Origin of the sequence: Paenibacillus sp. MMO-58 (genome assembly GCF_037146255.1) — a bacterium.
GTDB lineage: Bacteria > Bacillota > Bacilli > Paenibacillales > Paenibacillaceae > Pristimantibacillus.
Genome location: NZ_JBBCVY010000002.1, coordinates 115,344 through 173,014, shown reverse-complemented (window position 1 = coordinate 173,014; position 57,671 = coordinate 115,344). Strand labels below are relative to the sequence as shown.

Here is a 57,671-nt window from a genome sequence, read left to right as displayed (position 1 = left end):
AGACGATGCCATTAAAGAGATTGCTTCGATCGCAGCCGATTTAAACCGCAATACCGAAAATATAGGTGCCCGCAGACTTCATACCATATTGGAGAAGCTGCTTGAGGATCTCTCCTTCGAGGCACCGGATATTACTCTTGACCATATGGTCATTACTCCCGAATATGTGCGTGAAAAAGTGGGAGGCATTGCGAAAAATCGCGATTTGAGTCAATATATATTGTAGTGAAATGTAGTTGGGATGAGCTTTGGGAGGCTTTGGAATGACTTTACTTACAAAAACAAGAACGTTGAACCGGCTGCTGCAGCGAGCAGCCGGCAAAGCGCTCAATTTCAGAGAGATGGCTGAAGTATTGTGCAGTACTATACAGACCAATGTGTTTGTGGTCAGCCGCAAAGGAAAGGTTCTAGGCTGCGCAGCCGTGAATCCTTATGATCATGACACGCTTCGTTCGATGTCTGTAGAAGAGCTGCGCTTTCCGCAAGTGAGTAACAGCCTATTTCTGGACATGCTGGAACCCGTAACAAACGTTGCTCCGGATACGGGGGTCTATGAGACTTTCCCGGCGCTTGGCGAACAAGAAATCATGACTGTAGTACCAATTACTGGAGGCGGGGACCGTCTCGGGACGCTTGTTCTGACACGCACGAACGGTTCCTTTGATGATGACGATCTGGTGCTGGCTGAATACGGCTCGACAATTGTCGGCATGGAAATCTTACGTGAACGCGCAGAAGAAGTTGAACAGGAAGCGCGCAGCCGTGCGGTTGTTTCGGTTGCGATTGGCTCGCTTTCCTTCAGCGAGCTCGAAGCGGTAGAGCATATTTTCGAGCAGCTGGAAGGGAAAGAAGGCCTGCTTGTTGCTTCCAAAATTGCGGATCGGGTAGGCATTACAAGATCCGTTATCGTTAATGCTCTGCGCAAGCTGGAAAGCGCCGGCGTTATTGAAACGAGGTCGCTGGGGATGAAGGGGACCTACATCAAAATTTTAAATACCCAGCTTCTTCAGGAATTGGAAAAAATTAAGCAATAATTTCCTGGGACTACCATCCTATCGGCAATTCATCAAAAAGCCCTATCTTGATTTTAAAGATAGGGCTTTTTTCTTATTGTAATATTTTGGACAATTGTTGAATATTATCATGTCGGCAAAACTCGACAGTTTCGTCTCATTTTTTTCATAATTTAATGTCGAACAAAGAAGGAATGGTTCGCAATCTGTTGAATACTTTACTAAGATCTTCTAACTGAAAGTGGTGACATAGGAACGTGAATCTTTTGAATGGCACATCATTTGGGCGATTGGAAGGCGCGCTCAAGGCTTCAGAATTGCGACAAGGGGTCGTAGCGAACAACATCGCAAATGTCGACACTCCAAACTTCAAACGTTCGGAGGTTTTGTTTGAAGAGCTTCTCAGCCAAGAAATGGGAGGACAAACCGGTCTTCAGGGCAAGCGGACGAACGAGCGTCATATTCCGATAGGCAGGACCAGCGGAATAGTCCCAACAGCTCAGATACAGACCGATAACTTGTCCGAAATGAATAACAATGAGAACAACGTCGATATCGATCGCGAGATGTCATTGCTCGCTAAAAATCAACTCAGCTACAATTTTTATATTCAGCAAATCAATCATGACGTGAAGATGATGAAGACGGCTATAGAAGGGAGATAACAGGAAGTGAGAATTTCTAGCAGCTTTGACGCCAGTGCTTCCGCACTAACCGCACAGCGTTTGCGAATGGACGTTATTTCCTCAAACATCGCAAATGCTGAAACAACCCGCGCCGGTTACGTAAATGGCCAATTCGTTCCGTATAAAAGGAAAATGGTCGTACTTGAACCGATGACGCAAAACTCCTCTTTCTCCGATTTGCTGAGCAAGCAGCTTGAAGGGACTTCCGGAGCACAAGGTGTAAAGGCAACTAGAATTATCGAGGATCAGTCGCCTACCAAGCTTGTCTATAATCCAACCCACCCGGACGCTGATGCGGACGGATATGTCCATATGCCTAACGTTGATGTGGCGAAAGAAATGGTAGATATGATTTCGGCTTCTCGCTCATACGAAGCTAACGTAACAGCTCTGAATGCGTCTAAAGCCATGTTTACGAAGGCGCTGGAGATTGGCAAGTAAAATAACGATGACGGAGGGACGGGCATGATTCAACCGTTGCAACTTAATCCCGCGCAAGCCGTTAACAAGCTGCTTGAAACTGCGAAGCCGCAGCAGCAGACAACACCTGCTGAGTCGATGAATTCTTTCGGGCAATACTTGGAGAGCGCACTGAATAGCGTGGATGCACAGGAAAAAGAGGTACATAAGTTAAACGATAAATACTTAATTGGCGAGGTTGATGTTTCACAGGTCCTCATCGCAACTCAGAAAGCAGAGCTTAGCTTACAGCTGACAACACAAATTCGCAATAAAGCCATTGATGCGTATCAAGAAATTATGCGAATGTCAGTGTAATAGGGCTTTCGAACTAGACAGAAGCTGGGTGAGGTGACAACGTGAACGAAAGAATCGCCCAATACCGCCAAAGACTCACGCAGTTTTGGGGGCAGATGGGCAAAAAACAAAAAATAGGGCTGGGGGCATCCATTGGTGCATTGTTGTTAACAATCGTGATTTTGACTTACATATTCACAAGAACGGATTACGAAGTAGCATTTCAAAACCTTGACACCACAGATGCAGCAGCAATTATGACTTACTTGGACGGGAACGGTATTCCTTATAAATTAAGCGCGGACGGTCAAAGCATCTCGGTACCTAGCGCAGTAGCGACAAAAACCCGGGTTGATGTTGGTTCACAGGGGCTTGTGCAGAACGGATCGATTGGATTCGAAGCTTTTGAAGGCGGAAGTGCTTTCGGACAAACCGAGAATGAATTTAACGTGAAGTACATTAACGCTCTTAACGGAGAAGTGCAGCAATTACTGAACCGGATGCAAGGCGTGCAGAGCTCGAAAGTGCTCATCAACCTTCCGAAGGAATCGGTATTCCTGACTCCGGAAGAGAAGGAACAGGCATCTGCTTCAATCATGATGAACTTTACGCCGGGTTACCGGCCAAGCCAGCAAGAGGTTGACGGTTATTACAATCTTGTGAAGACGGCGGTTCCGAAGCTTGCGATTCAGGATATTACGATTTCAAGTCCGCAAGGCGAGCTGGTTTCCTCCGAAATCGACGGCAACAAGATTGGAGCGGCAACCGATGCTGCGGAAAGCCACTTCATGATTCAACGGAAGTACGAAGCCGAAGTGAAGAAAAATATTCAGCAGTTCCTGGCTCCGATGCTTGGAGACAATCTCGTGATCAGCGTTGCCAGCAGCTTTAACTTCGACAAGAAGGTGACTCAGGAGAATCTGGTCAGACCGCTTGAGAACAACAACAATAACGGCATTATCGTAAGCGAACAACAAGACAACAGCACAACGACCAATGGTTCGGCTAATGCAGGTGGTGTCGCCGGTACGGGGGAAACGGATGTACCTGGTTATACAGCAACTGATAATACGAAGGGCTCTTCCGAGCAAAGCTCGCGGGTAACCAACTATGATTACGACCGCATTAACAATCAGATTGAATCCGCTCCGTACCAGCTGAAGGATTTGTCGATCAGCATTGGTGTTGAACAGAGCAAACTCACGGATCAATCCCGTCAAGAGTTAACCAATTTCCTTAGCTCGCTTGTTCGCGCGCAGCTGGCTGATTCCGGTCAGGATGTTAATAATGACGCAATGATTGCGAAAAAGGTTACCATTCTCGGTCAGAATTTCGCGGCAACGGATGCGGGAACTTCTTCCAGCGGTCTGTCGATGCAATGGGCAATTGGACTTGGCGCGGCAGCGCTTGCTTTGATCGGCGGTCTTGCCATCATGCTTGTCCGCAGACGCAGAAAACAGGCTGAAGAAGCAGCAGCAGCAGAAGCAGCCGCGATGATGGAAACGCCGGCTAAACAGGAATTCCCTACGATTGATTTTGAAACAGTTAACAATGACAGTCAGGCAAGAAAAAATCTCGAAACACTCGCCAAACGCAAGCCGGAAGAATTCGTCAACTTGCTCCGCACATGGCTTGTGGATGAATAGAGGTGGCTCCCGTGGCAAAACCGCTTAATGGATTAACCGGTCGGCAAAAGGCGGCGATTCTGCTTATTACGCTCGGGCCAGAAGTATCCGCCCAAATCTTTAAACATTTGAGAGAAGAGGAGATCGAACAGCTTACTCTCGAAATTGCCAATGTCCGCAAAGTAGACAGTGCGGAGAGAGAACAGATATTGAGCGATTTCCATCAAATCTGTCTGGCGCAGGAATATATTTCGCAAGGCGGTATCTCGTATGCGAAAGAAATTTTGGAGAAAGCGCTTGGCGAACAAAAGGCTGTTGAGGTCATTAACCGTTTGACGGCTACGCTTCAAGTCAGACCGTTCGACTTTGCCCGCAAGGCGGAACCGACGCAAATTCTCAATTTTATCCAAAACGAGAACTCCCAAACAATCGCTCTCGTCCTATCGTATTTGCAATCCGAGCAATCCTCGCATATTTTATCGTCCTTGCCGCAAGAGAAGCAGGCGGACGTTGCTCGCAGAATTGCCTTGATGGACAGTACATCGCCTGAGGTTATCAGTCAGGTTGAACGCGTTCTCGAGCAAAAACTCTCTGCTACGGTAACACAGGACTATACGAATGCAGGCGGCATCGATTCTATCGTTCAAATATTGAACGGCGTAGACCGCGGTACGGAACGGACCATTCTGGATGCTCTCGAGATCGAAGATCCGGAATTGGCAGAAGAAATCAAAAAACGCATGTTCGTCTTCGAAGACATCGTCAATATCGACAACCGTTCGATTCAGCGCATCATCCGCGACGTGGAGAACGCCGATCTTCAGCTCGCCCTCAAAGTGGCAAGCGAGGAAGTGCGGGAAGCGATCTTCCGCAACATGTCGAAACGGATGGCCGATACCTTCAAGGAAGAAATGGAATTTATGGGTCCTGTCCGGCTGCGTGACGTCGAAGAAGCTCAGACCCGTATCGTCGCTACGATTCGCAGGCTAGAAGAAGCCGGCGAGATTATCATCGCCCGCGGCGGAGGAGATGATATCATTGTCTAATTTGATAAAGTCTTCAAGCGTAATCGCGCTTGATCAGCTGAAACAGCTCTACTGGCTTAATAAACATGCTGCTGAGCAAGTAACGGTGACCGAAGAGATTATTGAAGAGGCAGGACCGGATGAGGAGACCATCTCCATTCGCGACCAGATCATCTCGGATGCACAAATTTTTGCTGAAGAACGTATACGTGAAGCCGGCGAACAAAGCGAGCAAATGCTGGCAAAAGCCGAAGCCGATATCGATGCCTGGTGGCTTGAGAAACGGCTGGAAGATGAAAGACATTCCGAAGCTTCCCGTCAAGCTGGCTTTGAGCAAGGATATGCTGAAGGCCAAGCGCATGCCGAGCAGGCATTGCGGCAAGAATGGGAGAGCCGTCTGGAAGAAGCTAATGCCGTTCTGAAATCCGCTTATGAAATGCGCGAGCAGATCATTCAAGAGGCTGAGCCTTTTCTGGTAGAGCTAAGCATCTCTATCTCGGAAAAAGTAATCGGCAGACAGCTGTCGGAAGCGCCGGATATGGCTCTTGAGCTAATCCGCAAAGCATTGTCGAGACGAAGGGAACAAGGCGTTATCGCCCTGTGCGTCGCTCCGGGGCAGTTAGCTTTTGTCCAGGCCGCAAGGGAAGAGCTTAATCTTGTTATCGACTCGCAGGCTGAGCTTCAGATTATTCCCGACGCAACGGTAAAAGATTTCGGCTGCGTCATCCGTTCCGCATACGGAAGCATAGACGCACGGATTGATACGCAATTGTCCGAGATCAAGCGGGAGCTTGTGCAGCTTGCCAACCAAAGCCATGAAGAACGGAGCATGCCGGATGAGCGGTATTAAACTGGACAGCTCCAAATATATCGACCAGCTTCGTCATCTTGACCCTATCCGGGTGAATGGCAAGGTCACGCAGGTAATCGGTCTTACCGTGGAATCGGAAGGACCGGATGCAAGCATCGGCGATGTCTGTCTGATCTACCCGGCAAAAGGTGCCAAACCGATTAAAGCCGAAGTCGTAGGCTTTCGTGATAATAAAGTCATTCTAATGCCTTTGGGCGAATTGCATGCGATAAGCCCGGGCTGCGATGTTGTCGGGACCGGAAAGCCGTTATCGGTGCAGGTTGGTTCCGAACTGCTTGGCAAGGTGCTAGACGGTTTGGGTCAGCCGCTTGACGGATCTTTTTTACCAAGCCGCATGCAGCATTACTCGACTCACAATGAACCTAGCAATCCGCTTGCGCGTCCCCGAGTACAGGAAACTTTGAGCATTGGCGTTCGTGCGATTGACGGTTTGCTTACCGTTGGGAGAGGTCAGCGCGTAGGTATTTTTGCAGGCTCGGGCGTCGGTAAAAGTACGCTGCTTGGCATGATCGCCCGAAATACGTCCGCAGACGTAAACGTCATTGCTTTAATTGGCGAACGCGGCCGCGAGGTGCTCGAATTTATCGAGAAGGATCTTGGTCCTGAAGGACTTGCCCGCTCGGTTGTAATTGTAGCAACCTCCGATCAGCCTGCTCTAATCAGAATTAAGGGAGCTCTTATTGCAACTTCCATTGCGGAATATTTCCGCGACCGCGGATTGAACGTCATGCTGATGATGGACTCGGTTACCCGTTACGCAATGGCGCAGCGTGAAGTTGGCCTTGCCATTGGCGAGCCGCCTGCTACTAGAGGCTACACGCCTTCCGTATTCGCAACACTCCCCAAGCTTCTGGAGCGGGCGGGAACAGGGCCTAACGGCTCAATTACCGCTTTCTATACCGTTCTGGTTGACGGCGACGACATGAACGAACCGATAGCCGACGCGGTGCGCGGCATATTGGACGGTCACATCGTGCTAAACAGGCAGCTCGCGAATAAGGGACATTTTCCTGCTATTGATGTTCTGGCGTCTGTCAGTCGTGTCATGAAAGAAATCGTGACGGAAGAGCATCAGGAAGCAGCAAATCAGTTAAAGATGTTACTCTCTGTTTATAGAGATTCGGAAGACCTAATCAATATAGGGGCGTACCAGAGGGGTACAAACGAAAAAATTGATACGGCCATCGAAAATATAGACGCAATCTATCAATTTACAAGGCAAAAGACAAATGAAAAGGTCACGTTGGCCGATTCGAAGGAAAGATTAATACAGGAATTCCACGGGAGATGACGACGGGTAAATGGCAGCCTTTCGATACGCTTATCAAAAAATCGTAGACTTGAAGTCAAGCGAGAAGACGCAGGCTGAGTGGCAGCTATCTTCCGCAATCGGTGTTCTGCAGGCGGAAGAATTAAGTCTTTCGGAGCTGCGGATGAAACGGGCAGAGTGGGAAAACAAGCAGCACGAGTGCTCGAATGAAGCTGTTTCTCTCGCTGAGCTGCAGCTGATGCAGCATTATCTGGAATATTTGGATTCCTGCATTGCAAGCAAGCTTACGGATGTCAGGCAGGCTGAACGAAAGGTTGAATATAACCGGACAAACCTCGCGGACCGAATGAAGGATGAGAAGGTTTGGCTTAAAGCGAAAGAGCATGCCAAAGACCGGTTCCGGCATGTAATGCAGATCAAGGAACAAAATGAGCTGGATGAAATGGCTACCAACCGCTTCAAGGTATCCCTTCCATCATGATCTGCGGCGCAAGGTAAAGGGAGTGAATGACAGTGTCGGATATGGAAATGGAGAAGCAGGGGTACAGCGGCTTCGAACGGTTGATGTTTTTTATGACGCCGATCTTGTTTACGTTAGTCCTTTTGGGCGCGTTATATATTTTGTTTAATACGGAAACCCGTAATCAAATGCTGGAGATCGGCAACTCGATTCCCTATCTGAAGGACGTACTTCCCGATCCCAAAACAGCTGACGGAAAAGCTAACGACGACCAGCTGAAATCAGCCAACATGAGCCGTAAGATTGATGAGCTCCAGGCGCAGCTGCAGGAGAAGGAAGCCGAGCTTGCCCAAACCAACCAGACTAAGGCAACCCAAGAGCAGGAATTAAAAAGCATGCAGGATCAGATTGATTCGCTTAAGTCTTCTAATGAAGAAAAAGCAGCGGACGATGCCGCTTATCAGGCGAAGATCCAGGAGCTCGCGAGTATGTACAGCAAAATTACCCCAAGTAAAGCTGCTCCGATTCTGCAGAGCATGACCATGGATGAAATGGTGCTTGTCTTGGATTCCATGAGACCGGACGACAGAGTTCGGATTTTGGAAAAAATGAACCCTAAAACGGCTGCTGACGCAACGATGGCGCTGAAGGACACCGTAACGGCGAAGGACAGACAGATTGCCGCGCTGCAGGCTGAGCTAAAGAAAGCCAAACCGACGGAAACCAAGCAGCCTTCCTCGCAGCTGACCAGCAATCAACTGAGCGCTACATTCGCGGCAATGGACGCGAAAAGCGCAGGGGAACTGTTAATTAAAATGGCGGATATCAGCCCAAGTAAAGTTATCCGCATTCTGAATAACGTCGATGACAAGACTCGTTCGGGAATTTTGGCGGAAATGTCCGGCATTAATCAAACGATTACCGCTCAACTGATGTCTAAGCTAATGGCTGGCAACTAAGAGAGAGGAGGTGAATCAAAATATGGAGATGATCATTCCTCAAGCTGCAACGCCTGCACCAGCCGCGACTACAAACAACGCATCGACACAAGCGAAATCAGGCGGAAATGATAAATTTCAAAAGACGCTAGCCAATCAGATGAAAGGCGACAAAGGCGCATCGGATAAAACCGGCGCAGCTTCATCCGCAGCGGATAAGGCTGACAACGGGCAGCAAGCCGCTTCCGGTAAGGAAGCGAAAGCAGCGAAGGATGCATCAGCAGTCAATCAGGCTGCTGCAGGCGAAGCGACGGCTGCGGCAGGCAGCACAGTAGCGGAATCGGATGTACTGACCGATGCAACGGCTGACCTGATGGAAATCATCGATCAATTGCTCGCGGATTTGGAAAAAATCAAGTCGGATTTGTCCGACCCATCGGCGGATAGTCAAGATCAGGATACGTTGCAGCCAGCTTCGATGCTGGATCAATTGCAGGCTTTGCTTGCTCTGCTAGGGATTCCGATGCCGGTACAGCTTCAGACTCCGTCAAGCGACGCTTCCAATCAGTCGTTAACAGGGGATCAGAATACGAATCAGCAGCTGGCCGCAATCGTAAGCAAGGTTCAGGATTCCTTGCTGCAGCTTCAAACGGCAATGCAGGAAGGGACAATGAAGCAAATCGGACTTCAGGAGCCCGTTCAACTGATTGGACAGCAGCTTGAAGCTTTGCAGCAATTCGTTCAAAAGCAGAAGGACTTAAGCGTTCATGCTGAGACACCTGTCGCGCCCACAGAGCAAACGCCGGAAATCACGGTGACAGCTACTGCGCCAGCAGTATCCGTTCATTTGCAGCGATTAACCGAGCGCGCAGTACATCCGGTAGCGTTAGCAGCGACAACCGATCAGCAAGTAACGAAGGAAGAGACGGAAGCATCCGGTGATACGGACGAGCAATTACCGGCAGTAACAACCGGTCAGTCATTTGCTGATATCATTCGTCAAACGGCGCCTCAAGCAGCCAAGCTAGTCCCAGTTGTCCAAGCGACCGTTCCGGTTACCGATTTCGCGGATAACATGAAGGATTTTATTCAAAAGCTGGATATCAAGCATGGCAACGGCATGTCGGAAGCGACCATTCAGCTGTTTCCTAAAGAGCTTGGACAGGTTGATGTGCGCATAACGATGCATAACGGACAGCTCACGGCATTGTTCCATGCGGATAACGCAAGCGCTAAGGATGCGCTTGACAATCAGATGGCGCAATTGCGAGTTGCTTTGCAGCAGCAAGGTTTATCAGTCGACAAGCTTGAAGTCACGTACGGACAGTCGGCCGCGCATTTATCCAACGGCCAGCATGGTCAAGGAACCGGTCAGCAGGCGTTTTCCAATCAAAATAAATCCAAAGGCGACGGGTTGCAGGAGGATTTTGAGTCTGATGTTGCCGAACAGCAGGCGATACAAGATTTAGGCTACGGACGTGCTGTCAATGTGACGGCTTAATCAAAAGCTCCTTATACGGTACGCATGTAGGATGGAGGTGAGTTTATGGCGACAGTATCCTCGAAAGTCATGTGGCCGAACTACAGCACTTCGAACGTGAAGGCGGCAGGCAAGGATACCGATAAAAATGCGTTAGGCAAGGATGCGTTTCTGGAATTGCTAGTTACGCAATTGAAAAACCAGGATCCGCTGCAGCCGCAGGATAACGCCGCATTCATTACGCAGATGGCTCAGTTTACTTCTGTTGAGCAGCTGATGAATATGTCGGATCAGCTTTCCCTGCTTAATCAAAATCTGGGTACGGCATCTTCGATTATCGGTAAAACCGTTTCCTGGTACGAGCTGGATGACGCAGGCCAAACCAAGCTAATGTATGACACGGTCAATTCCATCGTCTCTCAGGACGGTGCTTTGTATGCCAAATTTGCGGATGAAACCATGATTAAGCTTAGCGATGTCGTGACTGTATCCGATAAAGCGCCTGAAGCTAATCAACCTGACGACGGTAGTGAAGAGCCGACAGGGAATGGAGAAACAGCGGGAATGGCAGATACAAATTCAGGTTCAACCGAGCAGGAAGATGGTTCCGTATGAGTGACGGAGTGAAAATCAACCATCTGTTTCCTGTCGGTGCGCCGCCTCTGACCGGTGCCAAGAATACGGCAACGCGTCCGCAGCAAGCCGGCGGCTTCAAGGATATGCTTGATGCCAAGGTGCTTAAATTCAGCCAGCACGCGGAAGTGCGGATGAAGCAGCGGGGAATTCAGCTGCAGCCGGAATCGTTGACCAAGATTATGAACGCGGTGGATGAAGCCGAGTCTAAAGGCGCTAAGGATTCTTTAATTGTAATGAAAGACATTGCGATGATCGTAAATGTCCCGAGCCGGACGGTAGTCACAGCGTTGGACGGCAAGCAAATGCAAAGCAATGTGTTTACGAATATCGACAGTGCGGTGATCTTAAGCTAGGGCTGGACCGATAAGGGGGCCCTTTGGCTGCCGACCGACTGAAGCAGCCATGATTAAAGAAGCAAGAATCATCACGACTGGCCATAAATAAGTCCAATTGGGTGCTAATTCTTTAAGCGAATGCTTACGAAGCAAGAATCATCACAATTTGGCCATAAAAAAGTCCAATTGGGTGCTAATTCTTTTTAGGAGGAGTTATATAAATGCTTAGATCCATGTATTCCGGCGTATCAGGTATGCGCGGTTTCCAGACAAAGCTTGACGTAATCGGCAACAACATCGCTAACGTCAATACGGTAGGATTCAAGGGCGGCCGGGTTATGTTCAGCGATATTCTGAGCCAGACCACTTCAGGCGTTACCGCGTCTCTCGAAGGGGAACAGGGCGGCGTCAACGCGAAGCAGATTGGTCTTGGCGTAACGATCTCTTCGATCGATACGATCCATACACCAGGCAGCGCGATGACAACGAACGTGCCAACCGATCTTCGCATAGACGGTGACGGATTCTTCGCGGTATCCGCCGGAGGCGATTCTCCTACTTATCTGACACGCGCAGGCAACTTCACCTTGGATGGTAACAGACAGTTGGTTAATGCCGACGGCATGTTCGTTTTGTCCTCCGACGGTGAGCCAATTGTGCTCGGAGAGGATGTAACCTCCTTCTCGATCGGACAAGACGGTTCCATTCTGGCGGTAACGGCGGACGGTACCGAAGCCGTTGCGCAGCTCGGGGTAGTAAAAGTGGTTAACCCAAGCGGTCTGGAGAAAGTAGGCGGCAACCTGTATCGGGTAACGGCTAATGCCAATCCGGACGGCCAGTTCGAAATTGTGACGGCAGATGACCCTGCTATTGGCACAGGCGCAGTTATCGCGGGTCAGCTGGAAATGTCGAACGTCGACCTCACGAACGAATTTACCGAGATGATCGTTGCGCAGCGCGGCTTCCAGGCAAATTCCCGTATCATCACCACATCCGATGAGATTTTGCAAGAGGTTGTTAACTTGAAACGTTAATAGCTTCAGGCAATAGCTATCGGTCATGACTGAAGGGGGCTGCTCTCAGCCCCCGAATCAGCGAGGGGGGAGCTTATGATTACCGTAACTCGATTGAATGGCTCAAAGCTGATGATTAATGCTCTTCTTATCGAATTGATAGAAGAAACACCGGATACGATCATTACGCTCACTACGGGTAAAAAGTTTATCGTAACGGAGAGCGCAGCCGAGCTGGTACAGCTAATTCAGAGTTATATTCGTTCAATCGGCGTTCTTGCAGCGACCCAGAAGATCGAACATACGGAGGGTCCATAGAAATGAAAAAAATGTTGCCATGGCTAGTCACTACCTTACTAGCAATTACGCTGATCGCAATTGTAGCCATCATTATGTACAAATCATTTTTTAACGACACAGATAAGCCTGATGCGGAAAAGGCACCGGTTACGGTGAAGCATCTTTCTGCAGACGAGCTGGTATCCGTTACATCCGAACTGAAAGATTTTAAACGCAACCTGAAAGATTCGGATTATGTCGTAGTAATGAGCTTTGCTTTCCAGCTGGACAGCAAGAAGACTAAGGAAGAGTTCGACAAGATCCTCGAAATTGAGGTAAGGCCAATCATTAACCGTACGGTGGCCGATTTGACGGCAGCCGAGCTTAACGGCTCGCAAGGCGAGGATATGCTGGAATCGAAGCTTCTGAATCTAATTAATCCAATTCTGCCGGAAGGCAAAAAGCTTGTTAAAGTAGAGATTACGAATTTTATCATGCAGCAGTTATAAGCTTGTTGCCGACATTCCTTGAAGGGGGTGAGAGAATTGGTTGATGTACTATCGCAGAATGAGATAGACGCGCTGCTGGCCGCTTTATCATCGGGTGAGATGGATGCGGATGAACTGAAAAAAGAAGAGGTTACGCGAAAAGTTAGGGTCTATGATTTCAAGCGCGCTACTCGATTCTCGAAGGATCACATACGAAGCTTAACACGCATACACGAAAACTTCGCGCGATATTTGACAACCTATTTCTCAGCGCAGCTTCGTACGTTCGTTCAGATCAATGTCGTGCAGGTCGAGCAGCTGCCTTACGATGAATTTATCCGCTCGATACCGAAGATGACGATTCTGAACATATTTGAAGCGGAGCCGCTTGAAGGGCGCATGGTGCTCGAGGTTCATCCTAACGTTGCTTACGCGATGCTGGACAGAATGCTCGGCGGGCAGGGGATGGCGCCTTCCAAGATCAACAACCTGACCGAGATCGAGACCATCATTATGGAACGTATCTTCGCCAGGGCGTTTGAAAGCCTGCAGGAAGCATGGAAGACGATTATAGATATTTCACCTCGTCTGGAGGCGCTGGAGACGAATCCGCAATTCATGCAGATTGTCTCGCCAAACGAAACAATCGCGTTGATCTCGCTTAGCACGAAGATCGGCGATACGACGGGGATGATCAATTTATGTATCCCTCATGTCGTTATCGAACCGATTATGCCGCGGTTGTCTGCCCACCACTGGTTTGTCTCCCAGAAAAAGGAGAGAATTCCAGAGGAAGTTGAAATGCTGGAGCAGCGCGTAAGCAAAGCGAAGCTTCCTATCGTTGCGGAGCTTGGCGAATCGGTCATTACGATCAAGGAATTTTTGGGTCTCGCGGTTGGGGACGTCATTTCTTTAAATAAACCGATAGATGACGGCCTTCGCATCAAGGTTGGCGAGAAGCTGAAGTTTATCGGAAGCCCGGGCTCCGTCAAGGATCGGATAGCCGTGCAAGTGGATCAAGTTGTCAGCGAAGGAGCGGAAGAAGAAAATGACGAGTAAAGATTATTTATCGCAAGAGGAAATTGACGCGTTGCTTAATCAGACAGCCAGCGAGCTCGCCTCATCGCAATCGCAGGCTTCCGAATATCAGCTGTCGGACTTCTTGTCTTCGATCGAGCAGGATGCTCTGGGGGAAATCGGCAATATCACGTTTGGCAGCGCAGCTACGGCTTTATCTACTCTGCTAGGCAAGAAAGTCGATATTACGACGCCTCAGGTTACCTTCATTAAACGCGAGGATCTTGCTAACGAGTTTCCCAAACCTCATGTAGCGGTCAGCGTACAGTACGTAGACGGCTTCCAGGGGATTAATTCGCTGGTTATCAAGACAAAGGACGCGCAGGTCATTGCCGACCTTATGCTTGGCGGAGAAGGGGATGTAACGCTTCAGGAGCTGAACGAGATCCATATCAGCGCCGTTCAGGAAGCGATGAACCAGATGATGGGTTCCTCCGCAACATCGATGTCGACGATTTTTAACCGATTCGTTAATATTTCGCCTCCGGGTATCGACATTCTCGATGTAGACAGCGGCGGCGGAATGGGGCAGCTCCCGCCTGAAGATGTGTTTATCAAAATCTCTTTCCGATTGACGATTGGAGATTTGATAGATTCCACCATCATGCAGCTTCTGCCCGTACCGTTCGCGAAGCAAATGGTTGCGATTCTGATGGGGGATGTGGAGGAAGAGGCGGCAGCGGCTCCTGCCACACCGGCTCCTGCGCCAACACCGGCACCGGCGGCAGCGGTAACGCCTACGCCTGCACCGGCTCCTCAACCGGCTTATCAGGATCCGTATCAGCAAGCACCGGCGGCAGCGGCATCGCAATTTAATCAGCCGTATAATCCTTACCAGCAAAGCGCAGCATTCGATATTCCGATGCAGCCACAGGGACCTCAGACCTATGGTCACGCGGCAAACCGAAACGTAAATGTTCAGCCTGTACAGTTCGCCAACTTCAATCAAGCGCCATATGTACAAGCAGATGAGACAAACCTCAATTTACTTCTCGACATACCGCTTAAAGTTACCGTAGAATTAGGTAGGACCCAAAAGCAAATTAAGGATATTCTGGAATTGTCCCAAGGCTCCATTATCGAGCTGGACAAGCTCGCTGGCGAACCTGTCGACATCCTGGTGAACAACAAGCTGATCGCCAAGGGAGAGGTCGTCGTCATTGATGAGAACTTTGGTGTACGGGTAACGGATATCGTAAGCCAATGGGACCGCATTCAAAAATTGCAATAATACTCTAGGAGGAAAAAAAGATGGCAAACCGCATTCTAATCGTAGACGACGCAGCATTCATGCGCATGATGATCCGAGACATTCTGACAAAGAACGGCTACGAGGTCGTCGGAGAAGCGCAAGACGGCGCACAGGCGGTAGAGAAGTACAAGGAGCTTAAACCTGACCTGATTACGATGGACATTACGATGCCGGAGATGGATGGCATTTCCGCACTGAAAGAAATCAAAAAGCTCGACGGCAATGCAAAAGTTATTATGTGTTCCGCGATGGGCCAGCAAGCGATGGTTATCGACGCGATCCAAGCCGGCGCAAAAGACTTTATCGTTAAACCATTCCAAGCTGATCGTGTAATTGAAGCGATTAAGAAAACGCTTGGCTAAGCTATGCTTACATATGCTACGAGATTAATTTCCTTGACTGCGGTTGGCGTTGCTGTACAGCCCGCCTTCGCCGCGGCAGCGGGCAGCGGGAATGACGAGAGTCCAATGGCCGGCAGCTATACGGGCAGCGTGATCTGGGTCATCGTCTCTCTATTTATAGTTATCGGCTTAATAGTATTACTTATTAAATTTTTGTCTCAGCGTAATCGCATGTGGGGAACTAACCGTGCTGTTCGCTCTCTCGGAGGGGTTGCGCTGGGGCAGAACAATTCGCTTCAGGTTGTTGAGCTGTCAGGCCGGTTGTATGTGGTGGGTGTCGGAGAGAACGTGACACTCCTCGACAAGATTGACGATGAGAAGCAGGTGCAGGCAATTCTTGCTTCACTCGACAGACAATCCCATGCAGCCGGATGGTCGGCAAACACAATCTCTGATTTTCTTAAGAGGTTCCGTAAAGAAGAGTCGCGAAAGGGAGAGGACCTGACGGAAGAGCAGTGGAACATGCAGGAATCCTCCTTCCAAAGCTTGCTGAATCAAAACCTCAGTAAGCAGGCTGACCGCAAGCAGCAGCTGGAGTCGCTTCTGAAGGAATCCAAACATGATGGGGATGACAATGAAAAATAAATGGTGGATTTCGATCGTCACCGTAGTGCTGGGGGCTATGCTGCTGCAATCGCATGCGTTTGCGGCTGATCCGCTGCCAAATGTCGATATCAGCATCGGTGATGGAAGCGAAGAGCCGGGAACTAGCGCTTTGTCGCTCCTGCTTCTAATAACGGTATTAAGCATTGCGCCTGCGATCCTGGTACTTATGACAAGCTTTACCCGGATTGTAATCGTACTTGGATTCGTACGGACATCGCTTGGCACGCAGCAAATGCCGCCGAACCAGGTTCTGATCGGGCTGGCGATGTTTCTGACCTTTTTCATTATGGCTCCAACCTTCTCCCAGGTAAACGAAGTGGCTTTGCAGCCGTATCTAAAGGGTGAAATCACGCAGACCGTGGCGCTGGAGAAAGCGGCGGATCCGATGAAAAAGTTTATGATCTCGCACACGAGGGAGAAGGATCTGCTTCTGTTCCTCAACTATACGAAGACGGAGAAGCCGGAGAAATATCAGGATATCCCGATTACCGTTCTGGTGCCTGCCTACGCAATAAGCGAACTGAAAACCGCATTCCAGATGGGCTTTATGATATTCATTCCGTTCCTGGTCATCGATATGATCGTCTCAAGCACGTTGATGGCGATGGGGATGATGATGCTGCCTCCGGTCATGATATCCCTGCCGTTCAAGCTTCTGCTGTTCGTGCTGGTGGACGGGTGGTACCTAATTGTCAAATCATTGCTGTTAAGCTTCAACACGTAACTATGACAGGGAGGAACGTTCAATGAGTGCTGATTTCATCATCGGATTGGCCGGACAAGCCATCAGTACCGTATTGAAAGCCAGCGCGCCGATGCTCGTTCTCGCTCTAGTCGTCGGATTAATCGTCAGTATTTTTCAAGCGACTACCCAAATTCAAGAGCAGACGTTAGCTTTTGTGCCAAAAATCGTAGCGGTCTTTGTATCCCTGATTATATTTGGACCTTGGATTCTGAATGTAATCGTCGATTTCACTTACAATCTGCTGAACAACTTGTATAAATACATCGGATAGGTTGTGAACGGAAATCATGGATCAGATCGTGGAGTACTTCCCTATTTTTTTGCTTATTTTTTGTCGAATGACATCGTTTTTCGTCGTAGCTCCGCTGTTTAACATGCGAGGAGTACCAAGCACCTTCAAGATCGGACTTGGCTTTTTTCTCTCTCTTATCGTCTTTATGACCTATGGGCTGAAAGAGAAGACGGTACCGATGGATGCAGAGTATATTCTGTACATATTCCGGGAAGTCCTGATCGGACTTCTGATGGGGTACATTGTGTATCTCTTTATGACGGTTGTGCAAACAGCCGGCGCACTGATGGATATGCAAATCGGATTTGCCATGTCAAACGTTATTGATCCAATGACGGGTGTCTCGGCTCCGCTGCTCGGCAACTTCAAGTACATGCTGCTTATCATGGTGTTTTTGGCCGTTAACGGGCATCATTATCTGTTAACCGGATTGATGGACAGCTACAAATGGATGCCTCTGTCCAACGAATTGTTCAGCAGGATTTACGACGGAAGCATAACCGATTTCCTGTCTCGGGCAGTAGGGAACGCGTTCCTGCTGGCCATGCAGGTTGCGGCTCCGCTTGTCATTGCGATGTTCCTGACGGATGTAGGCCTTGGTTTCCTGGCAAAGACAGCTCCACAATACAACGTGTTTGTTATCGGGATTCCGCTTAAGCTGCTCCTTGGACTTGGATTATTGATCCTGGTGCTTCCCGGTATATCCGCGATATTCGAGCGACTGTTTGCCATCATGTTTGACAACCTGGAGCAATTGTTTGGCATCGTGCAACAAACCGAAAGCAAATAAGGAGGCTGCAACGTTGAGATCTTACTACCTAGAGCTAGACTTGCAGCTGTTTAGTCAGGAAAAAACGGAAAAAGCAACGCCGAAGAAAACGCAGGAAGCCCGCAAGAAAGGGCAGATCGCCAAGTCCAACGATTTGCCAAGCTCCATGATTTTGCTCTTTACCTTTGCTACTTTTGCGGCTTTAGGCAGCTACTATAAGACGAGGATTATGAGCGTGTTTCAGGAGCTGTTTGATAATTGGCTGACGATGGATGTCACAACGGCGAACATTATGCCGCTGTTTGACAAGCTTGCCGTCGACATGCTGATGTTCCTGGCGCCAATTTTCGCTATCGTAGTAATCGTGGCGATTTTGGGAAACGTTATGCAGTTTGGATTCCTGCTTACGGGCGAATCGCTTAAGCCGAAGTTCACCAAGCTGAATCCGATTAACGGTTTTAAGCAGATATTCTCTATGCGAACGGTAGTTGAGTTTCTAAAAAGCATATTAAAGCTCTTAATCATCGGCATCCTGGTCTATCGGGCGATTTGGGGCGATTGGGACAAGATTCTAATGTTATCGAGTCTATCGGTCCAGCAAATCTTCGCCTTTACTGCCGGATTGACGGTAAAGCTTGGTCTAGAAACCGGAGCGGTGCTTGTTATACTGGCTTTCGCCGATTATATGTATCAGCGTTACGAGCATGCCAAGAGCCTGAGAATGTCCAAGCAGGACATTAAAGACGAATACAAGAAGTCGGAGGGCGATCCTCTTATCAAAGGCAAAATCCGCGAAAGGCAGCGCCGGATGGCGATGCAGCGGATGATGCAAGAGGTGCCTAAAGCCGACGTGGTTATTACGAACCCAACCCACTTTGCTATTGCCTTGCAGTATGATGCTTCCAAGATGGAGGCTCCGGTCATTATCGCAAAAGGGATGGACCACTTGGCGCTCCGCATTCGCGAAGTTGCCAAGGAACATGGCGTTGTCATGATGGAAAATAAGCCGCTGGCCAGAGCGTTATACGAACGGGCCGATATCGGCGATTCGATTCCTGCCGATTTGTTCCAAGCTGTGGCGGAAGTATTGGCGGCTGTTTATAAAATGAAAGGCCGGGTTCGATCATCATAATTGAAAGGGAGGAGACAACATCATGAAAGTGAAAGATATTGCTATCTTAGCTGGGATTATCGGCATCGTACTCATGATGGTCATCCCTATACCAACACTGCTGCTGGATATTTTGCTCATCCTGAACATTTCGATCGCGCTCATGATTCTGCTGATTGCGATGAATACGAAGGAAGCTCTCGACTTCTCCATCTTCCCTGCAATCCTGCTAGTTACGACCTTATTCCGGCTTGCGCTTAACGTCTCGACAACACGCAATATCTTGTCGCACGGCCATGCAGGCGAGGTTGTACAGACGTTTGGATCCTGGGTAGGCGGAGGGCAAATTGCGATTGGCTTCGTCGTATTTCTCATCCTGGTCGTTGTACAGTTCATCGTTATTACGAAAGGTTCGGAGCGGGTAGCGGAGGTTGCAGCCAGATTTACGCTCGACGCGATGCCCGGCAAGCAAATGAGTATCGATGCCGACCTGAACGCGGGACTGATTAATGAACAGCAGGCGCGTGAGCGCCGCTCGAAAATCGAAAGAGAAGCGGACTTTTACGGCTCCATGGACGGTGCAAGTAAATTCGTCAAAGGCGATGCCATTGCTTCTATTATTATCTTGCTTATTAACCTCATTGGCGGTTTCATTATCGGGATGGCCATTCACGGAGACAGCTTTAGCGATGCTCTGCAAACCTACTCGATTCTTACGATTGGTGACGGTCTGGTCAGCCAGATTCCAGCTTTGCTTATTTCCACGGCAGCAGGCCTCATTGTAACCCGTGCCGCATCGGACGGAAACTTCGCGCAGGACGTTACAACGCAGCTCCTGAAATATCCGAAGCTGCTTTATATCGTGGCAGGAACAATCACTTTGCTCGGCGTATTCACGCCAATCGGCATTCTGCGTACGATTCCTTTTGCCGCCTTGCTCCTGTTCGGAGCCTGGAAAATGCAGCAATCCATTGCCAAGCAAATGCAGCAGGAAGAGCTTTTGGAGGAGGAGCAGCAGATCGAAGAGGTGCGAAGTCCCGAAAGTGTTATCAGCTTGCTGCAGGTTGATCCGATCGAGTTCGAATTCGGCTATGGCCTAATTCCACTGGCGGATACGCAGCAGGGTGGAGACTTGCTTGACCGGATTATTATGATCCGCAGGCAATGCGCCTTGGAGCTTGGACTTGTGGTACCGGTCATCCGGATACGCGATAACATTCAGCTCAAGCCCAATGAATATGTCATCAAGATTAAGGGGAATATCGTTGCTCGCGGCGAATTGCTGCTTAACCATTATCTTGCGATGAGCCCGGGCTTCGAAGACGAATCTGTTATCGGAATCGAAACGACGGAACCGGCGTTTGGACTTCCGGCGCTCTGGATCGATGAAGCCATGAAGGAGAGAGCGGAAATCTCCGGATATACCGTTGTAGATCCGCCTTCCGTTGTGGCAACGCATTTGACGGAAATTATCAAGCGCCATGCGCATGAGCTGATTGGCCGTCAAGAAACCAAAGCTCTTGTTGAAAATGTAAAAGAGTCGTACCCGGCACTTATCGAAGAACTTATTCCTTCCATATTATCGATTGGCGATTTGCAAAAGGTGCTGGCCAAGCTTCTGCGTGAAAAAGTGTCGATCCGGGATCTGGTTACGATCTTTGAATCGCTAGCGGATCAAGCCCATTATACGAAGGACCCGGACATACTTACGGAATATGCCCGACAAGCGTTGTCGAGGCAGATTACGCAGCAGTTCACTTCAACGGGGAATATGCTAAGGGTTATCACCGTAGGTCCAGCGCTTGAGAAGAAAATCGCGGAGTCGGTTCAGCAGACGGACCAGGGAAGCTATATTGCGCTTGATCCTGTCGCAACGCAGCAAATCTATCAGAAGCTCAATGAGCAAGTGTCGCGCCAAATTCAATCCGGCCAACATCCCGTTGTACTGACTTCGCCTACCATTCGCATGTATCTGAGACAAATCGTTGAACGGACCATGCAGGATGTACCGGTACTGTCGTATAGCGAGCTTGAGCCTAACATTGAAGTTCAAAGCGTAGGGGTGGTGAATTTATGAGAGTAAAACGTTATGTGGTGAACGCCTTGCCGGAAGCCCTGCCAATGATTCGGAGCGAGCTTGGCAAAGATGCGGTCATCCTGAATACGAAGGAAGTCCGGATCGGCGGATTTATGGGGATGTTCCGGAAGAAAAAGATGGAGGTGATAGCTGCAATCGAGTCGGGAGCAGCCGCGCCAACTGCAGCAACCCAGCCGAAAAAAGCGGCAGCAGAAGTCCAGCGGGTTGTTCATGCGATTCAAGAGTCGAAAAGACAAGCAGCTACGGGTACGGCGGTTCTTGAACCTCCGGCCCCCGTACCTGTGACGGTCGTTCAGCCGCCTCCGCCAGTTGTGCCGGCTTCGCCTCCGTCGCAGTCGATAAATCGAATTAACGATGATCTGCTAGAGGAGATCCGGTTTATCAAGCAATCTTTGAAGCAGCTGTCGATGCATAAGCCGGAGATGGAACGGCCGCTAGCTATACAATCCTTGTATGGGCGTTTGGTCCAACAGGAAGTGGAGCCGGAACTGATAGACCGGTTAATAGACGCGGTTAACGAGAAGCTTGCAGACCAAAAGGATATGCCGGACGAGGCGGAGACTTGGCGAATTGCCCGGGAGCTGCTGTTGGAATGGCTGATTCCGTACAGTCACCAATCCATAAGCGAATCGGCAAGAATCGTTCATTTTGTCGGACCGACAGGTGTGGGCAAAACCACAACAATCGCAAAGCTGGCAGCGGGACAATCGATCAAGTTCGGGCGGCAGATTGGGTTAATTACTTCGGATACTTACCGAATTGCGGCAGTCGATCAGCTGCGAACCTACGCGAATATTCTGAACGTGCCAATGGAAGTTGTGTTCTCGCCGATGGATTTGCCTAAAGCCTTCAAGCAGCTGGAAGACCGTGAGCTGATTTACATGGATACGGCAGGCCGGAATTTCCGCAATGAGCTTCATGTATCCGAAGTTAATAGTCTCCTGCAGTCCAGCGAAGAGAGCGAGACCGTGTTGGTGCTGAGCTTGACCGGCAAAACCCAAGACATGATGGCGGTGGCGGACAATTTTGTGAAATATGGAGTACGCAAGGTGCTGTTCACTAAGCTGGATGAAACGTCGGTGTACGGATCGATCCTAAACCTGGCTCTGCAAAATGAATTGCAGCCGGTGTTTGTTGCTAGCGGCCAGACCGTGCCTGACGATATTGCCCCATTTAACGCGGAGCGATATATTGATGCGCTGCTGGGGGCTCCTGCCGATGAATGATCAAGCGGAGGCGCTTCGCAACATGGTGAAGATGAGGATGGGTCAGGAGACTGCCCGTCCTACCCGCATCGTAACGATCACGAGCGGGAAGGGAGGAGTAGGCAAATCCAACTTCAGCCTGAACTTTGCTATTTCGCTGCAACGCCTGGGGAAAAAAGTTCTCGTATTTGACGCGGATATCGGCATGGCCAATATCGATGTCCTTATGGGGGTTAGCTCTTCCTATCACCTCTATCATTTGTTCAAGCAGGATAAAACCATCTGGGATATTATCCAGATTGGACCGTCAGGGGTACATTTCATAGCCGGCGGCTCAGGGTTTCGGGATCTTCTTGACTTAACCGCGGAGCAGCTGGACTGGTTCTCGGAACAGATCGGCAAGCTGCAAGGGGAATATGATTTTATTCTCTTTGATACGGGAGCGGGCTTGTCGAAGGAAACCGTCAAGTTTATCTCTGCGGCGGAAGAAACCTTTGTTGTGACAACGCCGGAGCCAACAGCGATTACCGATGCCTACGCTCTGGTAAAGATGGTCAAGTCGATGGGAATCAACGCCGCATTTAAGCTCATTATTAACCGTGCTACAGATCGCAAGGAAGGCATTCAGACTGCGGACAAAATTAATCTTGTAGCAAGAAGATTCCTTCATGCCGAACTTCCGACATTGGGCGTAATCCTGGATGATCCGAATGTCACGAAAGCCGTAAAGCGGCAAACGCCGTTTACCGTTGCTTTTCCCGGAAGCGATGCATCAAAAGGAATTGACGAAATTGCACGCCGATACTTGGAGATGTCCATTCCGGAGCAAACCGCTGCAGCTGGAGTAAGAGGATTCATACATAAGATGTTTAGGTTTAACCGGTAATTCTACATACATAAGAGGGGGGAACAGGATGGCTCCTTATCGCGTGCTGGTCGTGGACGATTCGCCTTTCATGAGAAAAATATTCAGCGATCTGATCGTTCAGGACCCCCAATTTACAATTGTGGCAACCGCTTGTAACGGCATTGAAGCCATTGAGGCCGTTAAAAAGTGGAAGCCTGATGCTGTCACCTTGGATCTTGAGATGCCAGAGCTTAACGGGCTCGACGCCTTGCAGCGGATCATGATCGAACAGCCGACACCCGTGATCATGTTATCCGGCATCAGTGAAGAGAACACGAGAGAGACCATTAAGGCACTGCAGCTAGGGGCTTTTGACTTTATCCGCAAGCCGATGGGCGCTTTCTCCAATGATATTGTCCGGGTCGGGGAGCTGTTGCTTGAGAAGCTGAGAATTGCGGTCCTGACAAGAAGGTATTCTACCGCTGTAATGGACACGGATAAGAAGAAAGCTTCCATTAAACGGGACAAGCCCGAACAGTCACAGCTTGCACAGCCCGCGAAATCGGTGGAAGAAGGGAACAACCGAAAGCGTGGGCTGTTGCAGCCGGAGCAACAGGCAGAAGCTAGAGATGCATCTGCCCCGGCTTTAGAGAAGAAAATCAAACCAACGGGCGGTCCGAGGAATCCGGTTAAGCCATTAACAGATGGAGGCGGCAGACCAAATGGCTCGGCCCCGATTATGCCGGTTGCTCCAGTCGCAGCGGCACTGGAGGAGAACAAAGAACGGAAGCGGTATATACGCGCGGACGGCTTTGACCAATTAATCGCTATCGGAACCTCGACTGGCGGTCCACGCGCTTTGCATGAAGTAATCACTTCGCTCCCGGCCCAGCTGGCAGCACCTGTGCTGGTTGTCCAGCATATGCCCCCCAAGTTTACAAAGTCGCTTGCCCAGCGTTTGGACAGCTTTAGTGAGCTTGAGGTTGTGGAGGCTTCGCAGGGTGACCGGTTGAAGGCCGGGGTTGTCTATATCGCCCCTGGCGGCCATCACATGGAACTAGCGAAGGATCAGAGCGGCTATTATGTCCAGCTAACGCAGGAGCCGCCGTGCAACGGACATCGTCCTTCGGTTGATGTTCTGTTCGAATCATTAACCCCGTTTGACGAGTTGAAACGTCACGCCGTCATCATGACGGGAATGGGAAGCGACGGAGCCAAAGGGATGAAGGCTCTAGTCGACAGCGGCGCGGAATCGGCGATTGCCGAATCCGAACAGACCTGCGTCGTTTATGGAATGCCGCGCAGCGCGATAGAGACCGGCTGCGTGAAGACGGTTCTGCCGCTGCAGCAGATTGCTGCCGAGCTGCAGCATGCGGTTTTGAAAGGATTATAGATGATATAAAGTCCTATCAGGAGGTGCAACAAAATGGATATGAACGCCTACTTATCGATGTTTATCGATGAATCCAATGATCACCTGCAAGCTTTGAACGAAAATTTGCTTCGCCTGGAGAGCGAGCCGGAGGATCTGACGATCGTCCAGTCAATTTTCCGCTCTGCCCACACCCTAAAAGGGATGTCTGCAACGATGGGGTATGAAGATCTTGCCTCGCTGACGCATGAGATGGAAAACGTGCTTGATCTAGTACGTAACAGCAAGCTGAAGATGGATGAATTTATTTTCGATACCTTGTTCAAGGGGCTGGATGCGCTCGAGTCCATGGTTCAGGATATCGTAGGCGGCGGAACGGGCAAAGCGGATGTAACCGCGATTGTGGCTTCGTTGCAGTCCATCGTCAAAGGGGACTACAAAACCGCTGGAGCTTTTACGGCTGCATCGTCTGCTCCTTCCGCATCCGTGCAACAAACCGGCGGAATTCTGGATGAGTTCCAGACCTCGGTTATCCAGCAATCTATCGATAGCGGACATAACGTCTACTATATCGAGGTGGAAATCCGGGAAGATTGCGTATTAAAAGGCGTGCGTGCCTATATGGTATTCGACCTGCTGGGCAAGAACGGCGACATCGTAAAATCCGAGCCTTCCGTAACCGATTTGGAGCAGGAGAAATTCGACCGTTCCTTCTCCGTGTTTGCCATCTCAACCTTATCCCAGCAAGAGCTGGAAGCTCAAATTGCAGCAATCTCCGAGATCGAGAAGGTATCTGTAGCGTTGCTGGATCTTGAGTCGCTCGCGATGCTGAATAATGCGGCAGCCAAGGAGCAGGCTCCGGCAGCGGTACCTGCACAAGCCGAGCCACAATCGGAAGCTGCGAAGGAAGAAGCGGGCAAGCAGGTTAGCGCAGCACGCACGCAGGCGGCGGCTTCCTCTGCGCCTGCCGCCGTATCCAGAACGATCCGAGTTGATATCGATCGTCTGGATGCTCTGATGAACCTGTTCAGCGAGCTGCTGATCGATCGTGTAAGGCTGGAGCAGCTTTCCAGCGAGATCCGCCGCAACGACCTGACAGAGACCGTCGAGCATATGACCCGCGTCAGCTCCGATCTGCAAAATATTGTCCTGAAGCTGAGGATGGTTCCGGTAGATTCGGTATTTAACCGGTTCCCGCGCATGATCCGCGACTTGGCTAAATCACTCGACAAGAAAATTGATCTGGTTATTACGGGCGCTGATACAGAGCTTGACCGCACAGTCATTGACGAGATTGGCGACCCGCTTGTTCACTTGCTCCGCAACTCGGTGGACCATGGCATTGAAACCACCCAAGAACGTATCGCAGCGGGCAAGCAGGAGACTGGAACGATTAACCTGCGCGCCTATCATAGCGGCAATCATGTCTTTATCGAGGTTGAAGAAGACGGCAGAGGCATAAACCGCGAGAAGGTTCTAAAAACGGCGATCAAGAACGGCGTTGTGACCGAAGATCAGGCAAAGCAGCTTTCTGACGAAGATATCAACATGTTGATATTTGCTCCCGGTTTCAGCACGGCCGATAAAATCTCCGATATTTCCGGCCGCGGTGTTGGCCTTGATGTCGTTAGATCCAAGATCACTTCGCTTGGCGGCAATGTAACGGTAGATTCCGCGCTTGGGCGCGGAACGAAGTTTGCCGTTCAATTGCCTCTGACTCTATCTATTATTTCGGCGATGCTTATCAAGCTAGGTTCTGAGAAATACGCGATTCCGCTTACGTCTATCGTGGAAACCGGCATTATCCAGAAGGATCAGATCCTTAACGTACACGGAAACCGGATGATTCATTTCCGAAATGCGGTAATTCCATTGGTTTCTTTAAGCAAAGTACTCGATTCGCCCGATTTTAACGAGCAAAGCGAGTCGGAGACCGAAATTGTCGTTATCCGAAAAGGGGATAAATGGGCGGCGATTACCGTTGACGAGTTTATTGGACAAAGCGAGATTGTATTGAAATCGCTAGGCAAATATTTAACCAATATTGAAGCTATATCCGGTGCGACCATTCTTGGCGATGGCCAAGTGGCGCTCATCATTGATCCTAACGCACTTATCAAATAGGGAGGGCTTAACGATGGGAGAAGAATTAAAAGTAATCGTATTTTCGCTGGCACATGAGGAATATGGCATTGAGGTGGATAAAGTCCGTACAATCGAGCGTTTATCCCCAATTACGCGCGTGCCGAAAACTCCTTCCTTCATTAAAGGAGTTATTAATCTTCGCGGTATCGTTGTTCCCGTTATCGACCTTCGCGGCCGTTTTGGCTTGGAAGAGTCGGCAACAACGGAGAACAGCCGGATCATTGTGGTTGCGGTAAACGAAATGGAAGTTGGCTTTATCGTTGATTCCGCCAATGACGTAGTGGATATCGACGCCGACACAATCGATTCGCCACCAGAGATTGTTGGCGGCATTAAAGCGAAATATTTGAGAGGTATTGCGAAGTTCGGAGATAACCGGCTGCTTATTATGCTGAACCTGTCCGAAGTGCTGAACAAAAGCGAGATCATTCAGCTCGAGCAGTTAGAGGTGTAGGAGTGGACGCCTTTAACCGGTTCAAAGCGTTTGAAATGGATGTTCTGAAGGAAGTAGGCAATATCGGGGCGGGTAATGCGGCAACCGCGTTATCCCGCCTTCTGGACAAGCCTGTAGACATGGCGGTTCCAAAGGTCAGCCTGCTGCCCTTTGAAGAAGTAGCAGAACGAGTCGGCGGCTCGGAGCAGGTTGTCATTGCCGTATATCTTCGGGTAGAAGGGGAAGCGCCCGGCAATATGTTTTTCATCATCCAGGAGGATGCCGCGAAGCGTTTATTGGGACAGCTTCTGTCCTCGGATTACGATTCAACAGGCAGCTACTCGGAGATGGAGATGTCCGCCCTTTGCGAGATCGGCAACATTTTGGCGGGATCCTATTTATCTTCCCTTGCTGATTTCACGCATTTATCCATGGCGCCTTCCGTGCCTTCCGTTGCCAGAGATATGGCAGGTCCTATTTTGAGCTACGGACTCATGCAATACGGCGAAATGGGAGATTCCGCCCTGCTTATTGAAACAACGTTCCTTGAAGATCGAGAAGAGCTGGAGGGACATTTCTTCCTTATACCGGACCCGGATTCCTTCACAAAAATATTTCAATCCTTGGGAGTACTGACCGAATGATCCAACAAGATGTGATCAAGGTCGGCATGGCAGATTTAAAATGGGCTGCGGACGGAGCACATCTGAGGACAACAGGACTAGGCTCTTGTGTCGGACTGACGTTATACGATCCTGTTGCACGAATTGCGGGGATGGCGCATGTTATGCTGCCATCTTCGGAAATTGCCAGAGAGTCGACCATGAATATTGCCAAATATGCGGATACGGCAATTCCCGAGCTTATTGGGCAGATGAAAGCAGAAGGCGCCGTTATCGGACGTCTAGCAGCAAAAATGGCCGGAGGAGCGCAAATGTTTGCCTTCTCGGGCCAATCGGATTCCATGCGAATCGGACCCCGGAATGTAGAATCCTGTTTGGAAATTCTCGCGAACTATTCAATCCCCTTGATGGGACAGGATACAGGCGGGAATTATGGCCGCACGATTGAAATCGATAGCAGCAGCGGTGTATTGACAATAAGAAGCGTGCAGTTTGGAATAAAGGAGATTTGAAATGGTTGGAAATTGGCGATGGAATGTCGGCTTGGGGATTGTTGGCGCGGTATTAACCTTATTATTTTCGATTGGTAAAAACCCGCTGTCTGTCATGCTGATGCGCAGCATGTATGCTTTCATCGCCTTTGTTGCGATTGCATTTGTAATGCGGTTTATACTTTCCTTTATCCTTCGTCCGCCAGTGATGCATCAAGCTGAGACTGCCGGAGAAGAAGGAAAAGGAACGCAGCTGGATCTCCAAACTCCCGATGAGAGCGAAGACCTGAATCAACTGCTCAAATCACAGTTGGACGGCCATAAGACTCAGGAAGTACAACATCTGGAACAACAAAGTCAGTTTAAGCCGTTAACGCCGCCAAAGCTGGTATCAACACAGAATAAAGAGCCTGAGGAATTGGCTAAGGCCATTCGTCATCTGACTGGAGGGTGAGTGACATGATTGCGACTGCGAATCTGGATTTGTGGCGGGCGTGGAAAGAGGAAGGCGATCTTGAAGCCAAGAAGCGTCTTATCGAGCAATTCTTGCCTTTGGTCGATTATGTAACGAACCGCATGGCGATTGGATTGCCTAAAAATGTTCTTAAGGATGATCTCGCCAGCAACGGAGTCATGGGACTTATCGATGCGATCGAGAAATTCGATTACTGTCGCGGCTTACAGTTTGAAACCTACGCATCCTGGAGAATCCGCGGATCGATTATCGACGGTCTTCGCCAGGGTGACTGGGTGCCTCGTTCGGTACGCGAGAAGGCGAAGCGCATTGAAGAAGCTTATCAAAGCCTGGAGCAGAAATACTTGCGTTCCGTCTCAGACGCGGAGATCAGCGAATATTTGAATGTCAGCGAGAAGGAATTTACCACGATGCTTCATGAGATTGCGATTACCACGGTATGCTCGCTGGAGGATCCGATTCGTGAAGAAGAGTCGGAGACAAGACTTTCGCTGCTTATTGACGAACGGGCCAAAAATCCGGATCATAAAGCGCATGAGTTTTTCCTCAAGGACTCTCTTATTAGCGGCATTGAGAAATTAACGGAGAAGGAACGCACCGTTATCTCGCTCTTTTATTATGAAGAATTATCGTTAAGCGAGATCGCGGAAGTGATGTCATTATCCCCGTCAAGAATTTCCCAGCTGCATTCAAAAGCTATATTACGGCTAAGAGGGGCATTAGCAAAGCATAAAGATCAATTACTGCAGCATTAGAAGGGAGTAGGCAAGGTGGAAGACCATTTATTGGAATCTTACTTGCGTATCCAGATATCAGCTGACAAGCTGTCTGCTTTACTGACCTTTAACCGGATCACCGAGGATTTCGACTGTACTCCCGGTCAATTGGAACGATTTGTACGCAGCAAGGGCGTTGTATATGGGATACGAACAAGTCTGTTAAATGAAATTTGCACCAATACACTTGCGTATTGCAAAGAGCAAACATTAATCGCTGTTGGTAATCCGGCTTCGCCAGGTAAGGACGGATCTATCCGTTTTGCTTATGACATGCAGGATCAGAACCAGCGTCCTGCAGAGCTGGAAGACGGCAAGGTGGATTTCAAAGAAGTTTCCCGGCTAAAAAACGTAAAGCGCGGTCAATTAATTGCAGAACGGGTCGATGCTCTTTTTGGTTCGCCCGGCATGATGGTAACCGGCGACGAGATTCCTGCCAAGCAAGGCAAACAGGCTAGGTTTAAAGTGGGAAAAAACGTTGTGGTCAACGAGAACCAAACAGCCATGTATGCCTTAATTGACGGTCTAATTACGATTACTGACAAAGAGAAAGTAAACGTTTTCCCGGTGTATGAAGTTAACGGAGACGTTGATTATAGAGTCGGCAACATCGATTTTGTCGGAACGGTGGTCATTCGCGGGAATGTTCTCAGCGGGTTTCGGGTAAAGGCTTCCGGTGATATTCGCGTTATAGGCGGTGTTGAAGGCGCCGAGCTGGAGTCCGAGGGCTCGATAGAAATCACGGGCGGAATCATGGCAGGCAACAAAGGCTACGTCAAAGCGCAAAAAAACGTAAAAAGCTCCTTCATCCAAGACAGCAATGTTATTGCCGGCGAGGATGTTTTGGTGTCTCAGAGCATTATGCATTCTCATGTTCGCGCTGGCCGCAATGTTATTTGTCAAGGTTCAAAAGGATTGATTGTAGGCGGTTCCATTCAAGCGGTAGAGCAAGTGTCGGCACGCGTGATCGGCAATACGATGTCAACAGCGACCACTATTGAAGTGGGAGTACAGCCAGAGTCCCGTTCCGAGCTGCAGGAGCTGCGCCTCACTCTTCGCAAGCATATGGATGCGATGGACAAGACGGTGAAAGCATTAGCGATTCTTGACCAGCAAGCTGCGATGGATCAGTTAAACGATCAGAAGATGGCCATGCGGATCAAGCTGGGAGCAACAAGACGCCAGACAACCGCAGAGATCGACCAGATCAGAGAACGTATTCTGGAGATTGAGAAAACGCTTGAGGACACCGATAAAGCGAAGGTGGATATCAGCCATACGGTATACGGCGGCATTAAGATTGTAATCGGACGTTATACGCGGTTCATTAAAGATCCGGTACAGCGTGTTTCTTTCCGGTATACGGACGGGGATATCGTGCAATTACCTTTCTCGTAGAGAGGAGCTTGTAAATGCCGTTTAAGCCAATTGATTTGCAATGGTCAATCCCGCGTACTCCGGAAGCGGGCGGAATACAAAGCCAGTCGAATCATAAGGCGAATGCGGAGCTTTCGCGATTGGCAGAACTGGCATCCAAGCAAACCGAACAATTGCGCAGCAAGAATACCGGCGTTGAACAGACGGGCGGAACGAATGTTCGCAATAATCGGGACCGTCAGAACGGCAATCCTTATCTTGCAAAGCGACAGCAGAAGCAGGAACAGGAGGAAACCGGAAAGACGGAGGAAAAGGCCGAACATCCCTATAAAGGGCATCACGTGGATATATCGTTATAAGAACAGCTATGTTTGTAGAGGGTGTGAATGATGTCAAACTGGACTTATATTGTATTGCTGGGAGCGGTTGTAGCCGTAGCTTCGTTATTCCTGCCAAGAAAGCAGCAGGGACAAGAAGCTAAGGACACGCGCAACATGGAAATCGCGCTTGAGCAATTTATGGAGAACACGGAGCTGGACCATCAAGAACTGGTAAAGCTTGTTTCGGTATTGCGGGAAGAGGGAAAACAGCAGTCGGAAGCAGGCAAACAGCGGTTGGCAGAGCTTGAGAACAAATGCCTGCTGCTTGAGCAGCAGCTTGCTTTCCTTCAGCAGCAGCGTCAAAACGATCTATTGATGGCATCGCAAACGAAGCCAGTCTCCGGCATGGCTAAGGCAGCACCGGCGGCAGAGGAGCAGCCACTCGTTGAGCAAGAGCCCGAGCAGCCCGCATCGGGTATTCAGCTTCGTTATCCAGATCTATTTGATTTATATAATCAAGGCAAGTCTATCGAAGCCATCGCAAAAAAGCTTAGTATGAACAAAGGCGAAGTTCAGCTTATCTTGCAGCTGGCCAAGCAGGAGGAGAAGGCTTATGTTTAAGAACCGCTCCTTTATTGCAGGATTAGGTGTCGGCATTATTGCCGGCGCTATTTTGCTGCAGCTGATGCAGATCGGGGACGAAAGCCAGCAGAAGCTTTCGAACGGATTTAACGATGGGGAGCCCAAGCTGTACACGCAGGCGGAGCTGGATGAGAAGCTTGCGGAGGAGAGGGATAAAGCTAGCCAGAATGCGGTTACAACGGAGAAGCCGGCAGCGCAGAAGCCGGAGGAGTCTCCGGTTGTCAAAGCATCGGAACCGCCGGCTGACAGCGGCAAGAATGACGATAAGAAAGCCGAAGAAGCAGCTGCCGAGAAGCCAGCCGCAGCAGCGGTTAAAAGGCAGGTTCGCATTACAGGCGGAATGAACCTAACGGACACCGCGGAGCTGCTGTCTGAGCAGAAGCTGATCTCGGACAAGGATGCTTTTATCAAAGCCATGAAAAATAAACCTGTCCGTGCGGGCTATTTCATTTTTGAAGGGAATCCGACGGTTGCAGACATCATTCGCATTTTGACAAGTCAACCGCTTACCAAATCGGAATTCGAGCAGCAAATGAAGGGTTAGAGACAAACTGCAAAATTTCGACAATCATCTGTTGCACCGTGTAGGCAGATATGTTATATTAATTGACGGTGTTAAAAACACACGCCTATTAATTCCACTAATGGTGCTTCCGGTCGCCGGAAGTTTTAGCGGAAGATGCGATGGGCGGAGGTAATTACTCAAAAACCATAACAGGAGGTGTGTTGAATATGGCGGTTATTTCCATGAAACAGCTTCTCGAAGCTGGGGTACACTTCGGTCACCAAACTCGTCGTTGGAACCCTAAGATGGATCGTTATATCTTCACAGAAAGAAACGGAATTTACATTATCGACCTGCAAAAAACAGTTAAGAAAGTCGAAGAGGCTTACAACTTCGTACGTTCTGTAGCTGCTGAGGGCGGCACTATGCTGTTCGTAGGTACGAAAAAACAAGCTCAAGATTCGGTTAAAGAAGAAGCTGAACGTTGCGGCAACTTCTACATCAACCAACGTTGGTTGGGTGGTACGCTGACTAACTTCCAAACGATCCAAAAACGTATTGACCGTCTGCGTCAACTCGAAAAATGGTCGGAAGACGGTACTTTCGAAGTACTGCCTAAAAAAGAAGTTATCATTCTTAACAAAGAAAAAGACCGTCTGGAAAAATTCCTCGGCGGCATCAAAGGCATGAAAGGCCTGCCTAGCGCGCTGTTCATCATCGATCCTCGCAAAGAGCGTATCGCTGTTGCTGAAGCACGCAAACTCGGTATCCCAATCGTAGGTATCGTTGATACAAACTGCGATCCGGACGAAATCGACTATGTAATTCCAGGCAATGACGACGCGATTCGCGCAGTTAAATTGCTGACGTCCAAAATGGCTGACGCTATCGTGGAAGCTAACCAAGGCGAGCAAACAACTGCTTAATCCGATATAATTGCTACAACAAAGGGTGGTCAGAAGGTGAAAGCCTCTCACCGCCCTTTTTTTGAACGTAAAAACTAAAAATGGAATTTCCAGGAGGGCTAATCATGGCGGTATCCGCAAGCGCAGTAAAAGAACTTCGTGAAAGAACTGGAGCAGGTATGCTCGATTGCAAGAAAGCATTGGACGAAACAAACGGCGACATCACAAAAGCAATTGAATTGCTTCGTGAAAAAGGTCTGTCCGCGGCTGCTAACAAAGCTGGCCGTGTTGCAACCGAAGGCGTAGTTGAATCGTATATCCATGCAGGCGGCCGTATCGGCGTTCTGGTTGAAATCAACTGCGAAACTGACTTCGTAGCTAAAACGGATCAATTCCGTACTTTCGCTCGCGACATCGCAATGCACATTGCTGCAGCGAACCCTAAGTTCGTAAAACGCGAAGAAGTTCCGGCTGAGGAAATCGAAAAAGAGCGCGAGATTCTGAAAGCTCAAGCTCTGAACGAAGGCAAACCTGAAAAAATCGTTGAGAAAATGGTTGACGGCCGTATCTCGAAATACTACGAAGAGTACTGCTTGATGGAGCAATCCTTCGTTAAAGATCCGGACAAAACAATCTCGGCTCTTCTGAACGAGAAAATCAGCGCTATCGGTGAAAACATCTCGATCCGTCGTTTCGTTCGTTACGAACTGGGCGAAGGCTTGGAGAAAAAAGTGGATAACTTCGTTGAAGAAGTTATGGCTCAAGCAAAACTGTAAACCGAACGCACAGGCGGGGCGGGGCGTTCGCCCCGCTCTTTTTTTCTAAATAATAGGATGTTACCTCGCCCGCGAGGTACAAGATGGAGGTAGGGACGATGGGACAGCCTGTTTTCAAAAGAATTGTTCTGAAAGTTAGCGGTGAATCTTTGTCGGGAGACCAAGGCTACGGCATTGAAGCTTCGGTCATTTCGGAAATCGCTGATCAAGTTAAAGAAGTAGTTGCACTCGGTGTTGAAGTCGCTATCGTTGTAGGCGGCGGCAACATCTGGCGTGGTATTGCAGGTACGGCTAAGGGTATCGACCGTGCCACAGCAGACTATATGGGCATGCTGGCGACCGTAATGAACTCTCTGGCTTTGCAAGATGCGTTGGAGCAAATTGAAGTGCCTACTCGCGTTCAAACTTCGATCGCCATGCAGCAAATCGCGGAGCCTTACATTAGACGCCGCGCAATCCGTCACCTGGAGAAAGGCCGCGTTGTAATCTTCGCAGCCGGTACTGGCAATCCGTTCTTCTCGACCGATACAACGGCGGCTCTTCGCGCAGCCGAGATTGAAGCGGAAGTCATCCTGATGGCTAAGAACAAAGTAGACGGCGTTTATTCCGCCGACCCGTTCAAAGATGCTACAGCTGAGAAATACGAAGAATTGACTTACATGGAAGTACTGAACAAGAACCTTGGTGTCATGGATTCGACGGCATCGTCGCTTTGCATGGATAACAATATTCCGCTCGTCGTGTTCGCGATTACCGAAAAAGGGAATATTAAGAAAGTCGTGCTTGGTGAGAAGATTGGTACTATTGTGAGAGGAAGTGCGAAATAATGCCGCAAGCAATTAAGAAAAATGCAGAAGAGCGTATGGAGAAAGCAATCGGTGCTTTGAAACGTGATCTGGCTACACTTCGTGCAGGACGGGCAACGCCTGCTTTGCTCGACCGTGTTCAAGTTGAATATTACGGGGCGCCTACGCCCGTTGCGCAATTAGCGAATATTAATATTCCGGATTCCCGCACGCTGTTCATCCAGCCTTGGGACAAATCGTCGATCGCAGCGATCGAGAAAGCGATTATGAAATCCGATCTTGGCCTTACTCCATCCAACGATGGTTCAGCTATCCGCATCACTTTGCCGCCGCTTACGGAAGAGCGTCGTACTGAGCTTGTTAAAACAACGAAGAAGTTTGGCGAAGAAGCGAAAGTTGCTATCCGCAACATCCGTCGCGATGCGAACGACGACATTAAGAAGCTTGAGAAAACAACGATTTCCGAGGACGAATCCCGTCGCCATCAAGAAGACATCCAAAAAGCAACGGACCGTTTCATCGCGGAAGTTGATAAAGTATTGGTAGCTAAAGAGAAAGAGATTATGGAAGTATAATTGCGCCTACAGCCCCTCCGACAGGTGGGGTTTGGTTTTTTGAATTCCGGGTGGGAGGAACAAACATGATCAGTCGACTTTGGGCTAAACTTGGCAAATCGTCCTCGAATGCGGCTGAACCGTTGGCAGCTGACAATGTCCCGAAGCATATCGCCATTATTATGGACGGCAACGGACGTTGGGCGAAGAAACGTGGACTTCCACGAATCGCCGGCCATCATACCGGTATGAAAACGGTGAAGCGGATCGTGATGGAGGCAGATCGTCTTGGTGTCAAATATTTGACATTGTACGCTTTTTCCACGGAAAACTGGAAGCGGCCCAAAGACGAAGTTGAGTTCCTGATGAAGCTTCCCCAGCAATTTTTGGAAATTGAGCTGGCAGAGCTCATTGAAAAAAACGTTCAAGTTCGCATGATGGGGCATAAGGAAAACCTGCCGTCGTTTACGCTCAGCGCTGTTGAAGAAGCTATTACGAAAACGGCTAATAATACTGGACTCGTACTCAATTTTGCTCTTAATTATGGCGGTCGCAGGGAAATGCTTGAAGCGATCAAAGAAATTGCTGCCGATGTACAGGACGGACGTTTATCGACCGAGCAGATTGACGAACAGCTGCTCTCCAGCCGATTGTTAAGCGGAGACATTCCTGATCCCGATCTGTTGATCCGTACGAGCGGAGAACTCAGGCTGAGTAACTTCATGTTATGGCAGCTAGCTTATAGCGAGATGTGGTTTACGAACGTTTATTGGCCGGAGTTTAATGAAGCTCATCTGCAGGAAGCCATTCAAGAATATCAGCGGCGTGCCCGGCGATACGGCGGTTTATAGCATCGATAACGGAGAGTGACCATCACTTGAAACAGAGAATCATTTGGGGACTGCTTGCCGGCGCAGCATTTGTTGCTCTGCTATTAGCCGGCGGATGGTTTTATGCAGCTGCGCTAGTCTTGCTTGCTTTGCTTGGATTTAACGAATATACGAAGATGAACGGGCACTCGTGGAATGAACCGGCGTCCCTGCTTGGTTATGCAGGCGTGCTTATGTTCGTTTTGCCATGGAAGCTCATGGGCGTAGATTCGCCTTCTTCGATTACCGTTCTATGGGTGCTGGCTTTCTTGCTTCTGGCGGTAACGGTATTCACCAAAAACAAAATAACCATCGACGGCGCCTCGCTTATGTTGTTAGGCGCTTTATATGTAGGTTACGGCTTTAGCGCGATGAATGCCGTTCGCGATCTTGATCACCACGGCATTTTCTGGTCGTTTCTTATTATTACATGCAACGTTGCGTCCGATGCAGGCGCTTATTTCGTCGGGCGGGCGATGGGTAAGCACAAGCTGTGGCCGTCTATAAGCCCTAACAAGACAATTGAAGGTTCTGTCGGCGGTGTTGTCCTTGCGGTAATCGCAGCGCTTATTTTCGCGATCTGCGCTCCTCATATTATCGGCATCGGGACGTCCTTGCTGATCGGCCTTATCGTTGCGGTAGCCGGTCAATTAGGCGATCTCATTCAATCGGCTTACAAACGCGTTCGCAACATCAAGGATTCCGGGTCTATTTTGCCGGGCCACGGCGGTGTTCTCGACCGTTTCGACAGTTGGATTATCGTGTTCCCTTTGTTGATCTTGACAGACTTGATCCCTACATAAACAAAGTGAGAGTGGAATTATCCACTTATGGATAACTTTTAACACGGAGATTCCGACATGTTAATAACGCTTTCCCCGCTCTCCATCTTTTTTTCTTTGGCATTCCGACTTGGAAAGAGTGCCAGTAAGTGTTTGCTCTAGTGTGAGCGGAGCGAAAGTGTCGTGGTGGAGAAACGGAGTGTTCGCCTTTGTCCAGGAATTTCAACCGCTAAGCGGATTGAGAATAAGAAATTCAAGGACAACAGCGATCGGAAGCATGACACTTTCGCGCAGCGAATGCTTTTCATGAGCAAAACAGCATCAAACGAGTTCCAGGAGGAATCCATGAAAAAAATCACCATTTTAGGCTCCACCGGTTCCATAGGCACCCAGACGCTTGACGTCATTGCCAATGATCCGGATCGCTATCAGGTTGTCGGCTTATCGGCGGGCAATAACCTTCAGCTGCTGATTGAGCAGGCCAAGCAGTTTCGGCCTTCGGTGGTTTGCTTGGCTAACAAGGAGTTGGCTGAGCAGGCTAAGCCTGAATTGCCTGCGGGCACGCGAGTCCTGTATGGCGAGGAGGGGCTTGTAGAAATCGCGGCGAATAACGATGCCGATGTTGTTGTAACAGCGATTGTTGGCAGCCGTGGACTTCCTGCAACTCTTGCCGCTATCGACGCGGGGAAAACGATTGCGCTGGCGAACAAAGAAACGCTTGTGACCGCCGGTCATATCGTAATGGAGCGCGCCAGACAAAAAGGCGTCTCGATTATTCCGGTGGACAGCGAGCACTCGGCGATTTTCCAATGCTTGAACGGCGAGGATGTTAAGGCTTTGCAACAGCTTACCCTGACGGCATCGGGCGGGTCGTTCCGCGATCGTACGCGTGAACAGCTGGAAGGCGTATCGGTAGCCGAGGCATTGAACCATCCGAACTGGTCCATGGGAGCGAAGATTACGATCGATTCCGCCACTATGGTGAACAAAGGGCTGGAGGTCATCGAAGCAAGATGGCTGTTTGACGTGACCTACGATCAGATCAAGGTATTGATCCATCCGGAGAGCATTATCCATTCGTTTGTTGAATTCAGCGACAACAGCGTAATCGCTCAATTGGGCTTGCCGGATATGCGGGTGCCAATCCAGTATGCGCTGACTTATCCGAACCGCCGTCCAACTCCGACAGGCCGGCTCGATCTGGCGGCAATCGGGAAGCTGCATTTCCGCGAAATGGATTTTGCCAGATACCCTTGTCTCAAGCTTGCTTTTGACTGCGGCCGAGCCGGCGATTCGGCGCCAACGGTGTTTAATGCAGCCAATGAAGTTGCGGTAGCCCGTTTTTTGAACGGGGAGATTGATTTCTTGGGTATTGAGCGAGTGCTGGAGCGCGTTCTCGAGCGCCACTCGGTAACAGCAGTAAATGATTTGCAGGCTATTGCGGAGATTGATGCTTGGGCTCGTAAAGAGGCTTCAGTCATCTAGCTTTTGCCGTAACCTGCGGTTCTCTTGTATCGTACGGGAGAATAATGATAATCTATGTACAGGCCGTTACGAACAGGAGGCTCGCTATGGAGATGATTCGGGTCATATTTATGACCGTGCTCGTATTTTTTGTCATTGTCACCATCCATGAATGGGGACACTATTTTTTCGCGAAACGCGCCGGGATTTTGGTCCGGGAATTCGCTATCGGCTTTGGGCCGAAGCTATTCTCGATCAAACGAGGCGAAACTCGCTTTACGCTTAGACTCGTGCCCGCAGGCGGCTTCGTCCGCATGGCAGGCGAGGATCCGGAGATTGTAGAGGTTACTGTCGGCCAAACAATAGCCGTTCGGGTGAAGAATAACCAGGTTACCCGAATTTATCTCGATCGCCTGGATGAGCGGAGCGGTGTTATTCGCGGGGAAGTGACCGGTATTGATCTGGAGAAGGATTTGTTCATCACCCTTGACGTTGAAGGGGAGAACGACCGTTTCTCCGTACATCCTACCGCACTTCTCATTTCGAGAGGAAAAGAAACGCAGATCGCTCCGATTGACCGTCAATTCGGAAGCAAGTCGGTTGGCGCTCGCGCCATGTCGATTTTTGCCGGCCCTCTCATGAACTTTGTGCTCGCTTTTGTTTTGTTCATGGCATACATACAACTAGCTGGAACGCCGCAAGGCTTGCTTGTTGATGAGGTAACCAAAGGAATGCCGGCCGAGCAGGCACAACTGCAAAAAGGTGATTTGATCGATACCGTAAACGGCGTCAAGATCGGCACCGATTATGACAAAATGATTGATATTATCGGCGCTTCCGCAGGCAAGCCGATTCAATTGAACGTTATCCGCAATGGAACGCTTGAGCCGATTAAGCTGACTCCGGTAGCGGATGATCAAGGCGTTGGCAAGGTTGGCCTGAGAGCGGCTTACCAGTTCCGCAGCGCCACAGTGGGCGAGACGATCACGGGTGCAGCGAAGCTGATGAAGACGATGACAATCAGTATTTTCGAAGGCTTCAAGAAGATTATCATTGGGGACTTTAAGCTGGATGACCTGGGCGGACCGGTCCGTACAGCGGAAATGACCAGTGAAATTGCCCGCAAAGGGATTACGGATTTGACGTCATGGACGGCTTTGTTAAGCCTGTATCTGGGTATATTCAACTTGCTGCCGATTCCCGCGCTTGATGGCAGCAGGCTAATCTTCCTCGGTCTCGAGGCAGTTCGCGGGCGTCCAGTTAATCCGAACCGGGAAAGCATGGTCCACTTCATCGGTTTTGCCTTAATTATGCTGCTGATGCTTGTGGTGACTTACAATGATATTTTGCGATTGGTACGAGGGGAGCCATAAGTCGGTTATGTCCAAGGATAAACAGTTTGTTACCGAAATTACGCCACAAGGCGAGGATTTTTCTAGATGGTATATCGATGTTATTAAAAAAGCGGAGCTCATGGATTATTCGCCGGTACGCGGCTGTATCGTTTTCCGTCCGGAAGGCTATGAGCTTTGGGAAAATATTCAGCGCGACCTGGACCGCCGTTTCAAGGAAACCGGCCACCGCAATGCTTACTTCCCGCTCTTTATTCCGGAGAGCTTCTTCCAAAAGGAGAAGGAGCATGTCGAAGGCTTTAATCCGGAGCTGCCTTGGGTAACGGAAGCAGCAGGCGAGAAGCTGGAAGAACGTCTGGCTATTCGTCCGACTTCGGAAACGATGTTTGGCCATATGTATGCGAAATGGATTCAATCGTACCGCGATCTGCCGCTCCTTATTAACCAATGGGCAAACGTTGTGCGCTGGGAGAAGCGCACTTTGCCGTTCCTTCGCACAAGCGAATTCCTGTGGCAGGAAGGCCATACGGCCCACGAGACCGAAGATGAAGCTCGCGAAGAAACGATGAGAATGCTGACGGTATACCGCGAATTCGTAGAAGAGTTTCTGGCAATCCCGGTCATTGAAGGGGAGAAGACGCCATCCGAGCGTTTTGCCGGTGCGGTTAACACGTATTCCATCGAAGCAATGATGAAAGACGGCAAGGCGGTTCAAGCCGGTACGTCCCATTATCTGGGCACTAAATTTGCCGTTGCGTTTGACATTAAATATTTGGACCGCGAGAACACCCTGCAATTCGCTCATACCACATCTTGGGGCGTGAGTACGCGGCTGATTGGTGCTATGATTATGGTTCATGGCGACGACCGCGGTCTGGCATTGCCTCCGAAGGTTGCGCCAACTCAAGTGATTATGATTCCGATTGGTCCGGCTAAAACCCGCGATCAAGTAGTTGGCCGGGTAGACGAGCTTTATGCGGAACTGAAAAAAGCCGGCGTACGCGTAAAAGTTGACGACCGTTCCGACGTAAGTCCGGGCTGGAAGTTCAACGAATACGAGATGCGCGGTGTTCCGCTTCGTCTTGAGCTTGGTCCTCGCGATATGGAAAATGGGCAAGTTGTTCTTGTATCGCGCGTTAGCGGCGAGAAACGGATCGTCCGCCAGGATAACCTGATTGCGGAAGTGGAAACGATGCTTGCCGATATTCAACGCGATATGTATGAAAAAGCGAAAAAATTCCGTGAAGATAATTTCTACGATGTAGAAACGCTTGACGAGATGAAAGCTTCGATGGAAGAGAAACGTGGATTTGTATTGGCTGGCTGGTGCGGCTCCGCCGCTTGCGAGAAGCAAGTGAAGGAAGAGACTGGCGCAACAAGCCGCAATATTCCGTTCGAACCGGAGAAGAAGAAAAGCAAATGTCTCGTATGCGGTGATCATGCGGAGCACACGGTCGTATTTGCACGTGCCTACTAAAAGCATCGATCGGATTGGATCGTACAGGAGTGATTGATTGCCATGAGCCAAACCGGAGACAACCGGCAGCGCTTTGAGCTGCTTATGCAGCAAGCGGGGCTGCCGCTCGAAATTATAAATTCCTATTACAAAGACGGTTACATCGAGCAAGTCATTGTAGGGAAAAGCAACAGAAAATGGACGTTTTGCATTCGCAAAACGTCTTTAGTTCCTTATAAAGCGTTTATGGCTTTAACACAAGCCGTAAACATGAAGTTCGCTCATATAGCCGATACTTCCTTTAAGCTTATTTATGATGATGCCGTTCCGTCGGCAGACATTGCACGGGAATATTGGCCTTTGTTCCTGGAATGGGTACAGCAGGAAAACGCTTCGGTTAACGGCTGGCTAAGCAAAGCCGGCATGGAGCCGACAGACGAGATGATTACCGTATCGCTGCTGGATGGCATGGGGCTGGAGCTGGCGAAGAAGAAGAAGATCGACGAAGCGATAAGCAGCTTTTACGAACGCACCTTCAGCCGTAATTACCGGGTTAAGCTGGAGGTTGGCGAGCAGGTCAGACAGGATGCTTACGAGGAGTTCCAGCAGAAGCGGGATCAAGCGGAGAGGGAAGCCGTCATTCAGATTATGGAGAGCGTTGCTGAGTCGAATGAGGCAGAAGGCGATGAAGAGCCTGTCAAACTGGCAATGGGCTATGACATACGCGATGAACCTACTCCGCTTATGAATATCCGGGAAGAAGAGAAGAAAGTTACGGTTCAAGGGGCTGTATTTGGGCTTGAGGTGAAGGAGCTCCGGAACGGTATGACCTTGTTCACCTTTAACGTAACGGACTTCACCGATTCTATGGCGATGAAGATGTTTGCCAAGAATAAGGAAGATGTGAAAATTCTCAACCTGCTGTCGAATGGCAAATGGGTGAAGGCGCGCGGCAAAGTTGATTACGACCGCTTTATGCAAGAGCCTGAACTTGTGATGATTCCTAATGATCTCCAGGAAATCTCTTCGCCGCCAGAACGTAAAGACAATGCGGAAGAGAAACGCGTTGAATTCCATCTTCATTCCACCATGAGCGCGATGGATGCGGTAACCCCGATTGGCGAGTACGTGAAGATGGCAGCCAAGTGGGGACATAAGGCGATCGCGATTACGGACCACAGCAATATTCATTGTTATCCGGAAGCATTCAAGGCTGCAAAGAAAAATAACATCCAAGTTTTATTCGGCCTTGAAGCCAATGTTGTAAATGACGCGGTACCGATGGTACTAAACGCAAGAGAAGACCAGCTTGCTTCTGCCGTCTATGTCGTATTTGATATTGAGACCACAGGCTTATCTATTATTAATAATAAAATTATCGAGCTTGCTGGCGTAAAAATGCAAAACGGCAAGGAGATTGACCGGTTCTCCACCTTTATTAACCCGCACGAGAAAATCCCTTATCATATTCAGCAGCTGACAAATATCAATGATGATATGGTCAAGGACGCGCCGGAGCTTGAGCCGAAGCTTCGCGAATTTGTCGAGTTTATAGGGGATTGCATTCTGGTCGCCCATAACGCAAGGTTTGATATCGGATTTATTCAAGCCAATCTCAAGTCGATCGGTATGCCGGAAATCACGAATCCCGTGCTTGATACGCTGGAGCTCGCAAGATTCCTTCATCCAACCCTTAAGAATCATCGTCTTAATACGTTATCCGCGAAATATAAAGTTTCTCTCGATAATCATCACCGTGCCGTAGACGACTCCGTTGCTCTCGGCGGCGTATTGTATGGCCTTATCAATGATGCGGCAGAACGCAATATTACCGGTCTTCATCAATTAAATGATTATGTTGGTCTGGACATCTCCAATTCCCGGCCATTCCACTGCAATATTTACGCATTAAATGCTGCCGGCAAGAAAAATTTGTTTAAGATGGTGTCGATCTCACATACCGAGCATTTCAAGCGTGTTGCTTGTATTCCGAAGAGCAAGCTTGTTGACATGCGTGAAGGTATTCTTGTGATTTCCGGTTGCGAGAAGGGTGAATTCTTCGAGACGGTTCTTAATAAATCTTATGAAGAAGCTCTTGAGGTTGCCCGGTTCTACGATGCGCTAGAGATCCAGCCTGTTGACTTCTACATGCATCTTGTAGATAAAGGTCTTGTGGGCAGCCGTGCCGAGATTGAGCAAGCCATGCGCCGTATTTGCGAGATCGGGGATGAGCTTGGCAAGCCTGTTATCGCAACGGGTAACGTCCATTATTTGAATCCGCGGGACAAACTATATCGCGATATCGCTATTCACGGTATTACCGGATTTAGCCCGCTCAAGGATATACGGAAGCCGGACGCCCATTTGCGGACGACCGACGAGATGCTTCGCGAATTTGCCTTCCTCGGAGAAGCGCGAGCCTACGAAGTCGTAGTCAAGAACACAAACGAACTTGCTGACCGGTTTGAGCCGTTCGAAATGTTCCCGGACAAGTTGTTCACCCCGATTATTGAGGGTGCGGAAGAAGAAATCCGGAGCACATGTTATAACACAGCGAAATCCATGTACGGCGAAGATCTCCCGCAGGTTGTTATCGACCGGCTCGAGAAGGAACTTGTACCGATTATCAAATTCGGTTTCTCCGCCAACTATTTGATTTCGGAGAAGCTCGTTAAGAAGTCCAATGCCGACGGATATCTCGTAGGTTCACGGGGTTCGGTAGGTTCTTCCGTTGTTGCGACGTTCCTTGGCATATCCGAGGTAAACCCGCTGCCGGCGCATTATTTGTGCAAGAACTCGGAATGCCGGCATAGCGAATGGTTCCTGGACGGCAGCGTCCCAAGCGGATTTGACTTGCCGGATAAGAATTGTCCGAATTGCAATATGCCGATGAAGGGCGAAGGACAGGATATCCCGTTTGAGACCTTCCTTGGTTTCAAGGGCGATAAAGTTCCCGATATCGATCTTAACTTCTCCGGTGAATACCAACCGACGGCGCATAACTTTACCAAGATCATGTTCGGCGACAAATGCGTATTCCGTGCCGGCACAATCGGTACGGTAGCCGAAAAAACCGGATACGGCTTTGCGCGCAAGTATGCCGAGGATCACAGTAAAACATGGCGCAGCGCGGAATTGGCACGACTTGCTTCCGGCGTAACGGGCGTGAAGCGGAGTACAGGCCAGCATCCGGGCGGTATTGTTGTAGTTCCGGACTATATGGAAGTCGAAGACATTACTCCGGTGCAGTACCCGGCGGATGACGTAAACGCGGAATGGAAGACGACTCATTTTGATTATCACGCCTTTGAAGCCAACTTGCTGAAGCTTGATATCCTGGGGCACGATGATCCGACCATGATGCGGATGCTTCAGGATTTGACGGGCGTAGATCCTACAACCATCCCGATGAACGATCCGAAAGTTATGAGCATGTTCAATTCGACCAAGGCGCTAGGCGTATCGCCGGAGAAGATCCGTACGCCGGTTGCAACATACGGAGTACCGGAGATGGGTACGAAGTTCGTCCGCCAGATGCTTCAGGAGACGCAGCCGTCGTCGTTTGCCGACTTGCTTCAGATTTCAGGATTGTCGCATGGTACCGGGGTATGGCTCGGCAATGCGCAGGAGCTGATCAAGAAAGGCACTTGCAACATTAAGACCGTTATCGGCTGCCGTGACGATATCATGCTGTATCTGATCTATAAAGCGGGTATGGATGCCGGACTTGCCTTCAAGATTACGGAAAGCGTACGTAAAGGCAGAGGCCTTACGCCGGAATGGATCGAAGAGATGAAGCGCTGCAAGGTGCCGGCGTGGTACATTGATTCTTGTCTGCGGATTGAATACATGTTCCCGAAGGCACATGCCGCCGCTTACGTTATTTCCGCTGTTCGAACCGCCTACTTCAAGCTGTATTACCCGATTCAGTACTATGCAACGTACTTCTCGGTTCGCGCGGAAGACTTTGATCTCGAGCTGCTCTGTCAGGGCTACGATGCCATTCAGAAGAAAATCATCGAAATCGAAGAAAAGGGCTTTAATGCCACGACCAAAGAGAAGAACAGTATTTCCTTGCTGGAAATGGCTCTTGAGATGACAGCCCGCGGCTTCTCCTTCAAACCGATCGATTTGTATCGTTCGGATGCAACGAAGTTTATCGTTGACGGGGAAACGCTGATTCCTCCGTTCTCGGCCATTGCCGGTATTGGCGAAAATGCCGCGCGCAACATTGCGGCTGCCAAGGATGACGGAGAGTTCCTGTCCATCGAAGATTTCCAGCAGAGATCCAAGGCAAGTAAGACGATTATCGAGGTATTAACGGGCATGGGATGCTTCCGCGGATTGCCGGAATCCAACCAGCTGTCCTTGTTCTAGGCATGGGATGTTAGAAAACATTTCTTGTCACCCCTATGCGGTTATGATATAATTTTTGTGGCAATGATGTGGATAGAGACTTGAAGCAGAGAGTGGGGAAACCCACTCTTTACGTTTTGTAAACGGCTTTTTTCGCATACGAATCGGCCGCTTGCACGCGTATGAAGAAACAGGAGGTTACACCGATTGAGCACATCCAAAATCAAAACCGTCGTTGAGGCTATGGTTACTCCTTTCCTCAACAGCAATGGATTTGAACTTGTTGATATTGAGTACGTCAAGGAAGGCAGCAATTACTTCCTTCGGGTGTTCGTGGACAAGGAAGGCGGCATCGATATTGACGAATGCGGCAGAATCAGCGAATTTTTGAGCGAGGAATTGGATAAGAACGATCCGGTCTCCGATGCTTACTTCCTGGAAGTGTCTTCCCCGGGTGCGGAGCGTCCGCTTAAGAAACCGGAAGATGTTCGCAAGGCGGTCGGCAAGCATGTCTACATAACGACTTACGAGCCGATTGACGGTTCCAAGGAATTTGAAGGGCAGCTTACCTCGTTTGACGGTGAACAGGCTACCGTAAAAATCGGCAAGAAAGAGCATGTCATTCCTTACGTCAAGGTCGCGAGCGCTCGTCTTGCAATTGTTTTCTAAATAGCGGTTTATTTTTGAAAGGGGGAACTCCATTCCAATGAGCATGGATTTTATTGAAGCATTGTCGGAAATCGAGAGGGATAAAGGGATTGCCAAGGAAGTGCTGTTAGAAGCGATTGAAGCGGCTTTGATATCGAGCTACAAGCGCAACTTCAATACAGCGCAAAATGTACGCGTGGACATTAACCGCCACAGTGGCGTTATTAAAGTATACGCTCGCAAGACGGTTGTAGACGAAGTGCTCGACCCGCGTCTTGAAATTACGGTTGACGCAGCGCGTGAGATTAACCCTCACTACGCGCTGGACGATATCGCGGATATCGAAGTTACGCCTCGCGACTTCGGCCGGATTGCCGCCCAGACAGCCAAGCAGGTCGTTACGCAGCGTATTCGCGAAGCGGAGCGCGGTCTGATCTATAACGCATTTATCGATAAGGAAGAGGATATCGTTAACGGTATCGTACAGCGCCAGGATACTCGCAACCTGTTTGTTGACCTTGGCAAGGTTGAAGCGGTTCTTCCGCTTACTGAACTGATGCCTACGGACAAATTCAAGCATGGCGACCGCGTGAAGTCGTATATCACAAAGGTAGAGAATACGACGAAAGGGCCGCAAATTATTTTGTCCCGTACTCATCCAGGCCTTCTGAAGCGTCTCTTCGAGCTTGAAGTTCCGGAAATTTACGACGGTGTTGTCGAGATCCGTTCCGTTGCCCGCGAGGCCGGCTACCGTTCGAAGATTGCCGTTTATTCGCGTAACGAAGAGGTTGATCCGGTTGGATCCTGCGTAGGCCCTAAAGGCATGCGCGTTCAAACCATCGTCAACGAGCTTACCGGCGAGAAGATCGATATCGTCCGCTGGTCGGAGAGCGTAGAGGAATATGTGGCGAATGCGCTTAGCCCTTCGAAAGTGCTCGAGGTTATCGTATTCGAGCAAGAGAAAATGGCCCGCGTAATCGTGCCTGATTACCAGCTGTCTCTCGCGATTGGCATTAAAGGTCAGAATGCGCGCCTTGCCGCGAAGCTGACTGGCTGGAAAATCGATATCAAGAGCGAAACGCAAGCGGAGCAGGAGTACGGCCGTCCGAAAACAACGGCAGGCACCATGCACCAGGATTCCGTTTCTATCGATTAATAGCAGGCTTACATCTTGGGTCCATTAACGGGCAAAGGAGGGGTGTGCGGTGAGACCGAGAAAAGTGCCGCTTCGCAAGTGCGTGGCTTGCCAAGAAATGAAGCCAAAGAGAGAACTCATCCGGGTTGTTCGGACACCAAACGAAGAAGTGCTTATAGACCTAACGGGGAAAAAAGCCGGCCGCGGCGCCTATTTATGCGGACAGGTCAGCTGCTTTAAGCTGGCTAAGAAGTCCAAGGCGCTTGACCGGGCATTAAAGCAGGCAGTCGACGCATCGATTTACGACCAGCTTGAACAGGATTTCATAGCGGTGGAAGACGAGTTTCTGGCAGGCAAGGAGCGGGATAGCGATGAAGATGAATAAAGGCTTGTCTTCGCTCGGAATGGCCATGAGAGCCGGAAAGCTAATTACCGGAGATGAAATTGTGCTCAAGGCGGTTCGTAAAGGTGAAGCGCAGCTCGTGATCATAGCGGGCGACGCTTCTCCAAACACGAAGAAGAAGTTTCGCGACAAATGCAACACCTACGGGGTACAGCTCGCCGAAGCATTTGACCGCGATCAGCTTGGAAAGGCCATTGGAAAGCCGGAACGAGTCGTACTGGCGGTAACTGACGCAAAGTTCGGAAAAATGATTGCGGGTCATCTGAGTCAAAATTCGGAGGTGGATAATATTGAGCAAACAACAGGACAACAGCAAGGACAATAAAGATAAAACCCGCGTATACGAATACGCGAAATCGCTAAACATGAGCAGTAAAGAAATTATAACGATTCTTAAACGGCTTAATCTGCCCGTTAATAATCATATGAGTGTCATGGAAAACGAAATGGTTCAAAAAGTGGAAGGCTTCTTCCGCGATATCAAACAAAATGCGGCTGCGAAGCGTGCACAGGAATCGGGCAGTGCTACCGTATCGGCGGCACCTCAGGCACAGAACACAAGCAAGCAGCAGAATCAAACGGTACAAAAAAATCTATCTCAGGACAGACAGGGGCCTATGAATTCTATTAAAACGACATCTGAAACCAACCAATCGCAACAAGAACAACGTCCGCAAAGTCAGCAAGGAAACGAAAATCAAACGAACGCTAGCCAGGCTAACGCCGGCTCAAGCGACAATAACGCAAGCAGCAATAACAGACCGCAAAACAGCGGCAACCGTCAAGGTTCTTATCAAGGCCAAGGCGGCAATCGTCCGCAAGGCGGCGGCGGCTATAACCGTCCGCAAGGTCAAGGCGGCCAAGGCGGTAATCGCCCGCAAGGCGGCGGCGGATACAACCGTCCGCAAGGTCAAGGTGGTCAAGGCGGTCAAGGCGGCAATCGTCCGCAAGGCGGCGGCGGATACAACCGTCCGCAAGGTCAAGGCAGTCAAGGCGGCCAAGGTGGCAATCGTCCGCAAGGTCAAGGCGGCGGATTTAACCGTCCGCAAGGTCAAGGCGGCGCACCGGGCGGCAACCGTCCGCAAGGCGGCGGCGCACCAGGCGGTAACCGTCCGCAAGGTCAAGGCGGCGGACAAAACCGTTCGTTCGATTCGTCCCGTCCGGCACCAACTTCGCGTGGTACTGCGGCAGGCGAAACAAACAACCGTAAAGGCAACAATGCGGTAAACAAAAACAGAACGGGTGGCAACAACGGCAGCCAAAAGCGTTTCGACGATGGCAAGCCGAACTTTAGAACGAATCCTAACGGTCGCGGCAGAGGCGGCAGAAATAACCGTAACCATTCGCAGCAGCCTCCTCGCGAGAAAATTGACAATACGCCTAAGAAAATCATTGTGCGCGGCACCATGACAGTAGGCGACTTGGCAAAGCTTCTTCATAAGGATGCGTCTGAAGTTATCAAGAAGCTTATTTCTCTTGGCGTAATGGCTACCATTAACCAAGAGCTTGATATGGATACCATTCTTCTGATTGCTCAAGAGTTTGGCGTTGAGGTCGAAGTGAAAATTCCGGTTGAAGAAGATACCTTCGAAACCGTGGAAGAAGTGGATGATGAAGCAGATCTGACGACTCGTCCACCGGTTGTAACGATTATGGGACACGTTGACCATGGTAAAACAACCCTTCTCGACGCTATCCGTCATACAAACGTAACGGGCGGCGAAGCAGGCGGTATCACCCAGCATATCGGTGCTTACCAAGTTGAGATCAATCACAAGAAAATCACCTTCCTCGATACACCGGGTCACGAAGCGTTTACGCTTATGCGCGCACGCGGTGCTCAAGTAACGGATATTACGATCATCGTTGTTGCAGCCGATGACGGCGTTATGCCTCAGACGGTTGAAGCAGTCAACCATGCGAAAGCGGCTGGCGTGCCAATTATCGTAGCGGTTAACAAAATCGATAAACCGGACGCAGATCCTGACAAAATCAAACAGGCGCTTACGGAATACGAACTCGTTCCGGAAGAGTGGGGCGGCGATACCATTTTCGTTAACGTATCGGCTAAGCAACGCCTTGGTCTGGAAGAGCTGCTCGAGATGATTCTGCTCGTGGCTGAAGTTAATGATTACAAAGCGAATTCCGACAAACGCGCACGCGGTACGGTTATTGAAGCCGAGCTGGATAAAGGTAAAGGTCCGGTAGCACGCGTTCTCGTACAACACGGCTCGCTTAAGATTGGCGATGCTTTCGTTGCCGGCAACTGCTTCGGTCGTGTCCGTGCGATGGTCAACGATAAAGGCCGCCGTATCAAAGAAGCAGGTCCTTCTACTCCGGTTGAGATTACCGGCTTGACAGAAGTACCGCTTGCAGGCGATCCGTTTATGGTATTTGAAGACGAGCGCAAAGCAAGAGCAATTGCTGACCGTCGTTCGATCAAACAACGTCAATCGGAGCTTGGCGCGAATTCACGCGTTACGCTTGACGATCTGTTCAAGCATATTCAAGAAGGCGAGATCAAAGATCTTAACATCATTATCAAGTCTGACGTTCAAGGCTCGACAGAGGCCCTCAAAGGCTCCCTGGCGAAAATTGAAATCGAAGGCGTTCGCATCAAGATCATTCACAGCGGCGTAGGCGCGATCACGGAGTCCGATATCAACTTGGCTGCGGCATCCAACGCTATCGTAATCGGATTTAACGTTCGTCCAGAGCCGCAAGCTGATCTTGCTGCTCAACAGGAGAAAGTAGATGTTCGTCTCCACCGCGTTATTTACAACGTCATCGAAGAAATCGAGCAAGCCATGAAAGGCATGCTGGATCCAATCTTCAAAGAAGTTGTTCAAGGCCAAGCGGAAGTCCGCAACATCTTCAAACTCAGCAAAGTTGGCGCTATTGCCGGTTGTATGGTTATCAGCGGCAAAATTACGCGTAACTCCGAAGTTCGCGTCATCCGCGGCGGCATCGTTGTATTCGAAGGAAAAATGGATACCGTTAAACGCTTCAAGGATGATGTGAAAGAAGTTGCTCAAGGCTACGAGTGCGGTATTACGATCGAACGGTTTAGCGACTTCAAAGAAGGGGATATTATTGAAGCCTTCGTAATGGAGTCCGTAGAGAGGTGATTAACGCATGGCTAAAATTCGTGTAGGACGGGTCGGCGAACAGATTAAAAAAGAGCTGAGCCAAATTATCCAGACCGAGTTGAAGGATCCTCGTATCGGATTTATTACGGTAACGGGTGTTGAGGCGACAAGCGACCTTTCCCAGGCGCGTGTCTACCTCAGCGTGCTCGGCAGCGAAGAACAGAAGGAAGAAACCCTTAAAGCGCTTGGCAAAGCAAACGGATATCTCCGTTCTGAGCTTGGCAAGCGCATGCGTCTCCGTCATACGCCGGAATTGCTGTTCAAGTTCGACAGCAGTATCGAGTATGGCAGCCGTATCGAAGGGCTGCTCGAAGAAATTAACCGTGGGAACAAAGGCCAATGACGGCCGGCGCAGACTACGGGCTACAGCTTGAAGCTGCACTTGCATTTATGCGGGAAGGAGACGACTTCTTGGTCGTCTCCCACGTGCAGCCCGATGGGGATGCAATAAGTTCAACATCGGTTATAGGCTGGATGCTTGATCAATTGGGAAAAACAAATACGCTGATTAATGAAGGGGAATCTCCTTCACGGCTTAACTACTTAAGAGGCTTTGATCAAATCGTCAATTACCGCAAGGAGAAGCCGGGGCAAACGCACACGCATGTCATTGCGGTCGATTGCGCCGATTTTCGGCGTATTGGCGAGGTTTCAGCCTTGTTTGCGCAGGATGCGAAAATACTTAATATCGACCATCATCCGACCAATGACGGGTTTGGCGCGGTTAATGTCATTCGTCCCGACGCTGCGGCTACGGTCGAGATCCTGTTTGATCTGATCGAATTGTCCGGTTTAAGCATCGATGTGGATTGCGCGACGGCCATCTATACAGGACTGCTTACGGATACCGGAGGTTTCCGTTATTCCAATACAAGTCCAAAAGTGATGGATGTTGCTTCCCGAATGCTCTCTCTAGGTGCGCCAGGGCATCAGCTTGCCGATCATTTGCTTGAGAAAATGACGATGGCTAAGCTGAAGCTTCTTCAGCGTTGCTTGGCGAGACTGACCTTTACGGAGGATCAGCAGATCGGCTGGTTGTATGTCGGCAAGGATGATATGAAAGAGATTGGCGCTGTGCCCGATGATCTGGAAGGGATCGTCAATTACGCGCTTAATATTGACGGTGTGGAAGTCGGGATTCTTTTCAAAGAAACCGAAGATGGCGGAGTTAAGGCAAGTCTTCGTTCTGCAGGAAAAGCGAATGTCGCGGCTATTGCTCAGGCATTAGGCGGCGGCGGACATGTCCGTGCGGCCGGTTGCCGTATGCAAGGGTCGCTTACGGAAGCGATGCAGGAACTTGTTGAAGCGGTTAGAAAGGCGTTGAATGAATAGATGGACGGAATTATTGCCGTATGGAAACCTGCCGGTTGGACGTCCCATGATGTAGTGGCGAAAGTACGGCGAATCGTTCGCATGAAGCGTATCGGGCATGCGGGAACTCTTGATCCGATGGTTACCGGAGTCTTGCCGCTATGCCTCGGAAGATCTACAAGAGTGGTTGAATATTTGCAGGAGAGGCCAAAAGCCTACGAAGCCGTTATTCAGCTAGGTACAGCTACGGATACGGAAGACTTGACGGGGAGAGTCCTCGAAGAGCAGACTGGAATTAAGGTTACGAGAGAACAGGTGCTGCAAGTGTTGCAAAGCTTTGTTGGCGAAATCGATCAGGTACCGCCGATGTTCTCCGCCGTGAAGGTAGACGGGAAGCGGCTGTATGAGCTCGCAAGGGAAGGCAAGACCGTTGAACGGAAATCACGCAAAGTGACAATTCATCAGATTGATCTTCTGAATGCGGATCTTGACTCGGATCTGCCCCGATTCACCTTTTCCGTCATCTGCTCCAAAGGTACGTATATCCGTACGTTATGCGTAGATATCGGCCGTGCGCTGGGCGTTCCTGCAGCGATGGCAGAGCTTACCCGGACGATGTCCGGAGGCATTACCAGAGAGCGATGCGTCACGATTGAAGAGCTGGAGGAGCTGCAGGCTGCAGGGAAGCTGGAGGAGAAATTGCTTCCGGCCGATATTGCGATTGATCATCTTCAGCGAATTCAAGCAAATGCAGCGGTTACCGAGATGGCGCTTCGAGGGCAGAAAATACCGTACAATCGGATGGCCGCTTCCTTCGATTCCAGCAGTCTCGTACGCCTATATGGCGGGAATGATGCTTTTATCGGAATTTTTGAGGCCGATGATCAAGCATTGGTCCTTAAGCCGGTGAAAGTATTTTCCTAACCGGGATTATATAGAGGAATTGCAGGTGTATCAGCATGGAAATTATATCCCTTACTTATCCTTTATCCGAATGCCCGGCTTTGCTTCAGAACAAGAAGCTTGCCGTTGCAATCGGACATTTTGACGGTGTTCACCGCGGCCATCGGAACGTGATTACCCAAGCGGTACAAATAGCGAAGTATACAGGGGCTTTGTCTGCTGTTATGACCTTCCTGCCGCATCCGAAAGAGGTTCTTGGACAAGGCGATCAATATTTCAGCTGCTTGACGCCGCCGGAAGAGAAGCGGGCTTTATTTGCAGAGCTTGGCGTCGATATCATGATTGTAGTGAATTTCGATTTGACCTTTGCGGCAATCAGTCCACAGCAGTTTGTAGATGAAGTACTGCGTCCTCTGCATGCCGCGCATGTTATTGTCGGATTTGATTTCACTTTTGGCGCCAAAGGCATGGGCAACCCGGAAATGATGAGGACGCTAGGCAGTCCCGATATTACCGTCGATATTGTTGAGCCTCTGTACGAGAATGGCGAGAAGGTAAGCAGCACGTATATCCGGAGCGCGCTGGAGAAGGGTGACATTGCACTGGCAACAACTCTTCTTGGGCGTCCTTATGAAGTGGATGGCACCGTTGTTCACGGCGATGCGCGAGGAAGAACGATCGGTTTCCCGACAGCCAATGTAGGTTTGTCCAAGCCTTACGTAACGCCTTGTCTTGGGGTATTCGCCATCAAGGCGCATGTGGCAGGAAAAACTTATTACGGAGTGCTTAATCACGGAATGAAGCCAACGTTTAACAAAGAAGAGATTCGTCCCGTATTAGAGGCGCATCTGTTCGATTTCCATCAAGAGATTTATGGAGAACCAATCACGCTTGAGTTCCATTCCTTTATCCGTGCGGAGAAACGGTTTGGTTCCGTGCATGAATTAATCGAGCAGATTGGGGAAGACGCTAAGCAAACTAAGCAATTCTTTGGTTTGTCCTAAGCGGCAGCATTTACTTGCCTTCTTCATTGTGCTATACTAAGTAACGTTGTGGGCGAGAGCGGCTTGTCCGTTATCGTACCGCATTTGAACCTTAGCTTGGAAATCAGCTCTCACCGGCGGTTTCGAGGCTAATGGCGATTAACTGAAATAGGAGGTGAACAAGGATGGCAATTACACAAGATCGTAAAACACAACTGATCGAGACTCACAAAACACACGCGAGCGACACGGGTTCCCCGGAAGTTCAAGTGGCTATCCTGACGGAAAACATCGTGAACTTGACGCAACACTTGCGGGAGCACAAGAAAGATCATCATTCCCGCCGTGGTCTGCTCAAGATGGTTGGTCAACGCCGTAAGCTGTTGGCATACCTGAAAAATAAAGATGTTAGACGTTACAGCGCATTGATCGAAAAACTCGGCCTTCGCCGCTAGAACATGTTTCATGAAAAGCAACCTGGTTGTCTTGCCGTCCGGGCTACCGGAACCGGCAGAATCGGGTTGCTTTTTGTAATATCACAACATTCAGCAGGATATACCAGCCCTGTTCACGAATGTAAAAACCAATGGTTTTACATAACTACGACTTTAAGCACATGTTTGCTTATGAAAGCAAGTATGGCTTCATTACTCTTTTTAGGAGGGAATACGTTTGCAACGAGTAGAGATGTTATTAGGCGGCAGAACGCTTGTGCTGGAAACAGGTCGTTTGGCAAAACAGGCTAATGCAGCAGTAACGGTTCGCTACGGGGATACAGTAGTTCTCTGTACGGTTACCGCTTCGACTGAGCCCAAGGATTTAGACTTCTTCCCACTTACAGTTAACTATGAAGAGCGTCTGTACGCTGTAGGTAAAATTCCAGGCGGATTTATTAAACGCGAAGGACGCCCAAGCGAGAAGGCGATTTTGTCAAGCCGTTTGACTGACCGTCCGATTCGTCCGCTGTTCCCGGAAGGCTTCCGTAACGACGTTCAAGTTGCGAATATCGTAATGAGCGTAGACCAGAACTGCACGCCGGAAATAGCGGCAATGATCGGTACTTCCGCGGCATTGAGCATTTCCGACGTACCATTTAACGGTCCTATCGGCGGTGTAAATGTAGGTCGAATCAATGGTCAATTCATCATCAACCCAACTGTGGAACAAGAAGCGGAGACTGAAATCTTCGTAACGGTTGCCGGCACCAAAGACGCAATCATGATGGTAGAGGCAGAAGGTAATGAAGTTGCGGAAGATGTTATGCTGGAAGCGATCATGTTCGGGCATGACGAGATCAAGAAAATCGTCGCTACGATCGAAGAGCTGCAAGCCACTGCGGGCAAACCAAAAATGGAAGTAAAACTTCACGCGGTTAACGCTGAAGTGAATGCCGCCGTTCGTGCCTTTGCTTCGGAAAAGCTGGTTGAAGCGATCCGTATTCCGGAGAAGCATGCACGTCAAGATGCGATTGACGCTGTTAACGGTGACACCGTTGCTCATTTCGAAGAAGTGTATGCCGAAACTCCAGAACTTCTTGCCGATGTGAAGGAAGTACTGTATGACATCGTCAAAGAAGAAGTACGCCGCTTGATCACGCATGATAAAGTACGTCCTGACGGCCGCGCTCTCGAAGAGATCCGTCCAATTGAGTGTGATGTTGCTTTGCTGCCGCGTACGCACGGCTCCGGCTTGTTCACACGTGGACAAACACAGGCGCTTAGTATCTGTACGCTTGGTGCACTTGGCGATGTTCAAATCTTGGACGGCATTAGCCCGGAAGAGACGAAACGCTTTATGCATCATTACAACTTCCCGCCATTCAGCGTAGGCGAAGCCCGTCCTCTGCGTCCTCCTGGCCGCCGCGAGATTGGTCATGGCGCACTTGGCGAACGCGCACTCTCCAAGGTTATTCCATCCGAAACGGAATTCCCTTACACCATCCGTCTGGTTTCCGAAGTTCTCGAATCGAACGGTTCGACTTCGCAGGCAAGTATTTGCGCTAGCACGCTGGCTATGATGGATGCAGGCGTACCGATTAAAGCCCCAGTAGCCGGTATTGCAATGGGTCTGATCAAAGACGGAGACCATTTCTCGATCCTGTCCGATATTCAAGGGATGGAAGATCATCTTGGCGACATGGACTTTAAAGTTGCGGGTACAGCCCAAGGTGTTACTGCAATCCAAATGGATATCAAAATTAACGGAATCGACCGTGCGATCCTGTCGCAGGCACTGGAACAAGCCCGTATTGGCCGTATGCACATTCTCGGTAAAATGACAGCCGTTATGTCACAGTCGCGTTCGAGCCTGTCGCAATACGCTCCCAAGATCCTTACCCTTCGTATCAACCCAGATAAGATCCGTGACGTTATCGGCTCCGGCGGTAAAATCATCAATAAAATTATTGAAGAAACCGGCGTAAAAATCGATATCGAGCAGGATGGTATGGTCTTTATCGCTTCTTCAAACGAAGAGATGAATCAAAAAGCGAAAGCCATCATCGAGGGTATCGTAAAAGAAGTCGTTATTGGCGAGGTTTACCTCGGAACTGTAAAACGGATCGAGAAATTCGGAGCGTTTGTTGAAATTCTCCCGAACAAAGACGGTCTCGTTCACATTTCGCAGCTGTCTACCGAACGCGTAGCAAAGGTAGAAGATGTCGTTGCGATTGGCGATCAGATTACGGTAAAAGTTACGGAAATCGATCAGCAGGGTCGTATTAACCTGTCCCGCAAAGCTGTTCTGACTCCACAAGTTCCAGCGCAGTAATTCTACTGCGCTTCTATAAGCAAGGCAGCAAAGAGCCAGATTTGATCTGTCTCTTTTTGTTTTGCCAGCACAAAGAGACAGATCCGTGACAGTCTTCTTTTTGTTTTGCCTGTTATGCGCATAATCTCGTCCAGCTCTACATACCTATTAGACAAGCGCAGGCGTATGGATAACCTATGCCTGCATTCGCCATAATATGTGGCCTATATCGATAAGTAGGAGCTGGAATGATGCGTATGCGGAATAAAATCATCGGGCTTTGTGCTTCCTTTATCGTACTATTTGTTTTTATCCGGCTGAATGTCGGGGGTATCATGGATTATATTCAAGCAGTAAAAGGGCAGGAAGCTGTTGTTACGGGGGCAGAATCCGCAATTTCCGATGAGGAAAAGGCGAAGCTGCGGGAAACAATAGAAGCGGAGGCCCAGCAGCGTTATGTTGAACCCATTGATGCAAGGATTGACCGGGTATGGAAAGCGATTCCCGGCTATAACGGTCTGGAAGTGGATGTAGAGAAGACCTATCAACAAATGCTTGCAAGCGGTAAAACTTCGCCGATTCAGTATGTATACAAGGAGATCCCTCCGAAAATCTCCTTAAAGGATTTGGGGCC

Annotated in this window: 61 protein-coding genes (2 of these 61 cut by a window edge); all 61 read left to right on the top strand. The window is 49.6% G+C overall.

The annotated features are described in order from the left end of the window. Positions 1-226, top strand: partial view of an ATP-dependent protease ATPase subunit HslU gene (hslU, locus tag WFJ73_RS06575; protein WP_336772278.1) — the 3' end only. The gene continues 1,178 nt to the left of window position 1, outside the view; the window shows 226 of its 1,404 coding nt (coding positions 1,179-1,404); its start codon lies off the left edge, out of view; its stop codon occupies positions 224-226. A 37-nt stretch (positions 227-263) separates the two neighbouring features. Continuing rightward, entirely contained in the window at positions 264-1,034 is a 771-nt protein-coding gene (codY, locus tag WFJ73_RS06570; protein WP_336772277.1) for a GTP-sensing pleiotropic transcriptional regulator CodY, read from the top strand. Positions 1,035-1,270: 236 nt separating this feature from the next. Further along, positions 1,271-1,678 carry a flagellar basal body rod protein FlgB gene (flgB, locus tag WFJ73_RS06565; RefSeq protein ID WP_336772276.1) on the top strand — a complete coding sequence of 136 codons (408 nt, stop codon included), beginning with the start codon at positions 1,271-1,273 and terminating at the stop codon, positions 1,676-1,678. A gap of 6 nt (positions 1,679-1,684) precedes the next feature. After that, positions 1,685-2,140 (top strand): flagellar basal body rod protein FlgC, encoded by a 456-nt coding sequence (gene flgC, locus WFJ73_RS06560; protein ID WP_336772275.1) that lies wholly within the window; start codon positions 1,685-1,687, stop codon positions 2,138-2,140. Positions 2,141-2,164: 24 nt separating this feature from the next. After that, complete coding sequence (gene fliE / locus WFJ73_RS06555) at positions 2,165-2,476, top strand: flagellar hook-basal body complex protein FliE (protein ID WP_336772274.1); 312 nt, start codon at positions 2,165-2,167, stop codon at positions 2,474-2,476. A 41-nt stretch (positions 2,477-2,517) separates the two neighbouring features. Continuing rightward, positions 2,518-4,101: a flagellar basal-body MS-ring/collar protein FliF gene (gene fliF, locus WFJ73_RS06550; RefSeq protein ID WP_336772273.1), complete on the top strand. Its 1,584-nt coding sequence runs from the start codon at positions 2,518-2,520 to the stop codon at positions 4,099-4,101. 11 nt (positions 4,102-4,112) lie between these two features. Further along, positions 4,113-5,126, top strand: coding sequence for a flagellar motor switch protein FliG (gene fliG / locus WFJ73_RS06545; protein ID WP_132305643.1), 1,014 nt, complete (start codon positions 4,113-4,115; stop codon positions 5,124-5,126). Then, on the top strand, positions 5,119-5,955 hold the full coding sequence (locus WFJ73_RS06540; protein ID WP_336772270.1) for a FliH/SctL family protein: 837 nt from the start codon (positions 5,119-5,121) through the stop codon (positions 5,953-5,955). The genes fliG and WFJ73_RS06540 overlap by 8 nt, the downstream gene beginning before the upstream one ends. Beyond that, entirely contained in the window at positions 5,942-7,267 is a 1,326-nt protein-coding gene (fliI, locus tag WFJ73_RS06535) for a flagellar protein export ATPase FliI (protein WP_336773073.1), read from the top strand. The genes WFJ73_RS06540 and fliI overlap by 14 nt, the downstream gene beginning before the upstream one ends. 10 nt (positions 7,268-7,277) lie before the next feature. Next, positions 7,278-7,727, top strand: coding sequence for a flagellar export protein FliJ (gene fliJ / locus WFJ73_RS06530; RefSeq protein WP_336772269.1), 450 nt, complete (start codon positions 7,278-7,280; stop codon positions 7,725-7,727). A 41-nt stretch (positions 7,728-7,768) separates the two neighbouring features. Further along, positions 7,769-8,665, top strand: coding sequence for a magnesium transporter MgtE N-terminal domain-containing protein (locus WFJ73_RS06525; RefSeq protein WP_336773072.1), 897 nt, complete (start codon positions 7,769-7,771; stop codon positions 8,663-8,665). A gap of 22 nt (positions 8,666-8,687) precedes the next feature. Next, positions 8,688-10,145, top strand: coding sequence for a flagellar hook-length control protein FliK (locus WFJ73_RS06520; RefSeq protein ID WP_336772268.1), 1,458 nt, complete (start codon positions 8,688-8,690; stop codon positions 10,143-10,145). A 45-nt stretch (positions 10,146-10,190) separates the two neighbouring features. Then, a complete protein-coding gene (locus WFJ73_RS06515) occupies positions 10,191-10,739 on the top strand; it encodes a flagellar hook capping FlgD N-terminal domain-containing protein (RefSeq protein ID WP_336772267.1) in 549 nt (182 codons plus the stop codon). Further along, positions 10,736-11,113 carry a TIGR02530 family flagellar biosynthesis protein gene (locus WFJ73_RS06510; RefSeq protein ID WP_336772266.1) on the top strand — a complete coding sequence of 126 codons (378 nt, stop codon included), beginning with the start codon at positions 10,736-10,738 and terminating at the stop codon, positions 11,111-11,113. The genes WFJ73_RS06515 and WFJ73_RS06510 overlap by 4 nt, the downstream gene beginning before the upstream one ends. Positions 11,114-11,316: 203 nt before the next feature. Then, positions 11,317-12,129, top strand: a complete 813-nt coding sequence (flgG, locus tag WFJ73_RS06505) for a flagellar basal body rod protein FlgG (RefSeq protein WP_336772265.1) — start codon at positions 11,317-11,319, stop codon at positions 12,127-12,129. Between the two features lie 75 nt (positions 12,130-12,204). Next, on the top strand, positions 12,205-12,426 hold the full coding sequence (locus tag WFJ73_RS06500; protein WP_127495824.1) for a flagellar FlbD family protein: 222 nt from the start codon (positions 12,205-12,207) through the stop codon (positions 12,424-12,426). A 2-nt stretch (positions 12,427-12,428) separates the two neighbouring features. After that, positions 12,429-12,896 (top strand): flagellar basal body-associated FliL family protein, encoded by a 468-nt coding sequence (locus WFJ73_RS06495; RefSeq protein WP_336772264.1) that lies wholly within the window; start codon positions 12,429-12,431, stop codon positions 12,894-12,896. Positions 12,897-12,932: 36 nt separating this feature from the next. Further along, complete coding sequence (gene fliM, locus WFJ73_RS06490) at positions 12,933-13,934, top strand: flagellar motor switch protein FliM (RefSeq protein ID WP_127495822.1); 1,002 nt, start codon at positions 12,933-12,935, stop codon at positions 13,932-13,934. After that, positions 13,924-15,183, top strand: coding sequence for a flagellar motor switch phosphatase FliY (gene fliY / locus WFJ73_RS06485; protein WP_336772263.1), 1,260 nt, complete (start codon positions 13,924-13,926; stop codon positions 15,181-15,183). The genes fliM and fliY overlap by 11 nt, the downstream gene beginning before the upstream one ends. Positions 15,184-15,203: 20 nt before the next feature. Beyond that, positions 15,204-15,566, top strand: a complete 363-nt coding sequence (locus tag WFJ73_RS06480; protein WP_015845017.1) for a response regulator — start codon at positions 15,204-15,206, stop codon at positions 15,564-15,566. Positions 15,567-15,599: 33 nt separating this feature from the next. Further along, positions 15,600-16,190 (top strand): flagellar biosynthetic protein FliO, encoded by a 591-nt coding sequence (locus WFJ73_RS06475; RefSeq protein ID WP_336772262.1) that lies wholly within the window; start codon positions 15,600-15,602, stop codon positions 16,188-16,190. A gap of 37 nt (positions 16,191-16,227) precedes the next feature. After that, positions 16,228-16,935: a flagellar type III secretion system pore protein FliP gene (fliP, locus tag WFJ73_RS06470; protein ID WP_373312715.1), complete on the top strand. Its 708-nt coding sequence runs from the start codon at positions 16,228-16,230 to the stop codon at positions 16,933-16,935. A gap of 22 nt (positions 16,936-16,957) precedes the next feature. Next, on the top strand, positions 16,958-17,227 hold the full coding sequence (fliQ, locus tag WFJ73_RS06465; RefSeq protein ID WP_127495819.1) for a flagellar biosynthesis protein FliQ: 270 nt from the start codon (positions 16,958-16,960) through the stop codon (positions 17,225-17,227). Positions 17,228-17,243: 16 nt separating this feature from the next. Then, positions 17,244-18,038, top strand: a complete 795-nt coding sequence (gene fliR / locus WFJ73_RS06460; RefSeq protein ID WP_201000547.1) for a flagellar biosynthetic protein FliR — start codon at positions 17,244-17,246, stop codon at positions 18,036-18,038. Positions 18,039-18,051: 13 nt separating this feature from the next. Further along, positions 18,052-19,149: a flagellar biosynthesis protein FlhB gene (gene flhB / locus WFJ73_RS06455; protein ID WP_336772260.1), complete on the top strand. Its 1,098-nt coding sequence runs from the start codon at positions 18,052-18,054 to the stop codon at positions 19,147-19,149. A 22-nt stretch (positions 19,150-19,171) separates the two neighbouring features. Further along, positions 19,172-21,205: a flagellar biosynthesis protein FlhA gene (gene flhA / locus WFJ73_RS06450; RefSeq protein WP_336772259.1), complete on the top strand. Its 2,034-nt coding sequence runs from the start codon at positions 19,172-19,174 to the stop codon at positions 21,203-21,205. Further along, entirely contained in the window at positions 21,202-22,452 is a 1,251-nt protein-coding gene (flhF, locus tag WFJ73_RS06445) for a flagellar biosynthesis protein FlhF (protein WP_336772258.1), read from the top strand. The genes flhA and flhF overlap by 4 nt, the downstream gene beginning before the upstream one ends. After that, positions 22,445-23,317: a MinD/ParA family protein gene (locus WFJ73_RS06440; RefSeq protein WP_336772257.1), complete on the top strand. Its 873-nt coding sequence runs from the start codon at positions 22,445-22,447 to the stop codon at positions 23,315-23,317. Before flhF ends, WFJ73_RS06440 begins: the two co-directional genes overlap by 8 nt. A 28-nt stretch (positions 23,318-23,345) precedes the next feature. Then, on the top strand, positions 23,346-24,671 hold the full coding sequence (locus WFJ73_RS06435; RefSeq protein ID WP_336772256.1) for a protein-glutamate methylesterase/protein-glutamine glutaminase: 1,326 nt from the start codon (positions 23,346-23,348) through the stop codon (positions 24,669-24,671). 33 nt (positions 24,672-24,704) lie between these two features. Beyond that, on the top strand, positions 24,705-26,774 hold the full coding sequence (locus WFJ73_RS06430) for a chemotaxis protein CheA (protein WP_336772255.1): 2,070 nt from the start codon (positions 24,705-24,707) through the stop codon (positions 26,772-26,774). Between the two features lie 13 nt (positions 26,775-26,787). Continuing rightward, positions 26,788-27,249, top strand: coding sequence for a chemotaxis protein CheW (locus WFJ73_RS06425; protein ID WP_127495811.1), 462 nt, complete (start codon positions 26,788-26,790; stop codon positions 27,247-27,249). Positions 27,250-27,284: 35 nt separating this feature from the next. Continuing rightward, the gene (locus WFJ73_RS06420) at positions 27,285-27,872 is read left to right on the top strand and encodes a chemotaxis protein CheC (protein WP_442955935.1); all 588 of its coding nucleotides are present in this window, start codon (positions 27,285-27,287) and stop codon (positions 27,870-27,872) included. Further along, positions 27,869-28,363 carry a chemotaxis protein CheD gene (locus tag WFJ73_RS06415; RefSeq protein ID WP_127495810.1) on the top strand — a complete coding sequence of 165 codons (495 nt, stop codon included), beginning with the start codon at positions 27,869-27,871 and terminating at the stop codon, positions 28,361-28,363. Before WFJ73_RS06420 ends, WFJ73_RS06415 begins: the two co-directional genes overlap by 4 nt. Before the next feature lies 1 nt (position 28,364). Continuing rightward, positions 28,365-28,796: a hypothetical protein gene (locus tag WFJ73_RS06410; RefSeq protein ID WP_336772253.1), complete on the top strand. Its 432-nt coding sequence runs from the start codon at positions 28,365-28,367 to the stop codon at positions 28,794-28,796. 5 nt (positions 28,797-28,801) lie between these two features. Further along, the gene (locus WFJ73_RS06405) at positions 28,802-29,572 is read left to right on the top strand and encodes a FliA/WhiG family RNA polymerase sigma factor (RefSeq protein ID WP_336772252.1); all 771 of its coding nucleotides are present in this window, start codon (positions 28,802-28,804) and stop codon (positions 29,570-29,572) included. Positions 29,573-29,587: 15 nt separating this feature from the next. Continuing rightward, complete coding sequence (locus tag WFJ73_RS06400; protein ID WP_336772251.1) at positions 29,588-30,991, top strand: DUF342 domain-containing protein; 1,404 nt, start codon at positions 29,588-29,590, stop codon at positions 30,989-30,991. A 14-nt stretch (positions 30,992-31,005) separates the two neighbouring features. After that, positions 31,006-31,329, top strand: coding sequence for a hypothetical protein (locus tag WFJ73_RS06395; protein WP_336772250.1), 324 nt, complete (start codon positions 31,006-31,008; stop codon positions 31,327-31,329). Between the two features lie 27 nt (positions 31,330-31,356). Further along, positions 31,357-31,911 carry a DUF6115 domain-containing protein gene (locus WFJ73_RS06390; protein ID WP_336772249.1) on the top strand — a complete coding sequence of 185 codons (555 nt, stop codon included), beginning with the start codon at positions 31,357-31,359 and terminating at the stop codon, positions 31,909-31,911. Then, positions 31,904-32,476 (top strand): hypothetical protein, encoded by a 573-nt coding sequence (locus WFJ73_RS06385; protein ID WP_336772248.1) that lies wholly within the window; start codon positions 31,904-31,906, stop codon positions 32,474-32,476. The genes WFJ73_RS06390 and WFJ73_RS06385 overlap by 8 nt, the downstream gene beginning before the upstream one ends. Positions 32,477-32,664: 188 nt before the next feature. After that, on the top strand, positions 32,665-33,363 hold the full coding sequence (gene rpsB / locus WFJ73_RS06380) for a 30S ribosomal protein S2 (protein ID WP_015844998.1): 699 nt from the start codon (positions 32,665-32,667) through the stop codon (positions 33,361-33,363). A 104-nt stretch (positions 33,364-33,467) separates the two neighbouring features. Then, positions 33,468-34,118 carry a translation elongation factor Ts gene (gene tsf, locus WFJ73_RS06375; RefSeq protein ID WP_015844997.1) on the top strand — a complete coding sequence of 217 codons (651 nt, stop codon included), beginning with the start codon at positions 33,468-33,470 and terminating at the stop codon, positions 34,116-34,118. A 98-nt stretch (positions 34,119-34,216) separates the two neighbouring features. After that, complete coding sequence (gene pyrH / locus WFJ73_RS06370) at positions 34,217-34,945, top strand: UMP kinase (RefSeq protein ID WP_015844996.1); 729 nt, start codon at positions 34,217-34,219, stop codon at positions 34,943-34,945. Further along, positions 34,945-35,499 carry a ribosome recycling factor gene (frr, locus tag WFJ73_RS06365; protein ID WP_336772247.1) on the top strand — a complete coding sequence of 185 codons (555 nt, stop codon included), beginning with the start codon at positions 34,945-34,947 and terminating at the stop codon, positions 35,497-35,499. The genes pyrH and frr overlap by 1 nt, the downstream gene beginning before the upstream one ends. 65 nt (positions 35,500-35,564) lie before the next feature. Further along, positions 35,565-36,329: an isoprenyl transferase gene (locus WFJ73_RS06360; protein ID WP_336772246.1), complete on the top strand. Its 765-nt coding sequence runs from the start codon at positions 35,565-35,567 to the stop codon at positions 36,327-36,329. Positions 36,330-36,355: 26 nt separating this feature from the next. Beyond that, the gene (locus WFJ73_RS06355; RefSeq protein ID WP_336772245.1) at positions 36,356-37,150 is read left to right on the top strand and encodes a phosphatidate cytidylyltransferase; all 795 of its coding nucleotides are present in this window, start codon (positions 36,356-36,358) and stop codon (positions 37,148-37,150) included. Between the two features lie 324 nt (positions 37,151-37,474). Next, complete coding sequence (locus WFJ73_RS06350) at positions 37,475-38,614, top strand: 1-deoxy-D-xylulose-5-phosphate reductoisomerase (protein ID WP_336772244.1); 1,140 nt, start codon at positions 37,475-37,477, stop codon at positions 38,612-38,614. 86 nt (positions 38,615-38,700) lie between these two features. Next, positions 38,701-39,966 carry an RIP metalloprotease RseP gene (gene rseP / locus WFJ73_RS06345; protein WP_336772243.1) on the top strand — a complete coding sequence of 422 codons (1,266 nt, stop codon included), beginning with the start codon at positions 38,701-38,703 and terminating at the stop codon, positions 39,964-39,966. Between the two features lie 7 nt (positions 39,967-39,973). Further along, entirely contained in the window at positions 39,974-41,422 is a 1,449-nt protein-coding gene (proS, locus tag WFJ73_RS06340; RefSeq protein ID WP_336772242.1) for a proline--tRNA ligase, read from the top strand. 42 nt (positions 41,423-41,464) lie between these two features. Beyond that, positions 41,465-45,778, top strand: coding sequence for a PolC-type DNA polymerase III (locus tag WFJ73_RS06335; RefSeq protein ID WP_336772241.1), 4,314 nt, complete (start codon positions 41,465-41,467; stop codon positions 45,776-45,778). A gap of 186 nt (positions 45,779-45,964) precedes the next feature. Continuing rightward, positions 45,965-46,426: a ribosome maturation factor RimP gene (gene rimP / locus WFJ73_RS06330; RefSeq protein WP_336772240.1), complete on the top strand. Its 462-nt coding sequence runs from the start codon at positions 45,965-45,967 to the stop codon at positions 46,424-46,426. A gap of 37 nt (positions 46,427-46,463) precedes the next feature. Continuing rightward, a complete protein-coding gene (gene nusA / locus WFJ73_RS06325) occupies positions 46,464-47,561 on the top strand; it encodes a transcription termination factor NusA (RefSeq protein ID WP_336772239.1) in 1,098 nt (365 codons plus the stop codon). Between the two features lie 49 nt (positions 47,562-47,610). Continuing rightward, a complete protein-coding gene (rnpM, locus tag WFJ73_RS06320; RefSeq protein WP_336772238.1) occupies positions 47,611-47,925 on the top strand; it encodes an RNase P modulator RnpM in 315 nt (104 codons plus the stop codon). Further along, entirely contained in the window at positions 47,918-48,268 is a 351-nt protein-coding gene (locus WFJ73_RS06315) for a L7Ae/L30e/S12e/Gadd45 family ribosomal protein (protein WP_091183487.1), read from the top strand. Before rnpM ends, WFJ73_RS06315 begins: the two co-directional genes overlap by 8 nt. Then, a complete protein-coding gene (gene infB / locus WFJ73_RS06310) occupies positions 48,234-51,071 on the top strand; it encodes a translation initiation factor IF-2 (RefSeq protein ID WP_336772237.1) in 2,838 nt (945 codons plus the stop codon). Before WFJ73_RS06315 ends, infB begins: the two co-directional genes overlap by 35 nt. 7 nt (positions 51,072-51,078) lie before the next feature. Next, the gene (gene rbfA, locus WFJ73_RS06305) at positions 51,079-51,435 is read left to right on the top strand and encodes a 30S ribosome-binding factor RbfA (protein ID WP_015844983.1); all 357 of its coding nucleotides are present in this window, start codon (positions 51,079-51,081) and stop codon (positions 51,433-51,435) included. Further along, positions 51,432-52,424: a DHH family phosphoesterase gene (locus WFJ73_RS06300; RefSeq protein WP_336772236.1), complete on the top strand. Its 993-nt coding sequence runs from the start codon at positions 51,432-51,434 to the stop codon at positions 52,422-52,424. The genes rbfA and WFJ73_RS06300 overlap by 4 nt, the downstream gene beginning before the upstream one ends. Next, positions 52,425-53,327, top strand: a complete 903-nt coding sequence (gene truB, locus WFJ73_RS06295) for a tRNA pseudouridine(55) synthase TruB (protein ID WP_336772235.1) — start codon at positions 52,425-52,427, stop codon at positions 53,325-53,327. 35 nt (positions 53,328-53,362) lie between these two features. Further along, positions 53,363-54,310, top strand: coding sequence for a bifunctional riboflavin kinase/FAD synthetase (locus WFJ73_RS06290; RefSeq protein ID WP_336772234.1), 948 nt, complete (start codon positions 53,363-53,365; stop codon positions 54,308-54,310). A gap of 164 nt (positions 54,311-54,474) precedes the next feature. Beyond that, positions 54,475-54,744, top strand: a complete 270-nt coding sequence (rpsO, locus tag WFJ73_RS06285) for a 30S ribosomal protein S15 (RefSeq protein ID WP_015844979.1) — start codon at positions 54,475-54,477, stop codon at positions 54,742-54,744. 232 nt (positions 54,745-54,976) lie between these two features. Then, positions 54,977-57,058: a polyribonucleotide nucleotidyltransferase gene (pnp, locus tag WFJ73_RS06280; RefSeq protein ID WP_336773071.1), complete on the top strand. Its 2,082-nt coding sequence runs from the start codon at positions 54,977-54,979 to the stop codon at positions 57,056-57,058. A 227-nt stretch (positions 57,059-57,285) separates the two neighbouring features. Next, positions 57,286-57,671, top strand: partial view of a polysaccharide deacetylase family protein gene (locus tag WFJ73_RS06275; RefSeq protein WP_336772233.1) — the 5' end (the start) only. Its footprint extends 613 nt past the window's final position; only the first 386 of its 999 coding nucleotides appear in the window; its start codon is at positions 57,286-57,288; its stop codon lies off the right edge, out of view.

Bases quoted from the DNA above. Each gene is read 5' to 3' on its own strand.
- codY (WP_336772277.1), top strand. From the start codon at position 264: ATGACTTTACTTACAAAAACAAGAACGTTGAACCGGCTGCTGCAGCGA.
- WFJ73_RS06390 (WP_336772249.1), top strand. From the start codon at position 31,357: ATGATGTCAAACTGGACTTATATTGTATTGCTGGGAGCGGTTGTAGCC.
- rbfA (WP_015844983.1), top strand. From the start codon at position 51,079: ATGGCTAAAATTCGTGTAGGACGGGTCGGCGAACAGATTAAAAAAGAG.
- WFJ73_RS06385 (WP_336772248.1), top strand. From the start codon at position 31,904: ATGTTTAAGAACCGCTCCTTTATTGCAGGATTAGGTGTCGGCATTATT.
- rpsB (WP_015844998.1), top strand. From the start codon at position 32,665: ATGGCGGTTATTTCCATGAAACAGCTTCTCGAAGCTGGGGTACACTTC.
- nusA (WP_336772239.1), top strand. From the start codon at position 46,464: ATGAGCATGGATTTTATTGAAGCATTGTCGGAAATCGAGAGGGATAAA.
- fliE (WP_336772274.1), top strand. From the start codon at position 2,165: ATGATTCAACCGTTGCAACTTAATCCCGCGCAAGCCGTTAACAAGCTG.
- WFJ73_RS06440 (WP_336772257.1), top strand. From the start codon at position 22,445: ATGAATGATCAAGCGGAGGCGCTTCGCAACATGGTGAAGATGAGGATG.
- flgG (WP_336772265.1), top strand. From the start codon at position 11,317: ATGCTTAGATCCATGTATTCCGGCGTATCAGGTATGCGCGGTTTCCAG.
- WFJ73_RS06360 (WP_336772246.1), top strand. From the start codon at position 35,565: ATGATCAGTCGACTTTGGGCTAAACTTGGCAAATCGTCCTCGAATGCG.
- frr (WP_336772247.1), top strand. From the start codon at position 34,945: ATGCCGCAAGCAATTAAGAAAAATGCAGAAGAGCGTATGGAGAAAGCA.
- pnp (WP_336773071.1), top strand. From the start codon at position 54,977: ATGTTATTAGGCGGCAGAACGCTTGTGCTGGAAACAGGTCGTTTGGCA.
- fliI (WP_336773073.1), top strand. From the start codon at position 5,942: ATGAGCGGTATTAAACTGGACAGCTCCAAATATATCGACCAGCTTCGT.
- WFJ73_RS06315 (WP_091183487.1), top strand. From the start codon at position 47,918: ATGAATAAAGGCTTGTCTTCGCTCGGAATGGCCATGAGAGCCGGAAAG.
- flhF (WP_336772258.1), top strand. From the start codon at position 21,202: ATGAGAGTAAAACGTTATGTGGTGAACGCCTTGCCGGAAGCCCTGCCA.
- WFJ73_RS06525 (WP_336773072.1), top strand. From the start codon at position 7,769: ATGGAAATGGAGAAGCAGGGGTACAGCGGCTTCGAACGGTTGATGTTT.
- WFJ73_RS06520 (WP_336772268.1), top strand. From the start codon at position 8,688: ATGGAGATGATCATTCCTCAAGCTGCAACGCCTGCACCAGCCGCGACT.
- WFJ73_RS06480 (WP_015845017.1), top strand. From the start codon at position 15,204: ATGGCAAACCGCATTCTAATCGTAGACGACGCAGCATTCATGCGCATG.
- WFJ73_RS06430 (WP_336772255.1), top strand. From the start codon at position 24,705: ATGGATATGAACGCCTACTTATCGATGTTTATCGATGAATCCAATGAT.
- WFJ73_RS06405 (WP_336772252.1), top strand. From the start codon at position 28,802: ATGATTGCGACTGCGAATCTGGATTTGTGGCGGGCGTGGAAAGAGGAA.
- WFJ73_RS06410 (WP_336772253.1), top strand. From the start codon at position 28,365: ATGGTTGGAAATTGGCGATGGAATGTCGGCTTGGGGATTGTTGGCGCG.
- fliR (WP_201000547.1), top strand. From the start codon at position 17,244: ATGGATCAGATCGTGGAGTACTTCCCTATTTTTTTGCTTATTTTTTGT.
- WFJ73_RS06495 (WP_336772264.1), top strand. From the start codon at position 12,429: ATGAAAAAAATGTTGCCATGGCTAGTCACTACCTTACTAGCAATTACG.
- WFJ73_RS06420 (WP_442955935.1), top strand. From the start codon at position 27,285: ATGGATGTTCTGAAGGAAGTAGGCAATATCGGGGCGGGTAATGCGGCA.
- WFJ73_RS06515 (WP_336772267.1), top strand. From the start codon at position 10,191: ATGGCGACAGTATCCTCGAAAGTCATGTGGCCGAACTACAGCACTTCG.
- truB (WP_336772235.1), top strand. From the start codon at position 52,425: ATGGACGGAATTATTGCCGTATGGAAACCTGCCGGTTGGACGTCCCAT.
- WFJ73_RS06300 (WP_336772236.1), top strand. From the start codon at position 51,432: ATGACGGCCGGCGCAGACTACGGGCTACAGCTTGAAGCTGCACTTGCA.
- WFJ73_RS06350 (WP_336772244.1), top strand. From the start codon at position 37,475: ATGAAAAAAATCACCATTTTAGGCTCCACCGGTTCCATAGGCACCCAG.
- WFJ73_RS06435 (WP_336772256.1), top strand. From the start codon at position 23,346: ATGGCTCCTTATCGCGTGCTGGTCGTGGACGATTCGCCTTTCATGAGA.
- rseP (WP_336772243.1), top strand. From the start codon at position 38,701: ATGGAGATGATTCGGGTCATATTTATGACCGTGCTCGTATTTTTTGTC.
- WFJ73_RS06425 (WP_127495811.1), top strand. From the start codon at position 26,788: ATGGGAGAAGAATTAAAAGTAATCGTATTTTCGCTGGCACATGAGGAA.
- WFJ73_RS06510 (WP_336772266.1), top strand. From the start codon at position 10,736: ATGAGTGACGGAGTGAAAATCAACCATCTGTTTCCTGTCGGTGCGCCG.
- fliQ (WP_127495819.1), top strand. From the start codon at position 16,958: ATGAGTGCTGATTTCATCATCGGATTGGCCGGACAAGCCATCAGTACC.
- WFJ73_RS06395 (WP_336772250.1), top strand. From the start codon at position 31,006: ATGCCGTTTAAGCCAATTGATTTGCAATGGTCAATCCCGCGTACTCCG.
- rpsO (WP_015844979.1), top strand. From the start codon at position 54,475: ATGGCAATTACACAAGATCGTAAAACACAACTGATCGAGACTCACAAA.
- proS (WP_336772242.1), top strand. From the start codon at position 39,974: ATGTCCAAGGATAAACAGTTTGTTACCGAAATTACGCCACAAGGCGAG.
- WFJ73_RS06290 (WP_336772234.1), top strand. From the start codon at position 53,363: ATGGAAATTATATCCCTTACTTATCCTTTATCCGAATGCCCGGCTTTG.
- WFJ73_RS06335 (WP_336772241.1), top strand. From the start codon at position 41,465: ATGAGCCAAACCGGAGACAACCGGCAGCGCTTTGAGCTGCTTATGCAG.
- fliY (WP_336772263.1), top strand. From the start codon at position 13,924: ATGACGAGTAAAGATTATTTATCGCAAGAGGAAATTGACGCGTTGCTT.
- WFJ73_RS06415 (WP_127495810.1), top strand. From the start codon at position 27,869: ATGATCCAACAAGATGTGATCAAGGTCGGCATGGCAGATTTAAAATGG.
- pyrH (WP_015844996.1), top strand. From the start codon at position 34,217: ATGGGACAGCCTGTTTTCAAAAGAATTGTTCTGAAAGTTAGCGGTGAA.
- fliJ (WP_336772269.1), top strand. From the start codon at position 7,278: ATGGCAGCCTTTCGATACGCTTATCAAAAAATCGTAGACTTGAAGTCA.
- flhA (WP_336772259.1), top strand. From the start codon at position 19,172: ATGAAAGTGAAAGATATTGCTATCTTAGCTGGGATTATCGGCATCGTA.
- fliP (WP_373312715.1), top strand. From the start codon at position 16,228: ATGCTGCTGCAATCGCATGCGTTTGCGGCTGATCCGCTGCCAAATGTC.
- tsf (WP_015844997.1), top strand. From the start codon at position 33,468: ATGGCGGTATCCGCAAGCGCAGTAAAAGAACTTCGTGAAAGAACTGGA.
- WFJ73_RS06500 (WP_127495824.1), top strand. From the start codon at position 12,205: ATGATTACCGTAACTCGATTGAATGGCTCAAAGCTGATGATTAATGCT.